Genomic DNA, 45,208 nt, shown 5'->3' on the forward strand with positions numbered 1-45,208 from the left:
AAAATCATCGTCCGTCCTTCGACAGAATCAGGGCCATTGGCTTTTAATGCCAGAGCAATACGGGATACTTCCCCACCAGAGGCAATTTTGGCCAGCGGCTGCATGGCTTCTCCTTTATTGGCAGAAAAATACAGCTCAATTGCGGCTGCCCCTTCCTCTGTAATATCCTGCATAGGTTCCAGATGAAAGGCAATACGGCTGTTGATGAGGCCCAGGCGGAACAAGGTGTCTTCCATTTTCTTCCGGAATATCGTATCGGCCGCCGTACGGAGTTCCATGAGTTGTCCTGCTTTCTGACGGAGAGCACGGCTTTCCTGCTGTATCTGCTTTTCCAGTTCAGCCAGCGTACTTTCTGACTGGTCCAGACGGCTGAAATCGGCTTTGGCTTTTTTCAGGAATTCCATGATGTCGGATATAGTAAACCCATACTTGCGTTTCAATTTTTCAATAGAAGCCAGACGGGACTGCATCCGGTCCAGTGCATTTTCATCAAAGGTGAAACTATCGGCATAACGGACTACACTATCATGGATATCTTCCAGTTCATACGAAAGTGTTTCGACACGCGCAGCCAGTCCGGCAAAGGACGGTTCATACGCAGAAGCCTTTTCCAGACTCCGGTGGACTTCATCGAGTTGTTCTGTCATACCTTTCTGCCGCTCTCCGCCCTCAAAGGCATAGAGAGCCGTCCGGAGCGTTTCCTTGATATGCTCCGAATGCGAGGCTTTGTTGATAGCTTCTTCCAGCTCTTCATCTTCCTTTTCCTTGAGCTGGGCCCCTTCGATTTCCTTAATCTGGAAATCGAGGATACTCAGGAGACGTGCTTTTTCCCCCTCGTCTTTCTGCAACTTCTGCGCTTCCCGGCACAAATCGCGCCAGTTTGAATACATATTGTCATATTCCCGGCGTACTTTTTTCAATTCCGGTGTCAAAGAATCGAGAATCGTCACATGATAGGCCGGATCAAAAATGAGCTGATTGTCAAACTGGCCGTGGATATCGAGGAGAAAAGCCGAAATCGCCCGTACGACACTGGTAGGCGCCAGTGTGCCATTGACCAGGATAGACCCGCGGCCGCTTTTGTGGAATTTACGGGAAATAATGAGCTGCCCGTCTTCCCATTCAATATGATTCGCCTCTAACACCTTACCCAGGGCACCTGTTTTATCTAAAAAAAAGAACGCACCCTCGACGAGGAATGCGTCTGTCCCCTGGCGGACAAAGGACGCAGAAGCCCGTTTGCCACAGAGCATGCCGATGGCATCGAGAAGAATAGACTTCCCGGCCCCTGTCTCCCCTGTCAGGATGGTCACACCATCGGCAAAACTGATGTGCAGGTCTTCAATCAAGGCGAAATTATGGATATGCAGTGATTGGAGCATCATCCATCATTCCTTCATAAGCGTCACGATGACTTTCGTAATCTTGGGAACGCTTTCTGTACTATTGGTTATAATCAATATGGTATCGTCGCCAGCAATCGTGCCGATGACATTTTCCCACTTTGCCAGGTCAATGGCTGCTGCTACCATATTAGCCGAACCCGGCATGGTATGGATGACAATCTGGTTCAGTGCCGAATCGACACGGACGATAGAATCCTGAAACAGGCGGGCCATGCGGTTTTTGGACATGAGCATGTTCTGTTCCTGGCTCAGGGCATAGCGGTAATGGCCGTCACTGGTCGGAACCTTGATGAGCATCAGCTCTTTGATATCCCGGGATACCGTGGCCTGCGTTACTTCAATGCCTTCTTCCTGAAGGGCTTTGGCCAGTTCTTCCTGTGTTTCAATCGGACGGGACTGCACAATTTCTTTTATCTTCGTATAACGGAATCTCTTCATAATTACCCTCTTTTCTGTACAATATATAGTTGCGGTGGACAATGTATCTGGTTCAGCGGCTGCCACATAGAGACATCATAGTCTTTCTGGGGCACCGTCTGCAAATAGGCGCGAACGGCATTTGCTTCTACGGCTCCCGCATCAGTTCCGGGATACGCTGCTAACATAATTATCCCATTTTTCGCAATTTTATGCAAGCCTATTTTTATAGCTTTTACAGTTATTTCACTGGTCGTATGAAGAGAATGGTCACCAGAAGGCAGATAACCTAAATTAAACACAATCAGATCCACTACACCTGGTATCTGTTCCAGGAGCTGGTCATGCGATCCCTGCAGCAAATGTACCCGGTCTGAAAAAAGCCGTTCATCACAGAGACGCTTCCGTGTCGATGCAATGGCCTTATCCTGGATGTCAAATGCATATAGAGATGCATCCTGGGCCATACGGGCTGCCAGAAACGCCGTATCGTGCCCGTTGCCACAGGTCATATCGACGAGTACTCTGGCTCGTGGTATAAACGGATCCAGCAACATATGTGACACATTGACAGCGTTTTTTAACAGATACTCTTCCATTTCAATCATTTCCCATCATTTTTGTAAACAGATTTTTATAAAAATAGTTTTTGCTGAATCGCACCATCTTCAGCGTTTTATCCGATTCGTAAATCTGCAGGGTCATATGCCTGGTGAATTCCTGGTCCATCATGCCATCGACGGATATGCGGATGCCGTTGCGGCTATTGGCAACAGACAGGGAAATCCGGTCCTCATGATGCAGCACCAGCGGTACTTTGAGGAGCAGATGCGGGCATATAGGCGTCACCATGAGGCAGCGTACTTCCGGCGATACGATAGGGCCGCCGGCTGAAAATGTATACCCCGTCGATCCCGTCGGTGTCGATACGATGAGTCCGTCACCGGGGAACTGCTGTACGAAATGGTCGTTGATGCTCATATCGACGCGGATGAGCTTTCCTACATTGCCATGGCCGATGACGATATCGTTGAGGGCATCGGGCAATACCTGGACCGTCCCGTCTTCATAATCCAGTTCGGAATGGAGCATCATCCGTTCTTCCAGAAAATAATGTCCTTCCAGTATGTCATGGAAGCGCTGTTCCAGATTCCGCGTTTCTACTTCATAGAGAAACCCCAGCGACCCCAGATTGACACCACAGATAGGGATTCCCCTGTCTGCAAATTGATTGGCCAGTTTGAGAATCGTGCCATCGCCGCCCAGCACCATAGCGATGTCAATATTATCAAAGAGTGTCATACGGGGGCGCAAGTGGCCGGCATCGATATGATGATAAAAATCCTGTGTACTCTGTGCTACATAAGCCGGCAGAAAATACGGCAGTTCATGATGTTCACATAATCCGATGAGTTTGCGCACCACATGGGTGCTTTCTTTTTTGACCAGATTCGGAAAAATACCGATGCGCATAGTATCACCTACATTTCATGAGACTGGCGGACCACATCATCAATGATGTCGTCCGTAATATCATCGTGGCATGGTTCGTCTTTGCGGCTGTATAACAAGTATTCAATATTACCGTCGGCCCCCTTGATAGGAGAAAAGGTCAGCATGAGCGGCGATATGCCAAAACCGGCAATGCCACTGATGACCTGGCGGAGCACCGCGCGATGCACGGTGACGTCGCGGACGATTCCACCTTTTCCGACATTCTCCCGTCCGGCTTCAAACTGTGGTTTGATCAGTGTAACCATGCTGCCGCCCATACGCAGCAGCTGGGAAGCTGCCGGCATGATTTTAAGCAGAGAAATGAACGATACATCAACAGAAATAAAATCAACGGGAGCTCCGATATCGGCAACGGTCACATTGCGGATATTGGTCCGTTCCATATTGATGACCCGGTCATCGGTACGCAGCTTCCATGCCAGCTGACCATAGCCCACATCGACGGCGTAGACGCGGGCAGCGCCATTCTGGAGAGCACAATCGGTAAAACCGCCTGTCGAGGCACCGATATCCATCATCGTCACGCCGGCAAGGTCAATCGGGAACACAGCCATGGCTTTTTCCAATTTCAATCCGCCCCGGCCAACATAGGGGATGGGATTTCCTTTGACCACTATGTCTACATCGGGAGACAGTTTGGTCCCGGCCTTATCCAGACGCTGACCATCGACGAATACCAGGCCGGCCATTATGGTCGCTTTCGCTTTTTCTCTGCTTTCCGACAAGCCCCGTTCTACGAGCAGGACATCCAGTCGTTCCTTATGCTGCATGCTCCCGCCTCCTCAGCTGACCCGTGTCAGCATATACGTTACCAGATCGCGCAGGAACCAGGCGCCATCCCCCAGCGGCTGTATGGCTCCGACGGCTTTGGCAGCAGCCTGTTCTGCCATGCGCCGGGCTTCCGGCAGAGAGAAAATCGTAACATACGTTGCCTTATTGTTTCTGGCATCACTGCCGACCGGCTTGCCCAGTGTTTTTTCATCACCTGTGAAATCCAGTATATCATCGGTAATCTGGAATGTCAGTCCCATATGAAGGGCATAGGCATCGAAAATGCGCCGCTGTTCTTCCGTCGCGTCACCCAGAATGGCCGCCAGATCAATGGCGGCTTCAAAAATAACGCCCGTTTTCATCCGGTGCAGAAGCTGCAGTCCTTTAAGGCCAATAGACTTATTTCCTTCGCTTTCCAGGTCAAAGGCCTGACCGCCGACCATCCCGGCCGGTCCGGCTGCTCTGGCAAAGACAGCGATGCACTGGCGCAGCTTATCTGCATCAAGCCGGGTCTGGCGTGCCATGAGTTCAAAGGCAAAAGTCAGAAGCCCGTCTCCGGCCAGAGTTGCCAGGCCCGCCCCATATACGACGTGATTCGTCGGTTTGCCCCGTCGCAGGTCGTCATTATCCATGCAGGGCAGGTCGTCGTGGATTAGAGAATACGTATGGACGCATTCGAGAGCACAGGCCACATCGAGATACTCTGCCGGATTCTTTCCCAATGCTTCCAGCGTCGCCAGGAATAAAACGGGACGCAGCCGTTTGCCCCCGGCAAGGAGGCTGTAATTCATGGATTCATATAAACGGGAAAACTGGGGTACATCCGTCTGAAGCAGTGTTGCCAGACGCTGATCGACCATTTGTTTTTTATCCTGTAAATACTCCTGTATCGTCATAAATCGAGCGTTCCCTCCTCTGTCAGCGTATCTGTATCCGGCCCTTTCTGCATATCTGCCAGGACTTGGGCCCGCTGCCGGGCATATTCCAGCGCGCTTTCGCAGGACTGGGATACTTTGATAGCTTTTTCAAACAAGTCCAGTGACTGGGCCAGCGTCAGATCCGGTGATTCCAAATCCTGCACCAGTTTTTCCAGTGTCGCATAATTCGATTCAAAGTTTTTTAGTTTTGCGTTTGTCGCTGCCATGGATTGTTACCTCTTTTATTTCCGTTAAAATTGTTCCTTCCAGGAGTTGTATCGTCAAGAGCTGATTCTGCTCAAGTGAGCGGATATCCTTGAGGACATGACCGCCCTGCTCCAGCTGCCCATACCCTTTTCGTACCAGAAGGGCCGGATTCATAGCGCTGAGCGATGCTTTCAGAGCCTGCAGGCGCCCCGCTTCCCGTGTCAGTTTCAGGTCCAGATGCTGCCGGGCCAGACGGACCAGCTGGGATACAGATTCATCCTTCATAGAAAGGAATGCATCATAGCGGTGGGTCTGCAGCGCTGCTACGGTCCGCCCCAATTCCCGTTCCAGACGATCGAGGCGCAGAATGACAGACTGATACGCCTGGTCTGCCATAGCTGCCAGGTCCATCTGGATTTCTTCAAAGTCGGGAAATGCCAGTTCGGCCGCATGGGTCGGTGTCGCAGCCCGCACATCCGCAGCGTAGTCGGCCAGTGTCGTATCGGTCTCATGACCGATAGCCGTAATGACCGGTACCTGAGCGTCATAGATGGCCTGTACGACCTGCGGGCTATTAAAGCACCACAAATCTTCCATGGAACCGCCGCCGCGGGCCAGAATGAGCACGTCGAGGTTCCGATCCTTACCGGCCTTTTCCAGAGTCCTGGCAATGACCGTTTCGGCACCTGCCCCCTGCACGGGAACAGGAAACAAGCGGATCTCCACGTAGGGATTGCGTTCAGCTGCTATTTTATGGATATCGTGCAGGACGGCCCCCGTCGCCGACGTAAGGACACCGACAGTCCAGGGAAACCGGGGGATATTTTTTTTGTGCTCTGGTGCAAAATATCCTTTCTCATATAACTCTTTCTTGATCTTTTCATATTGTTGTTGCAGCGTACCTACGCCACGGGCAAAGAGTTTTTCAATAATAAAGGACACAGTGCCGCCTTTTTCATAGACATTGATAGACCCTATAACTACGACCTGGTCCCCTTCACGCACGCCATCCATAGAATGGCCTACGCGACTGCGGAACAAAATGGCCCGGATAGAACACGTTTCGTCATGGAGATTCATATAATAATGGCCGTTCGACGCCCGCTTCAGGCCGATGATACTGCCTTCCATGGCAATGTTCTGCAGGCGGTAATCGCTCTGCAGATCATCTTTAATGCGCCGTACGACCTCTGTTACCGATGCATATTTCATAAATGGCCCCTCTCCTTCCAAAGTGCCCAGAATGCGGCACCAGAGGCATTGTCGGCGCTGTATCCGTCGGGGGCCAGGATGACCCGGACATGGTGCCGGCCGGCATAACGCAGCAGCTGGCTGCGGAGGAATCCGTTGCTCATGACGCCGCCTACGGCAACCAGTTTATCCATGCCACCAGCAAGTCCTGCATCGAGCAGTTCCTGAAGGCCGTTCCAAACGGTCTTCAGCGTCCAGCAGCTCATGGCACAGCTATCGGCCGTGCCACTGGCTATCTGGCGCTGGGCCTGCGATTCCGGGCCGGAATAGCTGATTTCCCCATCGCGGCAAAAGACGCGGCTCCCTTTGATGTCCATATCTCCCTTCCGGGCCATAGCATCGAGATGCACGCCTGCGGGGAAAGGAAATCCCAGGGCGACACCAACGCGGTCGATAAACTGTCCGGCACTGATGTCGCTGGTCCCGCCAATGCGGGAAATGGACAGTCCCTCCTCATCAGCAACGGCATACAGAAGGTCCGTCGTCCCGCCAGATAAATGAAGACCCGTAAACGGATCCGCCGGTACCGTTCCCAATGGCCTCAGGGCTGCCAGGAGATGATTTTCCTGATGACTGATGCAGTATAACGGCACCTGAAGCATAGCCGCCAGACTGCGTGCACAGCCCCATCCGGCCAGAAATGCCGGCATATAGCTGTCTTCTCTGCGCCGTGGCTGATGAGTCACCCCGATGGCCCCGATCCGGCTGCCTTTCAGTGCCGGACGGAGCCGTTCCATAAGTTCCGGCAGATTCCGCGTATGCTGATAGACCATTTGAGACTGGGAGATTCCGCGGCCACCGCTGGGTACAGTCAGGATACGCCGTTCATCCTGTACGACACGGCCATCTTCTCCGAGAAGGCATACCGATGTAGTGTAGCAGCTTGTGTCGATTCCCAGATAGAGATTCATATCCTCTTACTTCCTTTGACGCACGTACGTCCCTAAAATGCCATTGACGAACCGGGACGACTTATGGCCACTGAATTCTTTGGCCAGCTCAATGGCTTCGTTGAGGATGACCGCATCGGCCATATCCACATCTTTCGGGTATAGGAGTTCACATAACGCCATACGCATGACGTTCTTATCTGCCCGGTTCATCTGGGATACATCCCACCCTTTTGCCAGAGACTGGATAATCTGGTCAAATTCATTCATATGCTCTGTCGTCGTCGTAACCAGGTAATCACAATAATTTTCTTCATCCTGTACGACCGGCGTATCTTCATCATCTGTTCCATTTACAGAATTCAGGATTTCATCTTCTTGATACTGAATGTCATCTTTTCCATGGAATTCTCTGGAAAATAATATTTCTAACGCCTTCTGGCGTGCTCTATGTCTGCTCACGCGAACCTCCTATCAGGATTGTTCCTTCAATACAACATCATCGACTGTCACATGGACTTCCAGAGTCTGCGGGTCTGCCATTTCCTGCAGCGCTGCCGCCACATGCTCCTGGACAGTCCTGGCCAGTACACACAAATTATCGCCGTAGTATCCATAGACGTGGATATCAGCAGTCAGCGTTCCTTCCTGCTGGTGCACATTCACATTTCGGCCTTTGGCAGGAATCAGGTCAGAAAATTCTTGCAGTGCCAATGACACGACCTGGACATATACGGAATCGTTGACGAAAAATTCAATGTCTTTTGTTTCGCCAGTCATTGCCCTGCCTCCTTATCTTCCGGGAAGACGATACCTGCAACCAGAATATGGACGGCGTCGACCTGGCAGCCCGTATCGCGTTCTACCGCATCTTTGACCGCTTTTTGCACCTTGAGGGCTATATCGGGGATACGGTATCCGCTTTCCACAATCAGCCGCAGTGTGATTTCTGCCGCATTGCCGCTGATACGGGTTACGGCTCCCTGGGACAGACTGCCCCTCCCAAGGCGGCGGGCCGCCGATTCAGCCAGCGTCGCATCCAGGGCATGGACGTGGGGCACGAGGGCCGCCGTCCTGGCAGCAATGGATGAGATAGCTTTATCACTGATATGAATACTGCCCAGGTCATTTTGATTCGTCGTTTCCATACGCGTCACCTGACTACAAAAAAGAGGCTGGCGCAAGAAGCCTTTCACTTCTCACGACAGCCCCTTGCCATGACAACTTATGCTCTGCCGATATAGTTCCCTGTACGGGTATCGATCTGGAGAACTTCGCCTTCGTTGATGAAGAGAGGTACTTTGACGACATAGCCGGTTTCAAGGGTAGCCGGTTTGCTGCCACCTGTAGCTGTATCACCACGCAGGCCCGGATCTGTCTGGATGACCTTCAGTTCGACGGCAGCCGGAAGATCAATACCAATGACTTTTCCTTTGAACATCATGACAGAAACGTTCATTTCTTCTTTCAGGAAATTAACAGCATCACCGAGGCTATCTTTATTCAGTTCAAGCTGTTCGTATGTTTCATTATCCATGAAACAGTACATGCCTTCGTTTTCATAAAGGTACTGCATCTGACGGCGGTCTACATGGCCTTCCTGTACTTTTTCACCGGCATTCCACGTACGTTCAACGACAGAACCGGTTTCCAGGTTTTTGATTTTAGCACGGACAAAAGCAGCGCCCTTGCCGGGTTTTACATGCTGGAATTCAACAACCTGCCATACCTGGCCATCAATTTCAATCGTTACACCTGGTCTGAAATCATTACTTGTAATCATCTGTTAACTCCTCCTACTATAACTCCATCAAATCTTTTGGCGTTTTGGTTAAGATTTCACAGCCATTGGCTGTCACGGCAACGGAATCTTCAATGCGGACCCCGTATTTGCCTTCTATGTACAGCCCCGGTTCTACCGTGACTATCATATTTTCTTTCAGGACACCCGTACTGCGCGGTGACAAGACCGGTTCTTCATGAATTTCCAGCCCTGTCCCATGCCCCAGGGAGTGGGTGAAATACTGTGATACATGACGGGCAGCAAAATAATTGCGGACGATGAAATCGACATCTTTCCGGCTGACACCGGCCCGGACAGCGGCAACGCCTTCTTTCTGTGCTTCCAGGATCATATTGTAGAAATCACGCTGTTCCCGGCTTGCGTTACCGACAACGACGGTCCTCGTAATATCGGAATGATACCCTTCCCAGACTGCTCCAAAGTCGAAAGTGACAAAATCTCCTTTTTCGATGACCTTGGGACTAGCCGTGCCATGGGGCATAGACGAGCGGACACCGGATGCGACTATGGTCGTAAACGATTTTTCTTCTGACCCGGAAAGGAGCATATTGCTTTCCAGCCGAGCTGCCAGTTCTTTTTCTGTCACTCCCGGTTTGATGTACGGCAGAAGATCGGCAAACGCCTGATCGGCAATGGCACTGGCTTTCCGCGTAGCCGTCAGTTCGAACGGTTCCTTGACAGCGCGCAGGACGTTGAGGTTATACCCCTCAAAACCACATTCTGTCTGATCTGCAATCTGTTCAAACATCATATGAGTCAGGAAATTGCTTTCATATACAACAGCCTGGGCACCGCCTTCGCGCAGGCTCCGGGCTATGCATTCTGCCAGCCTGCCCTGATGGTTGCCAATGGTATACCAGGTACCAGACTGACCAGCAGCCTGTTCCGTATAACGCGAGTCAGTCCAGAGAACGGCTGTCGCGCCAGTCACGACAAGTGCTCCCTCCCCGCCGGTAAAGCCGCTGAAGTAGCGAAGATTTTCTGGCTGCATAATGATGACGCCGTCTGCCACGTGTTCACGGAGGAACTGGCGCAGCCGGTCTATTCTTTCTCCAATCATGCTATCACCTGATTTTTTCAGTCTACACCTTATCATATCATATAACAGAGACGTTGAAAAGGAAAAATTCTCACTCAATCCGTTCCGGACGATGCGAATACAGCTTCCCGCTCTGTTTCCGTTAGAGGACGCCATGCACCGGGCGTCAATGCCCTGTCGAGAATGACTTTACCGATGCACATACGATGCAATGCTTCTACTGTAAGTCCTACAGCAGCACACATACGTTTGACCTGATGGAATTTTCCCTCCTGCACAGTGATGGTCAACTCCTGTTCTCCCGACCGGACCGCTTTTGCCGGCAGACAGACTAATCCATCGTCCAGGACCAGTCCTGCGGCGAAGCGTTCCCCTATATCTTCAGGGATACATCCGGCTACGCGGGCTATATATACTTTGGGAACATGCTTTTTGGGAGATGTGATGCGATGAGCCCACTGTCCATCATTGGTGAGAAGCAGCAGCCCCGTCGTGTCTTTGTCCAGACGCCCGACGGGAAACAGGCCGGCACCAGAAAACTGCTGGGGCAGCAGGTCGATGACCGTCTGTGCACGGGGATCTTCTGTCGCCGACAGGACACCTTCTGGCTTATAGAGCATGAGATAGTAAAATTCTTCGTAAGATACAGCCTGTCCCTTGACCGTTACCGCATCACGGCCCGGCTGGACCTTCTGGCTGCTGTCTCTGCAGGACATGCCATTTACGGCTACGGCGCCAGACCGGCACAGTTCCTTTATTTCTTTTCTGGTTCCCCATCCCGTATGGCCCAGTAATTTATCAAGACGTATCGTATTTGCCATGACCTTCTCCTACATGACATTATGCTGCCGCCCATACCATTGTGGTTCATACCCTTTCATCCCTTCCAGATGCTGGGTACAATTCATGAGAGTCATGACACTGCGGCTGCCATAATATTCAATAATCGTAAAAGCCGTATTATACTGCTGAAAACACCAGAGCTTGCGGAAATCCAGTTCCAGCAGGCCAAACAACAAACAGCGGATAGCTGCACCATGTGAGACAATCATAACGGAATCCCCGTCTGCATGGTGACTAAGTAACTCTTTCGTCTTGGCCGTAATACGGTCCCGCACTTCGAGGAACGATTCACCGCCCCGGGCCCGCATTTTACCTTCAGATGCATAAAAAGCTTCAATTTCTCCCGGCCATTGTTTGGTGATTTCATCATAGGTATGGCGTTCCCATACACCAAAACTGATTTCCCTCAGTTCCGGATATTGCTGTACCGGCAGCTGGTGTGGCTCTGCAATGATTTGGGCTGTCGTATAAGCCCGCGACAGCGTGCTGGTATAGATGGCATCAAAATGAATATCCTTCATAAAGCGGCTCAGGCGCCGGGCCTGTTCTATCCCTGTGGCATTGAGCGGTACGTCTGATGCGCCCTGGAACCACTGTTGGGAATTACCATCGGTTTCACCATGACGAACGAGATAAAGCTTGATCATGTACATTCGGTCCTTTCCTGTAATCTATGATGAATCCTTTCCTGCTGATAGAAGCGGGAGATTCTGGAGAAAATAGTTAATATATAGCGGCACAGAGGCCAAGTAACAACAATTCGCTGCTTTCGGTAACGGCGCCATACGTATCTCCCGTGACGCCGCCGAGATGCTTTACAATATAGGTATTGAGTATCAGGCTGGCCGCTATAGCTGTCCCTAGGAGAGTCAGGTACAAAAAACCTCCTATGAGAACAGGCGGCAGGGCTGCCAGAAATCCCAAAGCCAGGGTACGCGGCGGTGCATAGGCGGCAAAGGCCTTTCCCAACCCCTCCGGACGGGCATAGGGGAATTCCAGCACGCTCACGAGCGTGCCATAGCGTGCTGCCACTGGAATACCGAGGAGGGCCGCATAGACTGCCGGTCCTTCAATGTTTGCCAGAAAGCAAATTTTCAGCAATGCCAGAAAAAAGAAAGCCATGACGCCATTGGATCCGACCCGGCTGTCTTTCAGGATTTCCAGCATCCGTTCCCGGCTTCGTACGGAAAACAGACCGTCAGCCGTGTCCATGAATCCGTCGGCGTGAAGGCCTCCCGTAATCAGGAACCAGGCAATAATGACACACACGGCCCGGTAAAACCCAGTCAGGGCCAGACCTGCAGCAAACCAGCACAGGCACAGGAACAGGCCGATACAGCCTCCCACCAGCGGAAAGCATCGCAGTGACGCGCCAAAGGCCTCATTCGTCCAGGTCAGATGCCGGGCCAGCTGTATCCGCGTCAGGAACTGGAGGGCAATAAGAAAACTCGTCATGGCCGTTCCTCCCGCAATGGAAGATGGACCTGCCGGCTTTTAATTTCCATAGTAATGCCACATACACTCAGATACACCTCATCTGCTTCCGCAGCGGTATGCTGATTCAGGAAACCGATGAGATCACGGTACTGGCGGCTCACTTTTGCCATGGGGACAATGCCCGATCCCAGTTCATTGGTAACAACGACGAAGACACCATCTCTGCTCTGACGCACGGCCCGCAGCACCCCGTCCCATTCGTTCTCTGCTTCTTTCAGGATATGGGAGAAATCATCTCCGTCACGCTGCAGCAGGAAATTAGAAAAATACAGGGTCAGACAATCAAGCAGGATGTTATCAGTCTGCTGTAAAATATGGTCAATCTGATTTCCCAGTCCAGACGGTACTTCAAAGGTCTGCCACGACGCCGGACGACGGCTGCGGTGACGGGCTACCCGGTCTGCCATTTCATCATCCAGGACCTGGGCCGTAGCAATATACCCATGTCGTCCGGGACATGCCTGCAGATATTGCTCGGCAAAATGACTTTTACCACTGCGGGCGCCTCCTGTAATCAATACAATACGAGCCATTTTTTTCCCCCTTTCCAGCACGATAGACATATTATACTACTGATAGGATACCTCTGCCAACACGTTTTCTCGCTGCCATAGCCGCAGGATTTGCCGTGTACAGACTGTAAGTATATTTGAAAAAAAAATTTATTTTTTCTTCAAATATACTTGACAATACGTGTGAAATTGAGTATACTAAACAAGTCGCATGGGGGTATAGCTCAGTTGGTTAGAGCGTCACGTTGACATCGTGAAGGTCGTTGATTCGAATTCAACTATTCCCACCAATGAAACTAAGGCCGCCGGATTCCGGCGGCTTTTTTATACACATTTATAATTTGCGAGGAAATCCGATTATGACCAGTCCGCATATTACGTCCGTTTATGGCAGTGCCGAAACAGAATATACCATAAAAAAATCCCGTTTTCTCATCCATCTCAGAGAAGTGACCTGCGAAGAGGAAGCATCTGCTTTCATCGAAGCCCGGCGCAAGGAATTCTGGGATGCCCGGCACAATTGTTATGCTTATCAGATTGGTCCTGACGGCGCCATCCAGAAATCCAATGACGACGGAGAACCGTCGGGAACAGCTGGCCGCCCGATGCTGGAAGTACTGAAAAAAAACAGCATCACCAACACCATTGTTGTCGTCACCCGCTATTTCGGCGGCATCAAGCTCGGTGCCAGCGGCCTCATACGGGCTTATAGCCATTGTGTAACCCTCGGTCTGGAAGCAGCGGAAATTGCCGACTATCTCCCTTATCAGGTCGTAAACGTTTCCTTCCCCTATTCCTTTGTGAGCGTCATAGAACGTCTGGTCCCATCGTATGCCGTGCGCATCGCAGACCGTTCCTTTGCCTCTGACGTCACATTTACTCTGGAAATTCCGGAAGAGCAGGCCGGTCCGGCAATCCAGGCCATTACAAATGCGACTAATGGCAACGCTATCTGCAAGACCGAAAAAACGAAAGTCATCCCCATCGTACGAACTTAACAAAGCCAGCAAAAAGCCCATAGATATGTACACCTTTCATCGTACACATCCATGGGCTTTTTGCTGGTTCATATTTTCCCTTCTGCACCCGTTTTTCCAAAAACTACAATCTGTAAACTACCTTCTTCTGTCCTAGTCTTTGGGAACCCAGGTCCGGTTTTTCTGGGCCTGTTCTTCTTCCCGGGCCAGCTGTTGGGATTGCAACTCTGCTTCGTACTGTTCCCGCGCAGCCTGTTCAGCCTGTTCCAGTTCTTCTTTTACTTTCGGATCTATCTTGGCATTTTTATCTTTAACCGTTTTCTGTTTTTCTGCTTCCAGAGCCTTGCGGGCTGCTTCCTGCTGGGCCGCCAGACGGTCCAGTTCTTTCTGGCGCAGTCCCTGCCGGACATCACTTTCCAGACTTACATTCGGCTGAGAATGAACATCGACGTAGACTTCAAACAGCCGGTTCCACGGGAATGTGACATTGACAGTACGGGGATCGATGCCCAGATATGTCTGGGCATACCGCTGGAGCTGTTCTTTCGTACGGCTCTGCATTTCGCTCATCACCGTCGGATAATACTTCTGCTCTGTATTGGCCTCTACCTTCTGCTGTATCCGGTAAATATAATCCCGGACATTGGCCTGATACGCCCAGTTGTCCAGATACTGGGTCGTCAGCATGCGCTGATGGGCATCGGGAGACATATACCGGGCCAGAATCCCCTGAGATATACCATATCCGACAGAATTGCTGGCTGTATTCCATCCATTATATGCTGCCAGCTGATACATCATCTTATCCTTATATAAACCATATATCAGCGTATTATCTGACCCGTTGGAAAAGGCCATATCGACGAGGCTGACTGGTATATTCTGGGCCATAGCCTTTTCTATCTGTGTGAGGAATGTCCGCGTCGAGTCCAGCATGATGGGGAAATTTTCAAAATTCCCCGATTCACGCGTCGATGTCGTAAGAGGCGTATTGACGGCCAGCAGCAGGTCCGGCTTTTCCTTGTCCGTTATCGTACCGCCGATAGCTTCAATATGTTCGGCAATCGTCTTCCCTATAGCTTGTCCGTCGTAACTCGGCACAGTCTTTTCTCCCCCGCCGAGAGGATAGATGACCGTTACTTTAGGATGATAATTATTAAAATCATTATTAGCCCGCGTAATGAGCAGCAACCCCAGCTGATCAGCTCCCGGGAACGACCCGAAACTGGTCTTCGGGATATCGGCTCCTGCTTGTTCAAGATATTTCGATTCCAGTGACGACTGGGTACGGACAGAATTATCATCATGACCGAGACTGTAATAGGTAAAGATGCCTTTTCGGGCATCACTAATGAGGCGGTAGTTGATGGCCATATTCTTCTTACGGCGGCTGAACCAGTCCTGCAGATATTCGGCCGGGACGCGGCGCATGATGCTGAACCAGTCATTCCGTTCCTGCGGAGTCAATCCTTCTTCATCCATCTTTGCCTGGAGTGATGCCAGCTCATAAATGTCACTGCCGGATTTGAGATAGTAATCCGGTTCGACGCCCTTGCCACCGGCCCAGGGACTGCGCATGACTGTACTGAAAGCATAAATCGGCACTTTGCCAAACTTGCTGTGCAGGTTTTCTACCTTTTCCAGACGGGCCAGCAGAGTATCCATAGAAAGGTTATGTTTGCGCGAATCGACAAGTCCCCCATAGACCAGGGAATCCACCGACAGTACCATAGCATCGGCTTTGCCGGCATTTTCTTCTACCCATTCCATAAGCTTATCGGGAGAACCCTGGAAATTAGACCCCGATAAATACCGGTCTGGCGGCGTTATCACCGTATATCCGGCATCTTCTGCCGTACTGACCGTATAGGCAAAGTCAACGGGACGGTTGTCCTGCGGCACGTATAAAATCGTTTTGGCCAACGCTGCCGGGCCTGAACACAAACACAAAGATACGACGACAGCTCCTAAGACCTTACGAAAACCATTCAACACTATCACCTCTGACATACACAGAAATAGAAAAAATTATCAGTTTATTATACCAGATTTACCATCTGCCATGCAAATGCTTTCAAAAACGCTGTCCTCTCTTGCGCCGCTTGACTCTTGGCAGATTCCAGTGATAGCGGATGGCCAGGAGGCGGACGCCAACGGTCACAGCAAAACAAATAATGGATGCCACATCAGCTGCCTGGCCCAGGGGGATATACAGGACATAGAGGACGACGGCACCGATAAACGAAGCCGTAGCATAGACATCCTGAATCAGCGTTGCCGGGATGCGGCCTGCCAGGACATCACGGATGATACCACCACCGACAGCCGTAATCAGCCCCAGAGAAATGCACAAAACCCAATAATGGGGAAACATATAACAGCCCAGCAATGTCCCCGTGACAGTAAACGAACCGAGTCCAATGGCATCACAGAAAAGGTACAGGTTGATAGATGCATGCATGAGGCGGTGACGGCGGTGCGTATCCATATAGCGCAGGAAAAAGATAGTTACTCCCATAGTCGCAATGATCAGCCAGAAATACATACTATTCTGGAAAAAAGCCGGGGGAATGCGTCCCAGTATGAGGTCACGTACGATTCCGCCACCGACAGCAGTCGCTGCGGCCAGTACGAAAATACCAAATATGTCCATGCGCCGCAAAACGGCAACCAGTGCACCCGACAGGGCAAAGGCCACGGTCCCCAGAATATCGAAAAGCTGCCACCAGAGTGATTGCATTATATTCCACCATCCTGTACAATAAAATCAGTGTATCTGATAGTAACCTACCATGAATGCAAAAAAGAATCAAGGATATCATTATGACAAAAGATGAATTTTATATGGGGAAAGCCCTGGAAGAAGCCAAAACAGCCTATGCCGTCGGTGAAATCCCGATTGGCGCCGTCATTATTTATCAGAAGAAAGCTATTGCCCGGGCCTACAATCTGCGGGAAAGCCTGCCCTGTGCCACCGCCCATGCAGAACTGCTGGCTATCGAAAAAGCCTGCCGCGCCCTCGGCCGGTGGCGCTTATCGGGCTGTACGCTCTATGTCACCTGTGAGCCCTGTCCCATGTGCGCCGGAGCCATCGTCAACAGCCGTCTGGACCGGGTAGTCTACGGCTGCGCCGACCCTAAGGCAGGTGCCGTACGGTCCCTGTTCCAGCTGGCAGACAGCCCGCTTCTCAATCACCGGGCTTCCATTACAGCCGGCGTCCGCGCCGATGAATGCGCCGCACTCCTCAAAGATTTCTTCCGAAAAAAACGAAAAAAAAGTGATTCTGGACAGCCCTGAGATAATCGTCATAACAGACGAAACATAAGGCAAAGGACCATGCATGATAGCCGAAGACTTCATGCATGGTCCTTTATTGTATGTACTATGAACGCTGCTTCTTATTCCAGATTTTTCGTGAGCAGCTGGTTGACAACTCCCGGGTTAGCCCGCCCCTTAGTCTGTTTCATGACCTGTCCGACGAGGAAGCCGATAGCTTTCTTCTTACCTGCTTTATAATCGGCGACAGACTGCGGATTGTCCGCAATGACCGATTTGACGATTTCTTCAATAGCACCAGTATCGGTAATCTGTACCAAGCCCTGTTCTTTGACGACATCGTCGGCAGACTTGCCGCTGGACCACATTTCCGGCAGGACTTTCTTGGCAATCTTACCGGAAATCGTACCTTTGGCAATGAGTTTGAGGAGACCTGCCAGCGCCGCCGGACGGACCGGAGCCTGATCGGCCGTTACGCCTTCTTCATTGAGTTTTTTGGCAAACTCGCCGAGCATCCAGTTGGAAGCCGTCTTGGCGTCGATTCCTTCTTTGACGACATCTTCAAAATAGTCGGCTGTCTGTTTTTCCAGTGTCAGGAGATTGGCATCATATTCGGGAAGTCCCAGTTCATCCTGGAAGCGCTGGCGCCGTGCGTCCGGCATTTCCGGTAATTCAGCCCGTACTTTTTCAATATATTCCTTCGATACTTCGATAGGAATCAGATCCGGTTCCGGGAAATAACGGTAATCGGCATCGCCTTCTTTGACACGCTGCAGGACCGTAATACCCTTGGCTTCTTCCCAGCCGCGGGTCGCCTGCTGGATTGTGCCGCCTTCATCGAGGATCTGGGCCTGACGGACCGCTTCGTATTCAATCCCCTTCTGGACACCACTGAAGGAATTGATATTTTTAATTTCCGTCTTCGTCCCCAGTTTATCACTGCCGACGGGGCGTACGGAAATATTGGCATCACAGCGCATGCTGCCTTCTTCCATACGGCAGTCAGATACGCCGAGATACTGCATGATAGAACGGAGTTTTTCCAGATAAGCCCGGGCTTCTTCCCCACTGCGCAGATCCGGTTCGGATACGATTTCCAGCAGGGGCACGCCGGTACGGTTGTAATCGACGAAGGTCGTATCCGATGTGTCGATAGAAGCGCCGCTATGGACCAGTTTACCTGCATCTTCTTCCATATGGATACGGGTCAGATGAACGCGGCGTGTCTTGCCCCCGACTTCGATATCGATATAGCCATTGAGGCAGATAGGCAGATCATACTGGGATGTCTGGAAATTCTTTGGCAAATCGGGATAGTAATAATTCTTACGGTCGAATTTGCTGAACGGCAGGATATCGCAGTGAAGTGCCAATCCGGCCTTTACGGCATAATGGAGAACTTCCTTATTGAGAACAGGCATGCTTCCCGGAAGGCCCAGGCAGACCGGGCATACGTGCGTATTGGGCTGGGCACCGAATTCAGTGGAGCAGCCGCAGAAAATTTTTGTTTTTGTTTTCAGTTCGACATGGACTTCCAGGCCGATAACGGATTCATATTTCATCAGAGTTCAACCTCCCCCATGGGCAGCGGCTTCTTCAGGTCCGTGCGGTTTTGTTCAAATGTATAGGCAACGCGCAGCAGTGTTTCTTCATCAAGAGCCTTGCCAATGAGCTGCATGCCAATGGGAAGACCGTTCTTGAAGCCACAGGGAATGCTGATACCCGGAAGGCCGGCCAGATTCAGTGTAACTGTGCAGACATCGCCTAAATACATGGCCAGGGGATTATTGTCATTCTGACCGATTTTAAATGCCGTATCCGGCGCGGTCGGCGTAAGCAGGACATCACAGGTGCGAAGGGCATTGTCGAAATCCTGTTTTACCAGGGTACGTACTTTCATAGCCCGCAGATAATACGCATCATAGTAACCGGAACTGAGGACATACGTCCCCAGCATAATGCGGCGTTTTACTTCCGGTCCAAACCCTTCGGTACGGGTCTTGCGGTACATATCGACAATGTCCGTGCCATCTGCCCGGAATCCGAATCCAACACCGTCGTACCGTGCCAGATTGGAACTGGCTTCTGCCGGAGCGATGATATAGTAGGCAGCCAGACCATATTTCATATGCGGCATTTTGACCGGCACGATTTCAGCACCGAGCTTCTTATAGGTATCAATGGCTTCTTCCAGGGCTTTGCGGCACTGGTCATCCAGGCCTTCTACAAAGAATTCTTCCGGAACGCCGATTTTCATGCCTTTGACATCATTGATCAGTGCTTTTTTATAATCTTTCTTTTCCTGTGGGATAGACGTCGAGTCCTTCGCATCGTGCCCTGCAATGGCATTGAGGACGATGGCGCAGTCTTCTACGTCATTGGTAAATGGCCCAATCTGGTCAAGAGACGAGCCGTAAGCAACCAGACCATAACGGGAAACGAGACCATATGTCGGTTTGAGGCCAACGAGGCCACAGTAGGCAGCAGGCTGACGAATCGATCCGCCCGTATCCGAACCAAGTGACCAGACGGCTTCCCCAGCTGCTACGGCAGCGGCCGAACCGCCGGACGATCCGCCTGGTACATAATCCAGATTCCAGGGATTATGGGTAATCTGATAAGCCGAATTTTCCGTTGAACTGCCCATGGCAAATTCATCCATATTGGTCTTGCCAAGGCTGATATAATCGAGGGCATTCAGTTTTTCAATGACCGTCGCATTATAGGGCGATTTAAAATGTTCCAGAATTTTCGAGCCACAGGTCGTGTTTTGTCCGGCAACGCAGATGACATCCTTAATAGCTCCCGGTACACCGGCCATATCCGCAATAGCTTCCCTGGCAGCGATTTTCTTATCGACTGCGGCGGCTGCTTCCAGTGCATTTTTCCGGTTGTCAGATAAAAAGGCTTTGATATCCGGTTCCACCGTGTCTTTACGGGCAATAAACTTTTCTGTCAGCTCCACAGCAGATATTTCTTTATTTACGAGTTTATCATGCAGTGCATGTATGGTTAATGCTTCCACAATATCCCTCCTCAATCCTGAATGACTTTGGGAACTTTAAAATAGCCATTTTCCGGTTCCGGCGCATTAGAAAGCGCTTTTTCATTGGATAAGGACGGCTGGGGCACATCGTCGCGCATGACATTGCGCATAGATACAGCGTGAGCCGTAGGCGCTACATCCGTGATATCAACCTGATTTAACAGGTCCATATAAGCCAAAATGTCATTCAGCTGTTTCCCGACTTCTTCAATCTGATCGTCTTCGATATTAAGACGGGAAAGCAGTGCGATTTTCTTTATTTCTTCAGCACTGATTTTCATACGGACACTCCTTGTACTAATAATAATATTCAACAATCTAGATTATACCCCATATTGTGCCTCTTGTCATCTGCAGGACAAAAAAATCAGGAGCCGCTTATAATAAACGAACTCCTGATTTTTTACGGTTCTATTTTGAGAAAATGTTCTCAGAATACCTGAAAATGCAATTCTTATTTCTTTTCCCAACTTGTTTTTTCAGGATGGGAGCAACAGGACGGGCAACTGCCACTGCAGGAACCACTGCTGCCACAACAGCTGGTCGTTCCCTTGAACAGCCCCCGGATATGACGGCCGATGTAAAACGCAGCTGCCAATACTACAAGTGCCACAATAATCGTTGCAATGCTCATACAAGATCACAACCTTTCTGTATCGTTCAATTCTGAAATGATAATAGACACTTAGGACGCCTTCCGGCGCCCTAAGTATATCATTATTCCCATTATAAAATCAATAGTTAATTTCAAAAACGAGAATGATGAATCGCATTCGTATTATACCCCCAGTCCGGCAAAGAGTGCCAGATGATAGGTAATAAAACCACCAATATAAGCAAATACGAGGCACATGCCATCGACGGCGAGGAGCATTTTCCAGGAACCGGTTTCACGTTTGATGACGGCCATTGCTGCAACGCAGGGCATGTACAGCAGGCAAAATACCATCAATGAGAGGGCTACGGCCGGATTGAAGTCCGGGTCGTCTCTCAGGTAAGCGACGATGCCCGATTCATGCGTATCATCACCACCGACGCTGTAAATCGTACCCAGTGTCGAAACCATAACTTCCTTGGCAGCCGTGCAGGCAATAAGGCCTACGCCGATTTTCCAGTCAAAGCCAAGGGGCTGGATAACCGGTTCGACGAAATGGCCGATGCGGGCCGCATAGGACTGTTCCAGTTTTTCGGCATTCTGCTGGTCTTCGAGTTTGGCTGTTGCATCATCGGCTTCTGCTTTGGCATCAAACAAAGGCAGAGCCTGTGCAAATACAGTCGGGTTCTGTTCCTGGAGATCGGCAAAGCTGTCTGGGTATTTACCCATGAACAGCGTATTTTCTGCTTCTTCCGAATTCTTGACCTGATCTTCAACAGAACTCAGAGCCGCAGCCGGATTCAGGGAGTTACCTGTATCCGCTTCGTCTTCGTCGGCTTCATCGGCTGCTTCGTCAGCTGCTGCTACCATGGCTTCATACATATCGTTCAATTCAGCATTATCTTCTATGTCAGAAAGGCCATACCCGGTCAGGATGCTGGCTTGAGTTTCTTCCATCTGGGCCGTTACGGCTTCTTTGGCCGCATCGTAATCCTGGCTGTATTCTACATCCATCGGATAGGCCGTGAGGAACCATACCAGAATGGAAGCGCCAAGAATGAATGTACCGGCTTTTTTGAGGTACAATACGGTGCGTTCCCACATATGGGTCAGAACGCCTTTGAGCGTCGGGATATGATAAGGCGGCAATTCCATGACAAACGGTTCCTGTTCGCCCTTAAACGCTGTATGGCGGAGTACCAGCGCGACGCATACGGAAACGATAATCCCCAGCAGATATATGCCGAAGAGGACCGTACCGCCGTGGCCGGAAGCACCGAAGAAAGCCGCAATCAAAAGTGTATACACAGGCAGGCGGGCACCACAGCTCATAAAGGGGCAGGCCATAATGGTGACCAGACGGTCTTTTTCATTGTCCAGTGTACGGGCGGCCATAATACCAGGAACGTTGCAGCCAAAGCCAAGGATCATCGGTATGAACGATTTCCCATGGAGGCCCAGGGCACGCATAGCCCGGTCAATAAGGAAAGCTGCACGGGCCATATATCCCGTGTCTTCCAGCAGACTGATGAATAAATACAACAGTACAATAAGCGGTACAAACGAAAGTACAGAACCGACACCGCCAATGACGCCATCAACGACGAGGGAACGAAGCTGTTCGTCTTCAATCACATCATTGCACCAGTCGCCGAGCATGCCAAAGCCTGTATCCAGCCAGTCCTGAGGATATGCGCCAAGATTGATGACGACAACGAACATGAGCCACATGAGGCCGAGGAAAATAGGAATGCCCAGGAAGCGGTTTGTCAGGACACTATCGATTTTATCCGACAGGGAGTCCGTCGTACCTGGTTTAATAACGGCATTATTATAGGCCTGTACAGCAAAACGGTGGCGGTATTCAGCAAAGCAGAATTCCAGATCTACTTTATTCTTCAGGGAATCCCGCAGCGTATGGGCCATGGCCAGAATGCCTTCCGTTCCATCGATGGCCTTTACCTTGCTGACGACATCACTGTCATTTTCCAAAAGTTTGATTGCCAGCCAGCGTACAGGATACTGGATAATGCCTGTCTTCTGGATCATATCTTCCAGGCTGGTGATGGCTGGTTCCAAGTCGGGGCCGTAATCGACGTTTGCGTTCTTTACCGTTTCTTCTTTCTGGGCTACATTCATGACGGCTTGCAATAATTCCTGGGTCCCTTTATTTTTACTGCCTACGAGAGGAACCACTGTAGCTCCCAGCTGTTCACCCAGTTTTTTCAAATCGATCTGGGCACCCATGCGTTCGGCAATATCCATCATGTTCAGACCGATGACGACAGGCCGCCCCAATTCAATGATTTGGGCTGCCAGATACAGATTCCGTTCCAGGTTAGAAGCGTCCAAGACGTTTACGATGATGTCCGGTTTTTCATTAATAATAACATTTCTTGCAACGACTTCATCCAGAGAACGGGCTGTCAAGCTGTACGTACCGGGAAGATCGACGAACAAAAGGCTATGATTGTCATAATTGCAACGGCCTTCCTTCTTTTCTACCGTAACGCCGGGGTAATTGCCGACATGCTGTTTTGCACCCGTAATATTATTAAAAATTGTCGTCTTTCCGCAGTTCGGATTGCCGGCGAGGGCAACCTTGATAGTTCCTGCATTATCCATGACTACTAATGACCTCCTCCGACAGCTACACTGATCATAGCTGCTTCATTCTTTCTCAGTGCCAGCGCGGTCCCTTTGACCTTGACTTCAACGGGGTCGCCCAAAGGCGCAACTTTTACTACTGTGATATGGGATCCCTTGACGACGCCCATATCAACGAGACGATGCTGAATATTCCCATGTCCTTTCAGTGCTTCTACTACACCGCTGGCACCGGGTTTCATATCCGCCAGTTTGACAATGTTCATGATCTGACACCTCCTTTACCACTGTCCATTGCCCATATTACAGGCCCGGACGGCGGATGCCGTTCAGGCCTGTAATGGAGATTTACAATGCACATCGCTCAGCACGAGCCTGTAATATAGACTTTAAAGCGCTTGAACTGCTCGTATGGGAACGAACGACTTCTACGTTCTTGCGCTGAGCTTCCTTCACAGCACAATGTACCATTCTATGGGACACGGTACTCGTAAACAGTACTACCAGATCGGGCGAACCGATTTTTGATTTGAAATCGCTCGGTACCTGGGTAAATACTTTTGCCTTATAATCAAACTTTTTACAAATACTTTTGTACTGGCAAACCATACAATCATTTCCACCTACAATGACAACACTCATTTACATCGCTTCCCTTCTCAGGCTCCGTAAATAATACTCACACATCCTCTCTTTATTGATAATATTATTCATTACGATATATAGTATATAAAATCACGTACTGGTTGTCAATACTTGTTTTCATTTTCATAAATTTATTAAGCAATCTATCTATAATTTCCCTTATATAGGCCTAATTTTATAACATATTATGTAATAATGATAATATAATTGATAATTAATATAAATAAAAAGCGAAAGATATCGTAACAATATGTTACATATGATACCTTTCGCTTTTTTATTTCGTACTATATCATGAATCTATTTCTAATATCTTTGAAAATTAAAATCGTTTCACACCTCGTGCCGGCCCCAGGATGCGGACACTGTTCATGACGACTGCGAGTGTAGCCGTATTGTGAATCACAGCGGCCCAAAGCGGACTGATCCTTCCCAGAGCCCCCAGCAGCATAGCTGCCGAGTTGACGACAATGGTCGCCGTAAAGTTCTGATTAATGATTTTCATCGTTTTGCGGCCAATGACCAGGGCATCATACAATTTGGACGGATCTTCCGAACGGATAGTAATGGCTGCCGATTCTGCAGCGATATCCGTCTTATTGCCACCCAGGCTGACACCGATATCAGCAAATGCAAGGGCCGGCGCATCATTAATCCCATCGCCAACCATCATGACGTTCCCCCGTTTCTGAAGCTTCATGACATAATTTGCCTTGTCTTCCGGCAGGATTTCTGCATGGTAGGAATCAATATCCATATCGCGTGCTACTTCTGCAGCCACTTCTTTCGAATCGCCAGTCAGCATAACGACTTCATCGATGCCAAGACGGCGCATCTGATTCAGCGTCTTCTTCATAGCTGGCCGTACCGGATCCTGAATGGCCATGAAACCAATAAATACCCCATCACGTGCTACATAGAGAAGGCTCTTGCCAACGGTCTTTCCCATAGCTTCCGGCAGGCCCGTGACACCTTCTTCGTTCATGAAACGACGGCTGCCGACGAGAATCGTGCCGCCTTTATACGTTTCAAAGTCAGGCACGACGGCACGCATTCCCCGTGCCACAATCGTTTCCGATGTATCATGGGACGGCGTCGTCCATTTATGATTTTTGACGTATTTCTGGATGGCGACAGCCAGTGGATGAACTGAATGCATTTCCGCTGAAGCAGCCAGGAGGATCATTTCTTTTTCATCGACGCCAGGTGCCGTCTGAATCTGCTGTACCTGCGGAACCCCCATCGTAATGGTGCCGGTCTTATCGAGAACAATAGTATCGATATCAGCAAGATTTTCGATGTAGTTGCCGCCTTTGATCAGAATACCCTTGCGGGCAGCCACACCAATAGCCGCAGAGATAGCCGTAGCCGTAGAAAGCTTCAGGCCGCAGGAAAAATCAATGAACAACAGGTTCAAAACACGCTGCCAGTCTTTGGTCGCACCATAGACGATTGCCGCACCGATGAATGAAATAGGTACCAGCATATTTGCCATCTTATCGGCAAAGTTCTGTACCGGAGCACGTCTCGTCTGAGCTTCTTCTACGAGATGGATAATCTGGGCCAGGGATGTATCATTGCCAACCTTTTCTACATGAATGACCAGACTTCCCGCTTCAATGACACTGCCCGCGTAGACGAAAGAGCCCTTCTGCTTGATTGCCGGATTCGATTCGCCGGTAATGGAGGCCTGGTTTACCGCGGCATTGCCACTTACGACACGCCCGTCAACACATATCTTTTCGCCGAGGTGAACTGCGATGTGATCACCTGGTTTTAACGATTCTACGGGGACTTTCTTTTCTTTTCCCTGTTCGATAAGCCATACATCACGCTGATCCAGCCGTAACAAGCCTGAAATCTGTTTACGCGCCCGTTCTGCCGCATATTCTGTCAGCATTTCTGCTCCATTGGATAAGGCCAGAAGAGTCAGGCTGGATTCAGGTTTTCCTGCCAGAACCGATGCAACGACAGCCGTCGCCGTCAGTGTATCGGCATTGGCCTGATGCTGCTGGACGACACCGAGAACACCGTTTTTAATGAACCGGCGGGCAATGAACAGGGTAAAGAGCCGGCGGAACAAAAGAATGCTATCGTAAAATGCCGGATTGGTTTTGCACAGGATATTCATGGCAATAAATCCACCAACAGACAGGATTGCTTCCCGTTTATAGGAAGCAATATCCAAATCTTTTCGTTCTTCCCGTTTTGCACCATACGTTTTTTCAAAGCTGTACAGCAAAGGCAGAGCCGAGCGGGGATCAAACGGCCGTCTATAATACAGAGTAACCAGCCGGCCGTCAGTCGAGGCCGCTACGACACCTCGCAGCTGGCGCAGCCGCACTCCCAGCAGAGGACGGATCCGGGCAGGGATTTCTGCATGGAGCCGTAACTTGGTACACATATACATAACAATCACTTTCCTCTCAAAAGGCTGTACGCCCACCATAAGAGCTGCGGACCAGACGCCCGTTCATTCATCGCGATAGTCCGGCGCAGTCCCCGTATAATGAATATGAGGGAAACCAGCGCTTTCAAGTCAAGCAGATGACCTGTACTGTCCGATACTCCCTGATTGAACATACGGCAGACATCAGCAGCGGTATGACGGAAGTCTGATTCGACTTTCTGTTCCATCGTTTTAGCTTCGTCCAGTTCTTTCATCAGCTCTTCCCCCGGTAAGGGAACAGAAAAAACCTGTTCACTCAACACCTTTTCGACCGTATCGAGCGTTTTTTCATCCCCCAGGAGGAGGATACTGCCCGTTCGGGGATTGATTTCAACACGGCGGATGCCCGACATTTTATACAGACATTGTGCCAGGAGGCCGGCCAGGGCCTGATTGCGTACGAGGCTTCTGGCATAATAACGGCGTCGTCCCGGACTTTGGGATGCCCGGCTAAAAAACGGTAAAACAGGAACAGGCCGGGAATCTGGTATAGTGTTGTGGGCGACGCCTGAATGGCCAGAGTTACTAAAAAATTGGTGAATCGACTTACCAATAGAGGCACCAATCATGAATCCTGATACATAAGACACGTTGTTATCTCCTTTCTATGCGCTTGACGACGTATTGTTCCACTTTCGCCAATTCGTGATTTGTCCGGAGCAGGCCAGGCTGATATTTGATTAATACGGAACCGGTCACCATATTGACTTCAACCGAATCTATTTCATGATAGCTGGAAATATACGCATATACCTGCCGGCACAATCCGGCATTACCTATCAAACGCTTGCTGTAGAGCCGGATACGGCCTGGAATATAAGAAGATATTTGTACAGACCGCATAATAATATCCCATTTTGAAAATGGCAGCATATTCTGTTTACCTTTCACAAATTCTGATATCACAAGAAAAAGAGACTGTCCCAGGAGGGCGAGACAGTCTCTTTTCTTCTGATTATTTAGCCTGTGCTGCTTCCTGTGCGGCAATCATATCTTCGAGTTCTTCTTTTTGACGCTGTAATTCAGCAACAGGAACTGTAGCCGATGCTGCTGTAGCAGCCGGCTGCTGCAGAGCCAGTAGCTGCTGTTCTCTTTCGACCATCAGTTTATATCCGAAAATACCTGCCAGTACACCCACGCCTAAGCCAATCCAAAAATCCTGATTCTGAAACATACGGGACATCTCCTTTTTATCCGGCTCCGTCCTTCATCAGAAGTACGAAGCTTCTGTTGTGAAATTGATAACTTTTTACATTGACTATTATATATGAAATCGGTAATCACTGTCAATATTGTGATATTATGTTTTTAAATTTTTTGAACGCCCTTGATATACATGTATTTTATCGCCTTGTCTTCGGAGATACGTTTATGTGCCTTATTATGCATTATATAATTTTAGATTTATTTATCAATATCTTCTAGCTTGAAGGTTTTATATGAACCTTAATAAATACCTGCCCAGTTTACTGAATCCAGTTTACTGAATAATATTATTATAATAAAAATATCATCTTGACATCTGCCATCAGACAGCGTATGCTAATAGCATAAAACAAATGAAGATATGTTCATATGTTTAAATGTTAGAAATGAAGTTTATATACTATACTAATCAAAGAAGGTGCTTGAAGATGGAAAAAGTATTTATTTTAAAGGGGCTGGATTGCCCGAACTGCTCCGCTAAGATTGAAAAAGAGGTAGGCGAATTGGAAGGCATTACTTCCTCTACGGTAAATCTCATGAAACAGACTCTGACGATTACGCTGGATGAGGACCGGGCCCGTACGATAACTCCCATCATCGAATCAATCGTACATACACACGAACCTGATGTAGAGGTGCAGGAACAGTCAGAAGCATCTCCGGGCTGCAGTGAGGAGAATGAAAATACGCGAAACCGCATCATCCGCCTGGCCGCCGGCGCCATCCTGTATGCCATCATCATGGTCCTTCATTCCTTTTACTCTTTTACCGGTATGACTTACCTGGCAGGACTCATAGCCGCCTATTTTATCCTGGGCTATGACGTTCTCTGGCAGGCATTGCGCAATATCACCCATGGCCGGATTTTCGATGAACATTTCCTCATGAGCATTTCCACCATCGGAGCCTTTGGCATCGGCGAATATCCGGAAGCGGTTGCCGTCATGCTGTTCTACCAGATTGGCGAATGGTTCCAGGACCTAGCTGTAGACCGGTCCCGCCATTCCATTGCCGGGCTCATGGATATCCGCCCCGACGTTGCCCACATCAGGCAGGACGGCAAAGAAATCACCGTAGCTCCTGATACCATCGCCATCGGTTCGACGATCATCGTTCATCCGGGAGAACGGATTCCTCTGGACGGCCAGGTAACGAGTGGCAGTTCTCTCCTCGATACGAGAGCTCTTACAGGAGAATCTGTACCCCGCCGCGTTCATAGTGGAGACACTGCCCTGTCCGGATGTATTGCCAAAGATGGAGTCATCGAAATCAAAGTCAGCCGTACTTTTGGGGAATCGACGGCCAGCAAAATCATTGACCTCGTACAGAATGCTGCCAGTCGCAAAGCGCCAACGGAACGGTTCATTACCCGGTTCTGCCGGTATTACACGCCGTTCGTCGTTTTCAGTGCGCTGCTCCTCGGTCTGGTCCCTCCCCTCTTCTTCGGTGGTCTCTGGGCCGACTGGCTGATCCGTTCCTTTATATTCCTCGTCATTTCCTGCCCCTGCGCCTTAGTCATCTCTATTCCTCTCACCTTTTTCAGTGGCATTGGTGCGGCTTCCCGCAAGGGCATTCTGGTCAAAGGCAGCAATTATCTGGAAGCCCTGACCCAGCTCGGTACGGTTGTTTTCGATAAGACTGGCACACTCACCAAAGGCGTATTCCGCGTCACGGCAATCGATTCCACTGACAATTTTTCCAAAGACACGGTCCTTCATCTTGCAGCACTGGCGGAATCTCAATCCCGCCATCCCATTGCCCAGTCTATCCGCCAGGCCTGGAAAAATCCGATTGATACGACGACTTTATCAGATTATCAGGAATTATCCGGTCTGGGAATCTGCGTCGTCTACAGAGGAAAAAAAATTCTGGCCGGCAATGAAACGCTGCTCCATCAAAAGCACATTACGTTTACTCCCAGTCCGGCAGCTGGAACCAAAGTGTACATCGCCTATGGCGGATCGTACGCCGGATGTCTGCATATCACCGACGAAATCAAAGAAGACAGCCGGCAGGCTATCCAGGGACTCAAAGATGCCGGCGTCTCCCAGACGGTTATGCTTACAGGAGATGCAGAAGACATTGGCCGGACCGTTTCCCAAAAACTGGGACTGGATACCTATTATGCCCAACTGCTGCCACAAGATAAAGTAGATCGGCTGGAAGAGCTGGATGCCCACAAGCAGATTGGAAAGAAATTAGCCTTTGTCGGCGACGGCATCAATGATGCGCCCGTACTTGCCAGAGCGGATGTAGGCATTGCCATGGGCGGTCTCGGATCCGACGCAGCTATTGAAGCGGCCGATGTCGTCCTCATGACCGATGAACCCTCCAAGCTGGTGACAGCTATCCGCGTAGCAAGAGCAACTAAAGGCATTGCCTGGCAGAATATCGTCCTGGCACTGGGCATCAAGGGATTGCTCCTCATTCTGGGCGCGCTGGGTATGGCCACTATGTGGGAAGCCGTATTTGGCGACGTAGGCGTCATGATTCTGGCAGTACTCAATTCCATGAGAGCCCTGCGGGCATAAATAACACATTGAAGCACAAAATACGGAGCTGGATCCTGACGAGTTCGTTTCAGGAGCCAGCTCCGTATTAATACGTACAGCTACAGGCCGGCAGACAGCCGGCCTGTAATCGTTTATCCGGCAGGGAACCCTTTGCGGCGGGCGTGGGATGCCGCATAGCGGATATAAGGTCGAAGCGGTTCCGATGCCGCTCCTTTTTCCGGATCATACACGATCAGCAGAGAACCGGTCCGGGAATTCATGTCCAGATGACCAATTTGACGAAAGGCTTCTAATGTTTCCCACAAAACCTTCTTGTATCCTTCCTGTCCTTTTAGTTCCCGGATATACAGGCGTATGCGTCCCGGTATGTAAAAAACGACTTCTCCATGTCCGGGAAAGGGGTTTCTTACACAGGGCAGTCTGTCCAATACATCTGGCCGCGGCAACACCGGTTTTCTGACCGGCAGAACCGGTTTACAGGCCCATGCCCCAAGCATCGCTTTCCGGTTCTGAAATGCGTGAATTAGTGAAAGACCTGTCAGTGCCATACCAAAGGCAATATGTGCCTGTTTGGATCCGGCAACAAGGGATCCAATCGTACCGGCAAGAGAAATGGTCAGAGGCAGTCCCAATGATATCCGTTTCATCGTATCCCTCCTTGCTGGCCTTTATGCCAGCTAGCAAAATAACCGGTGCAGCCAGGCTGACACCGGTTATATAGACTAAAATATTACTGCTGCGCTTCCTGTGCGGCAATCATGTCTTCCAAAGCTTCTTTCTGACGCTGCAGTTCTTCCAGGGACGGTGTACCAGCGGCTGCCGGTGCCGGCTGCTGCAGGGCAAGAAGCTGCTGCTGTCTCTGCTGCATGAGCTTATACCCAAAGATACCTGCTACGACGCCAATACCTAAGCCAATCCAAAAATTCGTATTTTGAAACATAAAAATCCTCTCCTAACTACAGATACAACATATAAAAATAACAGGAATACACAAATCCCCTTATCTTCTTTATTATAGTCACGCAAGTAAATGAATGTCAATAACAAAATACGTCTTATTTTTTCATAAATCTTTTTGTTGTTGTTTTATATATTTATTAATTTATATATTTAAATATTTATTATAGCGGATTTTTATAGTTAAATTTGCATAATTATCATTTGTTGTTGAATAGTATACACAGTGTAAAAATATATTTTATGTTAAATTAAATAAATGATTATCATAAACATTTATTTAATGCAGTAGACAGACGCTCCGATCTCTGCGTATAATCTGCCTCTAGTTTATGGATATATATATCAAAATAAAGCCCGCATCTGATTGATTTATATGTTTGTTTGTGATAATTAATATCGTAAAATTATTTTTTTTGCGGCTTTAATCCACATTATATCATGTTATTTTGATATTTTGTCTCAAATAACTATTGACATCGGTTATCATAATTGGTATAGTAACTATGGCAGAAAAATACAGGAAGGAGGACTGACATGAACATCGATCATTTACTTGTCACATACTGCGCGCCGACACTGGCCCGTCTGAAAATGGGTGCACTGCTCTGTCTTCACCGGGAAGGTACGGCGGAAGAATATGAAACTATCATCACACAGTATAACCGGCAATATAATAGTAAAGGGCTATATTTCCGTATACTCTATCAGTGCCCTCAGCGGACGCTGTTATACATTTTTCGTCCAGAAATGGTAGAAGCCTATACACGGAAACCTTATATTGCCCGATTTCTCCAATCATTTGGATATCATCCGTACAGCAGCATATCTCAACTTTTAGATCATCTCTCCCAGCGCTTCCAGGAAGACGGCTGTTTTCCACACGAATCAGGAATATTCCTGGGGTACCCTCTCGCCGATGTGTTGGGGTTCATTACAAACAAAGGCAATCATGCCAAGCTGTGCGGTGAATGGAAAGTATATGGCGATGTTCGTCAGGCCGCCGCCTTATTTCATGCCTATACGTGCTGCCGCAAAGATTATATGGACCGCTTTGCCATCGGCACGACATTAGAAAAGCTCATCGTAGCATAAGGAGGACTCAATTATGGTAGAAATCGCATATTGGAGTGGTACAGGAAACACAGAAGCTATGGCACAGGAAATCGCCGCCGCTGTTAAAGCCGCCGGTGCTGATGTAGAAAGTGTCCTGATGGAAGATACGACCCCCGATGCTGTCGCCCAGCATGACGTCATTCTCCTGGGGTGCCCTGCTATGGGTTCAGAAGAATTGGAAGACAGTGTGGTCGAACCATTTTTTACGGCCATCGCTCCTAAATTAAATGGTAAAAAAGTAGGCCTCTTCGGTTCTTATGGCTGGGGAACCGGCGAATGGATGGACACATGGAAACAGCGCGCCCAGGACGCCGGCGCTGTCGTATTTGGTACGGCTATCGTCAATGAAACACCCGATAATTCAGAAGAATGCGCTGCTCTCGGCAAAGCAGCAGCCGCTCAATAACAAGATTCACCGGGCCGACTCCTTTTTTTCTCATATAGAAACGGGACTGACACAGAATACGATTCTGCATCAGTCCCGTTTTTATCAGCGCAAGAAAAGGTCTTTGACTTCTATATCGGGATGATGATACTGGTCTTCCCGGGAAATAGCGTGTCCATGAACCAGGATACCTCCCGATGGACACCAATGGGCACAGGCCATGCACGATACACACTGATCACCTGCACGGGCTTTCCCATTCTTTATAGTGATATTATGCATAGGGCAAAGACGCTCACATATCCCGCACCCGGTACAGGCCTCTATATCCACGCTTATGGCAAAGCGCCGTTTTCCCATGTGCCGGACAAGCTGCATGGCCATAAGCGATCCCGTCAGAGAGCGCTTTACTTCGTCCGTATTGACCGTTCTGGCCCGTACGGCTGTAGCAATAGATACTAATTTTTTCCGGGCTGTTTCAAGACGGCTCAAATCATACGTCACGCCCTTTTTCCATGTAGCTGTACTATTGGCAATCATAGGCACTGCCCGCCCATACGACAGGTGGCAGCGTTTCCGTTCCAGAATTTCCTGCAGATTGTACAAGGCATTGCCGGGTGTACTGCCACAAGTAGCTACCGCATAAAAATAGGTCGAAGGTGCAAACCGTGTATATTCTGCAAATTCCCGTACGGGATCAGGCAGATCACCAAAATAAACGGGAAATACGAAACCGATGACTTTATCCTGAATTCCCCTGCACGTGCCACAGTGAGCCGTCAGATCTACCACATGAACAGCCGTATCCCCCGTCTCTCTGGCCAAAAACCGCGCAGCGCTCAACGAATTACCTGTGCCGGAAAAATAAAGTATCATTTTCCTTCACCTCATTACATTTGATTTTGTCACGTTCTGTTTTAGTGTTACTTTTTCTTAACTATAGTATCACTATAACACATATGAATACAAAATTCCATATATTTTAATACATATGGTCATGTAATCGTGGTGATTACCATGATTTTTTTATTTTTCTGCTCCGTTTTTCATGCGGCGGCAGGGTCCGGATACGCAGCTTCATTGCTGATGGATTATCGTATTGACAATATCCCTGATTTCCGGCAACCGCTCCCGCAGCCGTTCCAGGACGGCGTCGGTTTCATTGCAACCTACCCCCAATAGTTCCAGTGCCGTACGCAGACAGATTTCGCTGTACCGGCCGGCATCGACGGAAGTGGAAAAGCCGAACTGGATGACATAACTCCGCATAGCCCCCTTAATCAGGAGGGACCGGAGAAATACGTCCTCGCGGGAAAGAGTCAGGCTGTCACCGAAAATCTGTATGGTCATTTCCGTCAGATGATTCGTTATTTTTTCAAAAATGACCGGTGAGGTATAGCCTTCATAATACGTTTCCCGTACCAGTTCATTCATGCGTACTGCTTCAAATTCGACCTGACACAGGGCCGCGTAACGGAAAGCTGACGATTCATCATGAAAATGCTCACCAATGAGATAATTACATTGGCAGAACAAAGATAATACAAGAGACTGAAAAATATCTTCCTTATTCTTAAAAAAATAATAAATACTGCCCGTCAATACGCCTGACTCTTCAACAATCTGACGGATGGTCGTCTTCTTATATCCCTGATGGACAAATAAGTCCTTTGCCGTCGCCAGGATGCGCTGCCGCACGCCACTCATATTCTCTTTATTTTTTTTCGTCATTCTCACCGCCTTGAACGTGTTCAATATTACAAATATAGTGTAAAATGAAACAGGAAAGTTGTCAAGAAAAAAACCGCACAAAAAAATGTGCGGTTTAAATCTGCAATTTGTATCCAGCATGCAATTAACGTTTGCTGAACTGGGAAGCTTTACGAGCTTTCTTAAGACCATATTTACGGCGTTCTTTTTCACGCGGATCACGTGTAAGAAGACCAGCCTTTTTGAGGGGTTGACGGAAATCAGCATCGACTTCGAGAAGTGCGCGGCTGATACCGTGACGGATAGCGCCAGCCTGACCGGACGGGCCACCACCCTTAACGTCAGCGATGACATCATACTGTTCGGTAACACCGGTCAGTACGAGAGGCTGCTTAATAACGAGTTCCAGCGTTTTACGGCCAAAATATTCGGTCAATCCTTTTTTGTTTACTGTGATATTACCCTGACCCGGAACCAGACGAACTCTGGCAACGGAGGTTTTTCTACGGCCAGTGCCGTAGTACTGTGCTACTGCCATGAAATCTTCCTCCCGGTTATATTAACGAATGTTCAACTTTAATTCTTCTGGCTGCTGTGCCTGATGCGGATGTTCAGCACCAGCATATACGTTCAGTTTGCGATACATCTGTTCGCCCAGCTTGTTCTTCGGCAGCATGCCGCGAACAGCCATTTCAACAACGCGTTCCGGACGTTTTTCAAGCATGTGGCCTGCCTGTGTAAACGAAGAACCACCGGGATAGCCGGAATGACGGAAATACGTCTTCTGAATGAGTTTTTTACCTGTGAGTTTTACTTTTGCTGCGTTTACAACGATTACATAATCGCCTGTATCTACATGCGGGGTAAATGTCGGTTTATGTTTTCCCCGAAGAACTTTTGCGACTTCGGCAGCAAGACGACCTAATGTCTGACCTTCAGCGTCAACAACATACCATTTACGTTCAATGTTGCTGGCGTTGGCCATAAATGTAGTTTTCATGCTGTATAATCCTCCCTGAATAACTATCTTAAGCCTAAGCTTTAGGATCTTTTTCTCCGGGGCTGGTGGAGTCCAAGTGAAAAGCTTACCTATATATATTACCCGTCCCGGCAGTCTTTGTCAAGCTATTTTTCTGACAATTTCTATTTGACAATCTGGTATAAGCATGTTAGAATGAGCCCATCAACTTGATAGTGTTGCTAAGACGAGAAGAGTATGCAGCAGGGACTGTCACAGAGAGCTCCTGTCCGGTGCAATGGAGCACAGAAAGCGCTGCAGAAGATGGACTCTGAGCAGGCGTGCCGAATAGTCAGGCCGTCCGGTTGTACCCGTTATCGTACTATGGTATTGAGGGCCTTAGGGCCTGCGTACCTGAAGAGGCTGTTTTCGTGAGGAAACAGTGAAATTGGGTGGTATCACGGTGCTTCCGTCCCTTACTGGGGCGGAAGCTTTTTTTGCGTAGTGCCGGCAACCGTCAAGTAACTACAACGTACATCAAAAGAAAAGAGGAATCGTATCATGCCAATCAAAATCATTGACGGATTATCAGCAAAAGAAAAATTACACGAAGAAGGAATCGCCACTATCGACCGCCGCAAGGCACTACACCAGGACATCCGTCCCCTGCGCATCCTGATTCTGAACCTCATGCCGCTCAAAAAAATTACAGAACTCCAGTATCTCCGCCTCCTCGGCGACTCGCCCCTGCAGATAGAAGTCGATTTCTGTCACACGGTTACCCATATCAGCAGCAATACTGATGCATCCTACCTCGATGCCAACTATCGCACGTACGACGAAATCAAAGACACCTACTATGACGGATTCATTATCACCGGCGCTCCCGTAGAAACACTGCCTTTTGAAGAAGTAGATTATTGGCCGGAATTAGTAAAATACCTGGACTGGTCCCGTGCCCATGTCTACTCTACTCTGTCGTTCTGCTGGGGTGCCCAAGCTGCACTGTATCACTTCTACCATATCAAAAAGCAGCTCCTGCCCCAGAAGCTGTTCGGCATTTATGAATATCAGCTTACACTTCGCCACCATCCTCTGCTGCGTGGATTCGATGACCGTTATTTTATTCCCCAGTCACGTCATACGGCTATCGATGATGTCGCCGTCTACAATACACCAGAACTGGAAATCCTTTCACGCAATGCCAAAAACGGCATCAATATCATCGGCACGCCGGACAACCGCCAGTTCTTTATTCTCGGCCATTTCGAATATGACCGGGATACACTGGCCAAGGAATATACACGCGACAAGAATAAAGGCCTTCCCATCGCTCCGCCGGCCAATTATTATCCCAATAATGATGACCGCAAGACGCCGGCCTTTACCTGGTGCAGCTATGCCCATATCTTCTATCATAACTGGCTCAACCTGGTCTACCAGGAAACACCGTATATACCGGAAGAAATCGGCCATGTCGCCTGCGCTCACTAACAACTAAAATGGACTGTAACGAAAACGGGCGATATTCCCATTACGTTACAGTCCATTTTTTATCAGTGGAATCGTTTCCTATTGTCCGTTATTTCGTACCAAAAATACGGTCACCGGCATCGCCCAGACCGGGAAGGATGTAGCAGTTTTCGTTCAGGCGGTCATCGAGTGCCGCTGCATAAATCTTTACATCGGGATGTTCACGGTTCAGGCACTGTACCCCTTCAGGAGCTGCGACCAGGCAGATGAACTTGATATTCTTGATTCCCCGCTGCTTGAGCAGCGTAATAGCCGCCGAAGCACTGCCGCCTGTAGCAAGCATGGGATCGACGATAATGAAATCACGGCCTTCGATATCAGGCATCTTGCAATAATATTCGACCGGCTTCTTCGTTTCCGGATCGCGGTACAGTCCGATATGACCTACCTTTGCCATTGGCATGAGATTAAGCATGCCCTGAACCATTCCCAGGCCGGCGCGCAGGATAGGGACAATGACCAGCTTCTTGCCGCTGATCTGCTTGCCCGTCATTTCCTGCAGCGGCGTTTCAATTTCTATGTCTTCCAGGGGAAGGTCTCTGGTGATTTCATAGGCCATGAGCATGGTAATTTCTTCCAGCAATTCCCGGAAATCTTTGGAATCTGTTTCTTTTTTCCGCATCAGCGTCACTTTGTGCTGAATCAGCGGGTGATTTAATACTTCGATCTGCATGTGGTATATTCCTTTCTTTATGACATATAGCTGCCTTGCGGCTTATTTATCCATTTCCTTAATCATGTTGACACGGACTTCATGACGGCCGCCATCAAAGCCCGTAGAAAGGAAAATGCGGACGATTTCTCTGGCAAGGCCCGGACCGATGACCCGGCCGCCCATAGTGAGAATATTGGCATCATTGTGGCGGCGGCAGTATTCGGCAGAGAACATATCGTGGCACAAAGCAGCCCGGATGCCATGGACCTTGTTGGCAGCAATACCGATACCAATACCGGTACCGCAGACGAGGATACCTCTGTCAAATGTACCATCGGCAACGGCTTCAGCTACCTTTTTGGCAATGACCGGATAGTCACACCGTTCCGGCGTATGTGTACCATAATCAGTGTAGGCAATTCCCTGTTCGTCCAAGTATTGTTTGATGTTTTCCTTCAAATCGAAACCACCGTGGTCTGCACCAATTACTAATTTCATAGACTATTTCCTCCTGTACATAAACAAAATAAACACCGATGCGACAGACACCTTTGCTTTTCTTATTTATTATACTCTGACAGGACAGAAAAATAAAGCGTTCTTCCTTAAACGGAACGGACATCTCCGCCGGCAGATTTCTTCATGCGGTTCATAATAGCCATTCCCAGGCCTTCTTCATCGGTACCTTCAGCCAGGATATGATCTACATGGACACTGTCAAAGAACAAAAGGCCCGTATACAGCTGGGCTGCCAGGGCTGCCTTGTCATCATGGTCTCCCCAGATGTACATGGCATCTTTGGGAAATGCTTCAGCCGTCTGCCGGCTCACCAAAAAACCGACTTTCTTTCCTTCGGCCGTAAGTCCCAGCGCCTGTTGTTCCATAGCCTGCCGTACGTGTTCTACAGAGCCTACGTAAACCGTTACCGGAGCTGACGGCGCATAATGGCGGTACTTCATCCCTGGTGCCTTAGGTACGCCTTTCCCTGTAATGATGTGACGGTCTACATCGACCTTTCCTTTTCCCACGACTTCTTCCAGCATCGGCAGGGTCACTCCGCCGGGACGAAGAATTGTAACCGTATCATCATCGTGGCATTCGACAATAGTCGATTCGACACCGATATGACAGGGACCTCCATCGATGATCATATCGACCCGTCCATCCATATCGTGGGCGACTTCTTCGGCTGTCGTCGGGCTGGGCCGGCCCGACCGGTTGGCGCTGGGAGCCGCGACAGGTACACCGGCCGCCTTGAGGAACGCATGGGCAATATCATGGTCCGGGCAACGTAAAGCGACGGTATCCAGTCCTCCCGTGGCGGCATCGGGCACACAGGATTTACGTGGGAAGATAATGGTGAGAGGCCCCGGCCAGAACGCATCGAGCAGCTTCTGAGCCGTCGGCGAAACGTACGCGGCAACCTCATGAGCTGCCTCCTGGTCCGGAACGGTCAGGATGAGCGGGTTGTCGCTGGGACGCCCTTTGGCGGCGTAAATACTGCGGCAACAGTCGGCATTGAGGCCATTTGCTCCGATACCATAGACCGTTTCTGTCGGGAATACGACGATACCGCCATCCCGGATGATGCGGCCAGCTTCTTCCAATATATCCTTGTCTTTTTCTACGTCCGTTATGCGGACTATTTTTGTCTGTTTCACACTGATCTACTCTTTTCGCTGGAATACGACGACCCGTTCGATGCCGCCGTAATCCTTTACTATTTTTTGTAATACGAAATGACCTGACGCCGTAAGAATCGAGGCAACATCCCGGCTCTGTCCGGCCCCACATTCGACGGCACAAAACCCGTCTACTTTCACATACGGCACGGCATCCCGGGCTATACGGCGGTAATAGTCAAGCCCGTCTTTGCCTCCAAACAAGGCCTGCCGGGGATCATGGCGCACCTCCGGCTGCAAATGGTTCATATCATCTGCCGTCAGATAAGGGGGATTGGATACGACCCAGTCATAGACAGACGGCGGTACCGATGCAAACAGATCGCTTACCTGCCAGCTTACCCTGTCTGAAAGCCCCAGCCGTTCCCCATTTTTCCGGGCAACAGCCAGCGCCTTTTCTGAAATATCGACACCCAGCCCCTGGCACTGCGGCCTTTCGTGGAGCAGACTCAACAAGATGGCCCCGCTTCCCGTGCCTATGTCGAGGATCCGTGCCTCCGCTTCCGGTTCCAGCTGCTCCCATACGGTTTCGACGAGCATTTCTGTTTCCGGGCGGGGAATCAGCACGTTTTCATTGACCAGGAAATCCAGACCCATAAAAGACCTTTCTCCCAAAATATGTGCCACAGACAACCGGTCAGCCCGTTTTTTGACCAATTCCCGGTACGTGGCCAGTTCTTCTGTTGTCATCGGTTCATCATAGTGGGCATAGAGATAAATCCGTTCCTTCTTCAATACGTGAGAAAGGAGGATTTCCGCATCCAGCCGTGGCGAATCAATGCCCTTCGATGCAAAAAACTGCGTCGTCCAGGTGAGAAGTGCCCCTATGGTCCACAACTTACTCATTTTCTGATTCTTCTTTCATCAGTTCTGCCCGGTGCGCTTCCGCCAAAGCCTGAATGAATTCATCCAGGTCTCCGTTGAGGACGTTTTCCAGCTTGTACAACGTCAGATTGATGCGGTGATCCGTTACCCGCCCCTGCGGGAAATTATATGTCCGGATCCGTTCGCTCCGGTCGCCCGTACCGACCTGGCTGCGCCGTGCTTCCGTCACTTCTGCATCGGCTTCCTGCTGGGCTTTGTCCAACAGGCGCGCCTTCAGTACGCGCATGGCCTTGGCCCGGTTTTCCAGCTGGGACCGTTCGTCCTGGCATTCGACAACAATTCCCGTCGGCATATGGGTCATGCGGACAGCCGAACTCGTCTTATTGACGTGCTGACCGCCGGCCCCGCTGGATCGGAAATAATCGACGCGGACATCATCCATATTCAGATCGACTTCCACATCTTCCGCTTCCGGCAGTACGGCTACCGTAGCGGTAGACGTATGAATGCGGCCGCCGGCTTCCGTAACAGGTACACGCTGCACACGGTGTACACCTGATTCGTATTTCAGTTTGCCATATACGCCATGGCCTTCAACGGAAAAAATAACTTCTTTGAAACCGCCCAGTTCAGGAGCATTGGAACTGATGATACTCGCCTTCCAGCCAGGCTGTTTTTCGATGTATTTCATATACATGCGGAACAAATCTCCCGCAAACAGGGCTGCTTCGTCACCGCCGGCTCCGCCACGGATTTCCATGATGACGTTTTTATCGTCCCGCGGGTCTTTAGGCAGCATGAGGACATGCAGCTCTTCTTCCAGTCCGGCCTGCTTCTTTTCCAAATCCGCTACTTCCTCTTTGGCCATGGCGATGATTTCGGCATCACTTTCCGGATCTTTCAATAATTCCCGGTCGTCCCGGATTTGTTCCGTCACCTGTTTGTACTGACGGTATGCCTCTACTATCGGGGACAGCGACGCATGTTCCCGTGTCAGCTTCTGCCATTCTTCCTGGCGGGCAATGACCGACGGGTCACTGATGCGTTGTTCCAGATCCATAAATTTATTTTCAACAGCCTGCACTTTATCAATAAACACGTAAATTCCTCTCTTTCGTTACCACATCCCGGAGTTACGCCGATTCGACACGGGATGCATCCTCATTTCCGGGTTTTACTGGCGTAATCGTTACGGTGGCAGTTTCACCATCCGGCGTTTCCGTATGATCTTCCGGCTTGGCAGCATTCATCGCTTCAATAGCCACTTCAATCTGATCCGCATGAGGTTCCCGCGTCGTCAGATACTGGAGATACAGGCCCGGCTTAAAAATTGCCTGGACAAGCGGATTTTCCGTCCGCGCGGCTATGCGGATCATTTCATAACTGATACCAGCCACGACAGGCATTAAAAGAATCCGTGATACCACCCGTTCGGCCAGATTCGGCCACCCCAGGAAGGCAAAGACAAAAATAGAGACGACCATGACGATGAGCAGAAAATTAGTACCGCAGCGCGGATGAAGACGGCTGTGTTTTTTGACATTATCAACGGTCAGTTCTTCTCCTGCTTCGTAGGTCCAGATAGTTTTATGTTCAGCGCCGTGATATTCATAGACACGGCGGATATCGCTCGTAAGGGAAATGCCCCATATATACAATAAGAAGATAAGCAGCCGTAATACGCCTTCCACAATGTTCAGGCGGACGGCGCTGTCCATGACACCCGGTATGAATTTGGCGCCATACGTCGGAATGAGGAGAAAAATGACAATGGCCAATACAATCGAAAAAGCCATCGTTGCCATCATCTGCGGGCGGGACAGTTCCTCTTCTTCTTCGCCGGCAGCCTGGGCAGAATAGGACAGGCATTTCATGCCATATACCAGAGATTCATACAAGGCAATCGTACCGCGCAGCAGGGGTTTCTTCAAAATCGGGTACCGTTCACACAATGAATGTACTTCATCTTTTTTGACCGTAATCTGGCCGGACGGCGTCCGCACTGCCGTAGCAATATATTTCGGCCCCCGCATCATGACCCCCTCTATGACAGCCTGGCCTCCTACATACGTAGTGGGTTTATTCAAAAGGCACACCCCATTTCCACACAAACAAATAGAGCAGAGCATTTCTGCTCTGCTGCACACTTGTACTGCTTATTTACTAGCTTTTTTACCATAACGTTTATTGAACTGTTCGATACGGCCACGAGCCTGCTGGGCACGCTGCTGGCCCGTAAAGAACGGATGGCATTTAGAGCAAATTTCAACACGCAGTTCCGGTTTAGTTGAACCTGTTTCGAATGTATTACCACAAGCACACGTTACTTTGGCGTTGCTGTAGTATTTCGGATGAATTCCTTCTTTCAAAATTTACACCTCTTCTCATCTATCATACAAAACCTATGCTAGACTAGTTTAGCATAAAGGCCCGGGAAATGCAAGGGAAAATATCCGTTATTCCCATAGAATTATTCTGCATCCTCCGGTTTCAAAAGGGGAAGCGGTGCCAGATAAATGATATCTTCCCGTTTTGCCGCATCCCCTTCGGCCAGGATAGCCGCCTGTCCGGCAATATGAGCCCCGGCTTTTTCAGCCAGCGCCTTCAGAGCTTTCATCGATCCGCCCGTGCTGATGACATCATCGACGAGGAGGACCTTTTTACCGCGCATGAGCGCCACGTCAGCAGCCGAAAGGTACAGGCGCTGTTTGCCTGCTGTCGTTATGGATTCATCTTCTACCCAGATGGGATCATCCATATATGCTTTAACCGATTTCCGGGCCACGACATATTGTTTCATGCCGCTCAGACGCGCCATTTCATGGGCCAGGGGAATTCCCTTTGTTTCGGCAGTCATGATGACGTCTGTATCGGCAGGCATTTTTTTAACCAGTTCCCTTGCCGTAGCCGATACGATATCTACATCTCCCAGGATAACAAAACCGGCAATAGCCAGGTCGTCATTTAATTTGATGATGGGAAGCTGCCGTGTACAGCCGGCTACGTGCAATTCATAATAGTTCTTTGCCATATTACACACCTCATTTTTAGAGTTCTTATATTTTCATTATACCCTTTCTTCATTCTGGTGGCCAGAGCGATTCCGCCAGATTACCCGTTCACTGTAAATCGGACGGTGCATCGCTGCGGATGAAACCATTGGAACAGCGCATATCGTACAATGCTTCAATAAAGCTGTCCATATAAGGCAGGAACTGCTGCCGGTGAATCATATGGAGCACCTCGTCGCAGGCAGCATAGCGGGCAGCCCGGACTTCTGCATCCTGCAGGTGCAGGGACGACAAGGGAACATCGGCTATGACGACATAAATATCGTCAAACCCGTGATGGAACCGGAGCCGCATGAGCGGTGCCTGCCCGGTAAGATCAACAGGAAGTCCTATCTCCTCGCGCACCTCCCTCATGGCCGCTGCCTGGCTCGATTCACCACTGTGTACATGCCCAGCAACAGTCAGATCCCAGCATCCATCCAGCGGATCTCCCGGCTTCCGCCGCTGCTGGATGAGAAGACGCCCGGCATGATCGAAAATACAGACGTGGACAATGAGGAAGTATTCCCCGTCAGACAGTGTATCTTCCTGGCTGCGGTCGATAGTCCTTCCCGTAGACACGCCACGGTAGTCATAAATATCCAGACGTTCCATTTTATCCCTTCTCTTCTTTCAAAAATTGCCGTAACAGGCGGCGCAGTAATACCGACGGTTTTTCATCCGCTTCTTCACAATAGCGCTGCAGAGACTGCCAATCCGCATCGTCGAGATACGTATCGACTTTATGCCGCTTCTGCTTTGTTTCCTCTATCCGTGTCCTGCGCCTGAGGCGGGGTGGTTCTTCAGGAAAGAAATCCTGTATTTTCCGCCGTTTTGGTATTTCCTCAAACTCCATAAGCTGTTCCTCCCAGCGTTTCTAATGTATTTAATACGACCTTTACCCGTTCATATTCCTCGTCGAGGCGGCATATGTCTTCATGGCCGGTTTCATAATCGGCTTCCAGTTTCTCACCACTGCGGATATTGGATTCCTTTTCCTCTTCCAGACAATCTTCCAGAACGACGACATACTCACAAAGCTCATCACAGATATCGAGTATCCGGTTGCAATAGCCCTTATAGTCTTTCTGCAGGTCATACCAGTCCTCTTCCAGACGGTCTTCCCAGTCTTCCAGCTCTTCCCGGTGCTGTTCCAGATGATGACCGCGGCGGCTGAAATCAAAGACAGGCTTGCGCCCCCACAGGCCGGAATGTTCGTACTCTTCTTCGTCCTTCATGAACTGCCGGCGTTCCCGGGACAGGTCTGCCCGTTCCGTAAAGTAAGACCGGCATCGTTCCCGCCAGTCCAGCCAGAAAGATTCGGCTTTTTGTGCTGACTCTTCATATCCGGCCAAGGTATGGGCAAAGCTGACAGCGTCATCCAGTTTGGCAAACACGGGCTGCCACGTCGTAAAATTACGGATACCCTTCAGGAGGCGCTGGTAAAAATCCTCCGTTTCCGTCATATCATCCAGGGGCACATACTTCCTGCCGGCCCAGTCGCGGTCATATTCATTTTCCCTGTCCCGGACATACGACACAGCCTCTTTAAGGGCCTTTCGGACACTGTCCAGAGCGAGATTGCGCTTTTCTATTTTCTTCCGGGTACTCTCATGGTTTTCAAAATACGAGGCTTTCGCCTGCCGGGCTGTCCGTACCATATACAGATGACGTTCTATACTGTCACAAATAATAGGAATCTGCGTATAAATAAAGCTAATCTTATCGGCTTCAGCCAACGACCCTCCATAAGACAAATTCCATAAGGATTTCGCATCAGCCTCAAAGTGGGGAGACACTACCAATTCAGACGCACTGTTCCGTAATACCGTCAGCAGGCGGTCGTATTCAGGCAGGCCATCGGCCGGTTCAGCCGTATACGCCCGTATGTCATCCAGAACATGATCTGTATCCGGACGTGCCTTCTGGGTTAAACCGGTCTTTACTTTTCCTA

At 49.6% G+C, this 45,208-nt stretch carries 54 protein-coding genes, 1 tRNA gene and 1 other annotated feature; of the genes, 7 read left to right on the top strand and 48 right to left on the bottom strand.

Going from position 1 to position 45,208, the window contains the following annotated elements; translation table 11 throughout:
• The 18 genes from B4H10_RS00710 to cobU all read right to left on the bottom strand — a co-directional run.
• Nucleotides 1–1,385: DNA repair protein RecN (locus B4H10_RS00710; protein WP_292018002.1), on the bottom strand; the 1,385-nt coding region annotated here is incomplete at its 3' end.
• Nucleotides 1,386–1,388: 3 nt separating this feature from the next.
• On the bottom strand, nt 1,389–1,844 hold the full coding sequence (gene argR, locus B4H10_RS00715) for an arginine repressor (protein WP_059076013.1): 456 nt from the start codon (nt 1,842–1,844) through the stop codon (nt 1,389–1,391).
• A gap of 2 nt (nt 1,845–1,846) precedes the next feature.
• Nucleotides 1,847–2,422: a tRNA (mnm(5)s(2)U34)-methyltransferase gene (locus B4H10_RS00720; RefSeq protein ID WP_113855768.1), complete on the bottom strand. Its 576-nt coding sequence runs from the start codon at nt 2,420–2,422 to the stop codon at nt 1,847–1,849.
• A gap of 1 nt (nt 2,423) precedes the next feature.
• Nucleotides 2,424–3,296 carry an NAD(+)/NADH kinase gene (locus B4H10_RS00725; RefSeq protein WP_059076011.1) on the bottom strand — a complete coding sequence of 291 codons (873 nt, stop codon included), beginning with the start codon at nt 3,294–3,296 and terminating at the stop codon, nt 2,424–2,426.
• A gap of 8 nt (nt 3,297–3,304) precedes the next feature.
• Nucleotides 3,305–4,108, bottom strand: a complete 804-nt coding sequence (locus B4H10_RS00730) for a TlyA family RNA methyltransferase (RefSeq protein WP_292017382.1) — start codon at nt 4,106–4,108, stop codon at nt 3,305–3,307.
• 12 nt (nt 4,109–4,120) lie between these two features.
• Nucleotides 4,121–5,005: a polyprenyl synthetase family protein gene (locus B4H10_RS00735; protein ID WP_059076009.1), complete on the bottom strand. Its 885-nt coding sequence runs from the start codon at nt 5,003–5,005 to the stop codon at nt 4,121–4,123.
• A complete protein-coding gene (gene xseB / locus B4H10_RS00740; RefSeq protein ID WP_059076008.1) occupies nt 5,002–5,253 on the bottom strand; it encodes an exodeoxyribonuclease VII small subunit in 252 nt (83 codons plus the stop codon). The genes B4H10_RS00735 and xseB overlap by 4 nt, the downstream gene beginning before the upstream one ends.
• Nucleotides 5,219–6,445, bottom strand: coding sequence for an exodeoxyribonuclease VII large subunit (gene xseA, locus B4H10_RS00745; RefSeq protein WP_292018003.1), 1,227 nt, complete (start codon nt 6,443–6,445; stop codon nt 5,219–5,221). Before xseA ends, xseB begins: the two co-directional genes overlap by 35 nt.
• On the bottom strand, nt 6,442–7,395 hold the full coding sequence (locus B4H10_RS00750; RefSeq protein ID WP_292018004.1) for a peptidase: 954 nt from the start codon (nt 7,393–7,395) through the stop codon (nt 6,442–6,444). Before B4H10_RS00750 ends, xseA begins: the two co-directional genes overlap by 4 nt.
• Before the next feature lie 6 nt (nt 7,396–7,401).
• Complete coding sequence (gene nusB / locus B4H10_RS00755; RefSeq protein ID WP_059076005.1) at nt 7,402–7,836, bottom strand: transcription antitermination factor NusB; 435 nt, start codon at nt 7,834–7,836, stop codon at nt 7,402–7,404.
• Between the two features lie 12 nt (nt 7,837–7,848).
• Nucleotides 7,849–8,154 (bottom strand): Asp23/Gls24 family envelope stress response protein, encoded by a 306-nt coding sequence (locus B4H10_RS00760; RefSeq protein ID WP_150824935.1) that lies wholly within the window; start codon nt 8,152–8,154, stop codon nt 7,849–7,851.
• Entirely contained in the window at nt 8,151–8,522 is a 372-nt protein-coding gene (locus B4H10_RS00765; RefSeq protein ID WP_059076003.1) for an Asp23/Gls24 family envelope stress response protein, read from the bottom strand. Before B4H10_RS00765 ends, B4H10_RS00760 begins: the two co-directional genes overlap by 4 nt.
• 77 nt (nt 8,523–8,599) lie before the next feature.
• Nucleotides 8,600–9,157, bottom strand: coding sequence for an elongation factor P (gene efp, locus B4H10_RS00770; protein WP_059076002.1), 558 nt, complete (start codon nt 9,155–9,157; stop codon nt 8,600–8,602).
• Between the two features lie 16 nt (nt 9,158–9,173).
• Nucleotides 9,174–10,238 carry a M24 family metallopeptidase gene (locus B4H10_RS00775; RefSeq protein ID WP_059076001.1) on the bottom strand — a complete coding sequence of 355 codons (1,065 nt, stop codon included), beginning with the start codon at nt 10,236–10,238 and terminating at the stop codon, nt 9,174–9,176.
• Nucleotides 10,239–10,312: 74 nt separating this feature from the next.
• Nucleotides 10,313–11,038, bottom strand: a complete 726-nt coding sequence (locus B4H10_RS00780; RefSeq protein WP_170087193.1) for a pseudouridine synthase — start codon at nt 11,036–11,038, stop codon at nt 10,313–10,315.
• A 9-nt stretch (nt 11,039–11,047) separates the two neighbouring features.
• Nucleotides 11,048–11,713 carry a histidine phosphatase family protein gene (locus B4H10_RS00785; RefSeq protein ID WP_240937095.1) on the bottom strand — a complete coding sequence of 222 codons (666 nt, stop codon included), beginning with the start codon at nt 11,711–11,713 and terminating at the stop codon, nt 11,048–11,050.
• A gap of 70 nt (nt 11,714–11,783) precedes the next feature.
• Nucleotides 11,784–12,515, bottom strand: a complete 732-nt coding sequence (gene cobS / locus B4H10_RS00790) for an adenosylcobinamide-GDP ribazoletransferase (protein WP_292018005.1) — start codon at nt 12,513–12,515, stop codon at nt 11,784–11,786.
• Nucleotides 12,512–13,090 carry a bifunctional adenosylcobinamide kinase/adenosylcobinamide-phosphate guanylyltransferase gene (gene cobU, locus B4H10_RS00795; RefSeq protein WP_292018006.1) on the bottom strand — a complete coding sequence of 193 codons (579 nt, stop codon included), beginning with the start codon at nt 13,088–13,090 and terminating at the stop codon, nt 12,512–12,514. Before cobU ends, cobS begins: the two co-directional genes overlap by 4 nt.
• 192 nt (nt 13,091–13,282) lie before the next feature.
• Here cobU and B4H10_RS00800 point away from each other — a divergent pair.
• Together B4H10_RS00800 and B4H10_RS00805 are read left to right on the top strand one after the other, a co-directional pair.
• A tRNA-Val gene (locus tag B4H10_RS00800) sits at nt 13,283–13,359 on the top strand.
• 69 nt (nt 13,360–13,428) lie between these two features.
• Complete coding sequence (locus tag B4H10_RS00805; protein ID WP_292018007.1) at nt 13,429–14,067, top strand: YigZ family protein; 639 nt, start codon at nt 13,429–13,431, stop codon at nt 14,065–14,067.
• A gap of 132 nt (nt 14,068–14,199) precedes the next feature.
• Here B4H10_RS00805 and B4H10_RS00810 read toward each other — a convergent pair whose 3' ends face one another.
• A complete protein-coding gene (locus B4H10_RS00810) occupies nt 14,200–16,038 on the bottom strand; it encodes a DUF4127 family protein (protein WP_414673993.1) in 1,839 nt (612 codons plus the stop codon).
• 82 nt (nt 16,039–16,120) lie between these two features.
• Complete coding sequence (locus B4H10_RS00815) at nt 16,121–16,786, bottom strand: trimeric intracellular cation channel family protein (protein ID WP_059075995.1); 666 nt, start codon at nt 16,784–16,786, stop codon at nt 16,121–16,123.
• A gap of 83 nt (nt 16,787–16,869) precedes the next feature.
• Between B4H10_RS00815 and tadA the strand changes: the two genes are divergently transcribed.
• Nucleotides 16,870–17,343, top strand: coding sequence for a tRNA adenosine(34) deaminase TadA (gene tadA / locus B4H10_RS00820; RefSeq protein WP_059075994.1), 474 nt, complete (start codon nt 16,870–16,872; stop codon nt 17,341–17,343).
• A 101-nt stretch (nt 17,344–17,444) separates the two neighbouring features.
• Here the strand turns inward: tadA and gatB are convergent, their stop codons facing one another.
• From gatB to B4H10_RS00875, 11 genes are all read right to left on the bottom strand, one after another.
• Nucleotides 17,445–18,884 carry an Asp-tRNA(Asn)/Glu-tRNA(Gln) amidotransferase subunit GatB gene (gene gatB / locus B4H10_RS00825; RefSeq protein WP_292018009.1) on the bottom strand — a complete coding sequence of 480 codons (1,440 nt, stop codon included), beginning with the start codon at nt 18,882–18,884 and terminating at the stop codon, nt 17,445–17,447.
• Entirely contained in the window at nt 18,884–20,347 is a 1,464-nt protein-coding gene (gatA, locus tag B4H10_RS00830; RefSeq protein ID WP_292018010.1) for an Asp-tRNA(Asn)/Glu-tRNA(Gln) amidotransferase subunit GatA, read from the bottom strand. The genes gatB and gatA overlap by 1 nt, the downstream gene beginning before the upstream one ends.
• An 11-nt stretch (nt 20,348–20,358) precedes the next feature.
• On the bottom strand, nt 20,359–20,649 hold the full coding sequence (gene gatC / locus B4H10_RS00835; RefSeq protein WP_059075991.1) for an Asp-tRNA(Asn)/Glu-tRNA(Gln) amidotransferase subunit GatC: 291 nt from the start codon (nt 20,647–20,649) through the stop codon (nt 20,359–20,361).
• A gap of 173 nt (nt 20,650–20,822) precedes the next feature.
• Entirely contained in the window at nt 20,823–21,002 is a 180-nt protein-coding gene (locus B4H10_RS00840; protein ID WP_059075990.1) for a FeoB-associated Cys-rich membrane protein, read from the bottom strand.
• A gap of 144 nt (nt 21,003–21,146) precedes the next feature.
• On the bottom strand, nt 21,147–23,588 hold the full coding sequence (gene feoB, locus B4H10_RS00845) for a ferrous iron transport protein B (RefSeq protein WP_075581140.1): 2,442 nt from the start codon (nt 23,586–23,588) through the stop codon (nt 21,147–21,149).
• Nucleotides 23,589–23,593: 5 nt separating this feature from the next.
• Entirely contained in the window at nt 23,594–23,836 is a 243-nt protein-coding gene (locus B4H10_RS00850) for a FeoA family protein (RefSeq protein WP_292018011.1), read from the bottom strand.
• An 82-nt stretch (nt 23,837–23,918) separates the two neighbouring features.
• The gene (locus B4H10_RS00855; RefSeq protein WP_059075987.1) at nt 23,919–24,212 is read right to left on the bottom strand and encodes a DUF2325 domain-containing protein; all 294 of its coding nucleotides are present in this window, start codon (nt 24,210–24,212) and stop codon (nt 23,919–23,921) included.
• Between the two features lie 325 nt (nt 24,213–24,537).
• The gene (locus tag B4H10_RS00860; protein ID WP_292018012.1) at nt 24,538–26,625 is read right to left on the bottom strand and encodes a heavy metal translocating P-type ATPase; all 2,088 of its coding nucleotides are present in this window, start codon (nt 26,623–26,625) and stop codon (nt 24,538–24,540) included.
• A 5-nt stretch (nt 26,626–26,630) separates the two neighbouring features.
• Complete coding sequence (locus tag B4H10_RS00865) at nt 26,631–27,254, bottom strand: HMA2 domain-containing protein (protein ID WP_075581143.1); 624 nt, start codon at nt 27,252–27,254, stop codon at nt 26,631–26,633.
• 4 nt (nt 27,255–27,258) lie between these two features.
• Nucleotides 27,259–27,507, bottom strand: a complete 249-nt coding sequence (locus tag B4H10_RS00870; protein WP_234995438.1) for an HMA2 domain-containing protein — start codon at nt 27,505–27,507, stop codon at nt 27,259–27,261.
• A gap of 112 nt (nt 27,508–27,619) precedes the next feature.
• On the bottom strand, nt 27,620–27,838 hold the full coding sequence (locus tag B4H10_RS00875) for a hypothetical protein (RefSeq protein ID WP_059075984.1): 219 nt from the start codon (nt 27,836–27,838) through the stop codon (nt 27,620–27,622).
• 460 nt (nt 27,839–28,298) lie between these two features.
• On the opposite strand from B4H10_RS00875, the gene B4H10_RS00880 reads away from it, so the two are divergent.
• Nucleotides 28,299–30,401, top strand: a complete 2,103-nt coding sequence (locus tag B4H10_RS00880; RefSeq protein WP_292018013.1) for a heavy metal translocating P-type ATPase — start codon at nt 28,299–28,301, stop codon at nt 30,399–30,401.
• Between the two features lie 113 nt (nt 30,402–30,514).
• Here B4H10_RS00880 and B4H10_RS00885 read toward each other — a convergent pair whose 3' ends face one another.
• Complete coding sequence (locus tag B4H10_RS00885; protein WP_292018014.1) at nt 30,515–31,030, bottom strand: HMA2 domain-containing protein; 516 nt, start codon at nt 31,028–31,030, stop codon at nt 30,515–30,517.
• A gap of 83 nt (nt 31,031–31,113) precedes the next feature.
• The gene (locus B4H10_RS00890; protein WP_059075980.1) at nt 31,114–31,323 is read right to left on the bottom strand and encodes a hypothetical protein; all 210 of its coding nucleotides are present in this window, start codon (nt 31,321–31,323) and stop codon (nt 31,114–31,116) included.
• A gap of 554 nt (nt 31,324–31,877) precedes the next feature.
• Here B4H10_RS00890 and B4H10_RS00895 point away from each other — a divergent pair.
• Complete coding sequence (locus B4H10_RS00895) at nt 31,878–32,435, top strand: DUF3793 family protein (protein WP_292018015.1); 558 nt, start codon at nt 31,878–31,880, stop codon at nt 32,433–32,435.
• 13 nt (nt 32,436–32,448) lie between these two features.
• Complete coding sequence (locus B4H10_RS00900) at nt 32,449–32,862, top strand: flavodoxin (RefSeq protein WP_059075978.1); 414 nt, start codon at nt 32,449–32,451, stop codon at nt 32,860–32,862.
• Nucleotides 32,863–32,946: 84 nt separating this feature from the next.
• Here B4H10_RS00900 and B4H10_RS00905 read toward each other — a convergent pair whose 3' ends face one another.
• From B4H10_RS00905 to rplM, 4 genes are all read right to left on the bottom strand, one after another.
• Nucleotides 32,947–33,717, bottom strand: a complete 771-nt coding sequence (locus B4H10_RS00905) for an EFR1 family ferrodoxin (RefSeq protein WP_113855756.1) — start codon at nt 33,715–33,717, stop codon at nt 32,947–32,949.
• A gap of 201 nt (nt 33,718–33,918) precedes the next feature.
• Nucleotides 33,919–34,572: a TetR/AcrR family transcriptional regulator gene (locus tag B4H10_RS00910; protein WP_113855755.1), complete on the bottom strand. Its 654-nt coding sequence runs from the start codon at nt 34,570–34,572 to the stop codon at nt 33,919–33,921.
• A gap of 124 nt (nt 34,573–34,696) precedes the next feature.
• Nucleotides 34,697–35,089 carry a 30S ribosomal protein S9 gene (rpsI, locus tag B4H10_RS00915; protein ID WP_059075974.1) on the bottom strand — a complete coding sequence of 131 codons (393 nt, stop codon included), beginning with the start codon at nt 35,087–35,089 and terminating at the stop codon, nt 34,697–34,699.
• Nucleotides 35,090–35,110: 21 nt separating this feature from the next.
• Entirely contained in the window at nt 35,111–35,551 is a 441-nt protein-coding gene (gene rplM / locus B4H10_RS00920) for a 50S ribosomal protein L13 (protein WP_059075973.1), read from the bottom strand.
• Nucleotides 35,552–35,744: 193 nt separating this feature from the next.
• Nucleotides 35,745–35,989 (top strand) — a binding site (T-box leader).
• Nucleotides 35,990–36,070: 81 nt separating this feature from the next.
• Between rplM and B4H10_RS00925 the strand changes: the two genes are divergently transcribed.
• Nucleotides 36,071–37,003, top strand: coding sequence for a homoserine O-succinyltransferase (locus tag B4H10_RS00925; RefSeq protein ID WP_292018016.1), 933 nt, complete (start codon nt 36,071–36,073; stop codon nt 37,001–37,003).
• Nucleotides 37,004–37,091: 88 nt separating this feature from the next.
• Here B4H10_RS00925 and upp read toward each other — a convergent pair whose 3' ends face one another.
• From upp to B4H10_RS00980, 11 genes are all read right to left on the bottom strand, one after another.
• Nucleotides 37,092–37,715 carry a uracil phosphoribosyltransferase gene (upp, locus tag B4H10_RS00930; protein ID WP_292018017.1) on the bottom strand — a complete coding sequence of 208 codons (624 nt, stop codon included), beginning with the start codon at nt 37,713–37,715 and terminating at the stop codon, nt 37,092–37,094.
• 42 nt (nt 37,716–37,757) lie between these two features.
• Nucleotides 37,758–38,195, bottom strand: coding sequence for a ribose 5-phosphate isomerase B (rpiB, locus tag B4H10_RS00935; RefSeq protein ID WP_059075970.1), 438 nt, complete (start codon nt 38,193–38,195; stop codon nt 37,758–37,760).
• A 107-nt stretch (nt 38,196–38,302) separates the two neighbouring features.
• Nucleotides 38,303–39,358, bottom strand: a complete 1,056-nt coding sequence (locus B4H10_RS00940; RefSeq protein WP_292018018.1) for an L-threonylcarbamoyladenylate synthase — start codon at nt 39,356–39,358, stop codon at nt 38,303–38,305.
• 6 nt (nt 39,359–39,364) lie between these two features.
• On the bottom strand, nt 39,365–40,225 hold the full coding sequence (prmC, locus tag B4H10_RS00945; RefSeq protein ID WP_059075968.1) for a peptide chain release factor N(5)-glutamine methyltransferase: 861 nt from the start codon (nt 40,223–40,225) through the stop codon (nt 39,365–39,367).
• Nucleotides 40,218–41,303 (bottom strand): peptide chain release factor 1, encoded by a 1,086-nt coding sequence (prfA, locus tag B4H10_RS00950; protein ID WP_059075967.1) that lies wholly within the window; start codon nt 41,301–41,303, stop codon nt 40,218–40,220. The genes prmC and prfA overlap by 8 nt, the downstream gene beginning before the upstream one ends.
• A gap of 34 nt (nt 41,304–41,337) precedes the next feature.
• Complete coding sequence (locus B4H10_RS00955; RefSeq protein WP_083237035.1) at nt 41,338–42,291, bottom strand: DUF1385 domain-containing protein; 954 nt, start codon at nt 42,289–42,291, stop codon at nt 41,338–41,340.
• Nucleotides 42,292–42,360: 69 nt separating this feature from the next.
• Nucleotides 42,361–42,573 carry a 50S ribosomal protein L31 gene (gene rpmE, locus B4H10_RS00960; RefSeq protein ID WP_059075966.1) on the bottom strand — a complete coding sequence of 71 codons (213 nt, stop codon included), beginning with the start codon at nt 42,571–42,573 and terminating at the stop codon, nt 42,361–42,363.
• Nucleotides 42,574–42,674: 101 nt separating this feature from the next.
• Nucleotides 42,675–43,235, bottom strand: a complete 561-nt coding sequence (locus B4H10_RS00965; RefSeq protein WP_059075965.1) for a phosphoribosyltransferase family protein — start codon at nt 43,233–43,235, stop codon at nt 42,675–42,677.
• A gap of 88 nt (nt 43,236–43,323) precedes the next feature.
• A complete protein-coding gene (locus B4H10_RS00970; protein ID WP_059075964.1) occupies nt 43,324–43,869 on the bottom strand; it encodes an NUDIX hydrolase in 546 nt (181 codons plus the stop codon).
• A 1-nt stretch (nt 43,870) separates the two neighbouring features.
• A complete protein-coding gene (locus B4H10_RS00975) occupies nt 43,871–44,110 on the bottom strand; it encodes a hypothetical protein (RefSeq protein WP_292018019.1) in 240 nt (79 codons plus the stop codon).
• Nucleotides 44,100–45,208: hypothetical protein (locus B4H10_RS00980; protein ID WP_292018020.1), on the bottom strand; the 1,109-nt coding region annotated here is incomplete at its 5' end. The genes B4H10_RS00980 and B4H10_RS00975, both read right to left, overlap by 11 nt.

The sequence above is a fragment of the Megasphaera sp. UBA4382 genome (assembly GCF_002391155.1).
Taxonomy (GTDB): domain Bacteria; phylum Bacillota; class Negativicutes; order Veillonellales; family Megasphaeraceae; genus Megasphaera; species Megasphaera hexanoica.

What these genes read in the sequence shown, in the direction of transcription:
- B4H10_RS00855 (WP_059075987.1), bottom strand. Translation starts at nt 24,212, where the DNA reads ATGAGTGTTGTCATTGTAGGTGGAAATGATTGTATGGTTTGCCAGTAC.
- B4H10_RS00720 (WP_113855768.1), bottom strand. Translation starts at nt 2,422, where the DNA reads ATGGAAGAGTATCTGTTAAAAAACGCTGTCAATGTGTCACATATGTTG.
- B4H10_RS00840 (WP_059075990.1), bottom strand. Translation starts at nt 21,002, where the DNA reads ATGAGCATTGCAACGATTATTGTGGCACTTGTAGTATTGGCAGCTGCG.
- B4H10_RS00970 (WP_059075964.1), bottom strand. Translation starts at nt 43,869, where the DNA reads ATGGAACGTCTGGATATTTATGACTACCGTGGCGTGTCTACGGGAAGG.
- B4H10_RS00775 (WP_059076001.1), bottom strand. Translation starts at nt 10,238, where the DNA reads ATGATTGGAGAAAGAATAGACCGGCTGCGCCAGTTCCTCCGTGAACAC.
- B4H10_RS00750 (WP_292018004.1), bottom strand. Translation starts at nt 7,395, where the DNA reads ATGAATCTCTATCTGGGAATCGACACAAGCTGCTACACTACATCGGTA.
- xseB (WP_059076008.1), bottom strand. Translation starts at nt 5,253, where the DNA reads ATGGCAGCGACAAACGCAAAACTAAAAAACTTTGAATCGAATTATGCG.
- B4H10_RS00890 (WP_059075980.1), bottom strand. Translation starts at nt 31,323, where the DNA reads ATGTTTCAAAATACGAATTTTTGGATTGGCTTAGGTATTGGCGTCGTA.
- B4H10_RS00850 (WP_292018011.1), bottom strand. Translation starts at nt 23,836, where the DNA reads ATGAACATTGTCAAACTGGCGGATATGAAACCCGGTGCCAGCGGTGTA.
- B4H10_RS00925 (WP_292018016.1), top strand. Translation starts at nt 36,071, where the DNA reads ATGCCAATCAAAATCATTGACGGATTATCAGCAAAAGAAAAATTACAC.
- rpiB (WP_059075970.1), bottom strand. Translation starts at nt 38,195, where the DNA reads ATGAAATTAGTAATTGGTGCAGACCACGGTGGTTTCGATTTGAAGGAA.
- tadA (WP_059075994.1), top strand. Translation starts at nt 16,870, where the DNA reads ATGACAAAAGATGAATTTTATATGGGGAAAGCCCTGGAAGAAGCCAAA.
- xseA (WP_292018003.1), bottom strand. Translation starts at nt 6,445, where the DNA reads ATGAAATATGCATCGGTAACAGAGGTCGTACGGCGCATTAAAGATGAT.
- B4H10_RS00975 (WP_292018019.1), bottom strand. Translation starts at nt 44,110, where the DNA reads ATGGAGTTTGAGGAAATACCAAAACGGCGGAAAATACAGGATTTCTTT.
- argR (WP_059076013.1), bottom strand. Translation starts at nt 1,844, where the DNA reads ATGAAGAGATTCCGTTATACGAAGATAAAAGAAATTGTGCAGTCCCGT.
- B4H10_RS00870 (WP_234995438.1), bottom strand. Translation starts at nt 27,507, where the DNA reads ATGCGGTCTGTACAAATATCTTCTTATATTCCAGGCCGTATCCGGCTC.
- prmC (WP_059075968.1), bottom strand. Translation starts at nt 40,225, where the DNA reads ATGAGTAAGTTGTGGACCATAGGGGCACTTCTCACCTGGACGACGCAG.
- B4H10_RS00880 (WP_292018013.1), top strand. Translation starts at nt 28,299, where the DNA reads ATGGAAAAAGTATTTATTTTAAAGGGGCTGGATTGCCCGAACTGCTCC.
- rpsI (WP_059075974.1), bottom strand. Translation starts at nt 35,089, where the DNA reads ATGGCAGTAGCACAGTACTACGGCACTGGCCGTAGAAAAACCTCCGTT.
- B4H10_RS00760 (WP_150824935.1), bottom strand. Translation starts at nt 8,154, where the DNA reads ATGACTGGCGAAACAAAAGACATTGAATTTTTCGTCAACGATTCCGTA.
- B4H10_RS00805 (WP_292018007.1), top strand. Translation starts at nt 13,429, where the DNA reads ATGACCAGTCCGCATATTACGTCCGTTTATGGCAGTGCCGAAACAGAA.
- B4H10_RS00785 (WP_240937095.1), bottom strand. Translation starts at nt 11,713, where the DNA reads ATGTACATGATCAAGCTTTATCTCGTTCGTCATGGTGAAACCGATGGT.
- B4H10_RS00815 (WP_059075995.1), bottom strand. Translation starts at nt 16,786, where the DNA reads ATGCAATCACTCTGGTGGCAGCTTTTCGATATTCTGGGGACCGTGGCC.
- B4H10_RS00860 (WP_292018012.1), bottom strand. Translation starts at nt 26,625, where the DNA reads ATGTATATGTGTACCAAGTTACGGCTCCATGCAGAAATCCCTGCCCGG.
- efp (WP_059076002.1), bottom strand. Translation starts at nt 9,157, where the DNA reads ATGATTACAAGTAATGATTTCAGACCAGGTGTAACGATTGAAATTGAT.
- rplM (WP_059075973.1), bottom strand. Translation starts at nt 35,551, where the DNA reads ATGAAAACTACATTTATGGCCAACGCCAGCAACATTGAACGTAAATGG.
- B4H10_RS00895 (WP_292018015.1), top strand. Translation starts at nt 31,878, where the DNA reads ATGAACATCGATCATTTACTTGTCACATACTGCGCGCCGACACTGGCC.
- B4H10_RS00910 (WP_113855755.1), bottom strand. Translation starts at nt 34,572, where the DNA reads ATGACGAAAAAAAATAAAGAGAATATGAGTGGCGTGCGGCAGCGCATC.
- B4H10_RS00730 (WP_292017382.1), bottom strand. Translation starts at nt 4,108, where the DNA reads ATGCAGCATAAGGAACGACTGGATGTCCTGCTCGTAGAACGGGGCTTG.
- B4H10_RS00725 (WP_059076011.1), bottom strand. Translation starts at nt 3,296, where the DNA reads ATGCGCATCGGTATTTTTCCGAATCTGGTCAAAAAAGAAAGCACCCAT.
- B4H10_RS00735 (WP_059076009.1), bottom strand. Translation starts at nt 5,005, where the DNA reads ATGACGATACAGGAGTATTTACAGGATAAAAAACAAATGGTCGATCAG.
- feoB (WP_075581140.1), bottom strand. Translation starts at nt 23,588, where the DNA reads ATGGATAATGCAGGAACTATCAAGGTTGCCCTCGCCGGCAATCCGAAC.
- cobS (WP_292018005.1), bottom strand. Translation starts at nt 12,515, where the DNA reads ATGACGAGTTTTCTTATTGCCCTCCAGTTCCTGACGCGGATACAGCTG.
- B4H10_RS00900 (WP_059075978.1), top strand. Translation starts at nt 32,449, where the DNA reads ATGGTAGAAATCGCATATTGGAGTGGTACAGGAAACACAGAAGCTATG.
- B4H10_RS00875 (WP_059075984.1), bottom strand. Translation starts at nt 27,838, where the DNA reads ATGTTTCAGAATCAGGATTTTTGGATTGGCTTAGGCGTGGGTGTACTG.
- upp (WP_292018017.1), bottom strand. Translation starts at nt 37,715, where the DNA reads ATGCAGATCGAAGTATTAAATCACCCGCTGATTCAGCACAAAGTGACG.
- B4H10_RS00780 (WP_170087193.1), bottom strand. Translation starts at nt 11,038, where the DNA reads ATGGCAAATACGATACGTCTTGATAAATTACTGGGCCATACGGGATGG.
- cobU (WP_292018006.1), bottom strand. Translation starts at nt 13,090, where the DNA reads ATGGCTCGTATTGTATTGATTACAGGAGGCGCCCGCAGTGGTAAAAGT.
- gatB (WP_292018009.1), bottom strand. Translation starts at nt 18,884, where the DNA reads ATGAAATATGAATCCGTTATCGGCCTGGAAGTCCATGTCGAACTGAAA.
- gatC (WP_059075991.1), bottom strand. Translation starts at nt 20,649, where the DNA reads ATGAAAATCAGTGCTGAAGAAATAAAGAAAATCGCACTGCTTTCCCGT.
- B4H10_RS00885 (WP_292018014.1), bottom strand. Translation starts at nt 31,030, where the DNA reads ATGAAACGGATATCATTGGGACTGCCTCTGACCATTTCTCTTGCCGGT.
- B4H10_RS00765 (WP_059076003.1), bottom strand. Translation starts at nt 8,522, where the DNA reads ATGGAAACGACGAATCAAAATGACCTGGGCAGTATTCATATCAGTGAT.
- B4H10_RS00905 (WP_113855756.1), bottom strand. Translation starts at nt 33,717, where the DNA reads ATGATACTTTATTTTTCCGGCACAGGTAATTCGTTGAGCGCTGCGCGG.
- B4H10_RS00965 (WP_059075965.1), bottom strand. Translation starts at nt 43,235, where the DNA reads ATGGCAAAGAACTATTATGAATTGCACGTAGCCGGCTGTACACGGCAG.